The organism is Micromonospora sp. NPDC049679 (genome assembly GCF_040659735.1).
In the GTDB taxonomy this organism is placed as follows: domain Bacteria; phylum Actinomycetota; class Actinomycetes; order Mycobacteriales; family Micromonosporaceae; genus Micromonospora_I.
This window is the reverse complement of the sequence record NZ_JBFANZ010000038.1, coordinates 1-53,030: the sequence shown is the minus strand read 5'-3', so window position 1 is coordinate 53,030 and position 53,030 is coordinate 1. Positions and strand designations below refer to the sequence as shown.

52 protein-coding genes and 1 pseudogene are annotated in these 53,030 nt (G+C 71.5%); 10 read left to right on the top strand and 43 right to left on the bottom strand.

The features are described 5' to 3' along the window. Positions 1–138 precede the first annotated feature (138 nt). A complete protein-coding gene (locus AB0J06_RS21590; RefSeq protein WP_357430746.1) occupies positions 139–1,428 on the bottom strand; it encodes a PHB depolymerase family esterase in 1,290 nt (429 codons plus the stop codon). 341 nt (positions 1,429–1,769) lie between these two features. On the opposite strand from AB0J06_RS21590, the gene AB0J06_RS21585 reads away from it, so the two are divergent. After that, entirely contained in the window at positions 1,770–2,285 is a 516-nt protein-coding gene (locus AB0J06_RS21585; protein WP_357430745.1) for a DUF2332 family protein, read from the top strand. A gap of 67 nt (positions 2,286–2,352) precedes the next feature. Here the strand turns inward: AB0J06_RS21585 and AB0J06_RS21580 are convergent, their stop codons facing one another. Beyond that, positions 2,353–3,570 carry a S8 family peptidase gene (locus tag AB0J06_RS21580; protein WP_357430744.1) on the bottom strand — a complete coding sequence of 406 codons (1,218 nt, stop codon included), beginning with the start codon at positions 3,568–3,570 and terminating at the stop codon, positions 2,353–2,355. A 284-nt stretch (positions 3,571–3,854) separates the two neighbouring features. Here AB0J06_RS21580 and AB0J06_RS21575 point away from each other — a divergent pair, with 284 nt between their 5' ends. Continuing rightward, positions 3,855–5,681 (top strand): long-chain fatty acid--CoA ligase, encoded by a 1,827-nt coding sequence (locus tag AB0J06_RS21575; RefSeq protein ID WP_357430743.1) that lies wholly within the window; start codon positions 3,855–3,857, stop codon positions 5,679–5,681. 96 nt (positions 5,682–5,777) lie between these two features. Here the strand turns inward: AB0J06_RS21575 and AB0J06_RS21570 are convergent, their stop codons facing one another. Next, on the bottom strand, positions 5,778–7,259 hold the full coding sequence (locus tag AB0J06_RS21570) for a PLP-dependent aminotransferase family protein (protein WP_357430742.1): 1,482 nt from the start codon (positions 7,257–7,259) through the stop codon (positions 5,778–5,780). A 59-nt stretch (positions 7,260–7,318) separates the two neighbouring features. Here AB0J06_RS21570 and AB0J06_RS21565 point away from each other — a divergent pair, with 59 nt between their 5' ends. Next, positions 7,319–7,990, top strand: a complete 672-nt coding sequence (locus AB0J06_RS21565) for a hypothetical protein (protein WP_357430741.1) — start codon at positions 7,319–7,321, stop codon at positions 7,988–7,990. Here the strand turns inward: AB0J06_RS21565 and AB0J06_RS21560 are convergent. Then, the gene (locus AB0J06_RS21560) at positions 7,968–9,452 is read right to left on the bottom strand and encodes a beta-N-acetylhexosaminidase (RefSeq protein ID WP_357430740.1); all 1,485 of its coding nucleotides are present in this window, start codon (positions 9,450–9,452) and stop codon (positions 7,968–7,970) included. The genes AB0J06_RS21565 and AB0J06_RS21560 overlap by 23 nt on opposite strands. A 56-nt stretch (positions 9,453–9,508) precedes the next feature. Between AB0J06_RS21560 and AB0J06_RS21555 the strand changes: the two genes are divergently transcribed. Together AB0J06_RS21555 and AB0J06_RS21550 are read left to right on the top strand one after the other, a co-directional pair. Then, positions 9,509–9,973 carry a hypothetical protein gene (locus AB0J06_RS21555; protein ID WP_357430739.1) on the top strand — a complete coding sequence of 155 codons (465 nt, stop codon included), beginning with the start codon at positions 9,509–9,511 and terminating at the stop codon, positions 9,971–9,973. 162 nt (positions 9,974–10,135) lie between these two features. Further along, positions 10,136–10,753 (top strand): class I SAM-dependent methyltransferase, encoded by a 618-nt coding sequence (locus AB0J06_RS21550; RefSeq protein WP_357430738.1) that lies wholly within the window; start codon positions 10,136–10,138, stop codon positions 10,751–10,753. 111 nt (positions 10,754–10,864) lie between these two features. Here AB0J06_RS21550 and AB0J06_RS21545 read toward each other — a convergent pair. From AB0J06_RS21545 to AB0J06_RS21535, 3 genes and pseudogenes are all read right to left on the bottom strand, one after another. Next, a pseudogene (locus tag AB0J06_RS21545) lies at positions 10,865–10,975 on the bottom strand (DUF664 domain-containing protein); the annotation flags it as partial. Positions 10,976–11,124: 149 nt separating this feature from the next. Next, positions 11,125–12,297, bottom strand: a complete 1,173-nt coding sequence (locus AB0J06_RS21540; protein ID WP_357430749.1) for an IS701 family transposase — start codon at positions 12,295–12,297, stop codon at positions 11,125–11,127. A 133-nt stretch (positions 12,298–12,430) separates the two neighbouring features. Further along, positions 12,431–12,694 carry a DUF397 domain-containing protein gene (locus AB0J06_RS21535; protein ID WP_357430737.1) on the bottom strand — a complete coding sequence of 88 codons (264 nt, stop codon included), beginning with the start codon at positions 12,692–12,694 and terminating at the stop codon, positions 12,431–12,433. 747 nt (positions 12,695–13,441) lie between these two features. On the opposite strand from AB0J06_RS21535, the gene AB0J06_RS21530 reads away from it, so the two are divergent. From AB0J06_RS21530 to AB0J06_RS21520, 3 genes are all read left to right on the top strand, one after another. Next, a complete protein-coding gene (locus AB0J06_RS21530; RefSeq protein WP_357430736.1) occupies positions 13,442–14,191 on the top strand; it encodes an ATP-binding cassette domain-containing protein in 750 nt (249 codons plus the stop codon). 230 nt (positions 14,192–14,421) lie between these two features. After that, the gene (locus AB0J06_RS21525; protein ID WP_357430735.1) at positions 14,422–15,495 is read left to right on the top strand and encodes a hypothetical protein; all 1,074 of its coding nucleotides are present in this window, start codon (positions 14,422–14,424) and stop codon (positions 15,493–15,495) included. Beyond that, the gene (locus tag AB0J06_RS21520; protein WP_357430734.1) at positions 15,495–16,124 is read left to right on the top strand and encodes a hypothetical protein; all 630 of its coding nucleotides are present in this window, start codon (positions 15,495–15,497) and stop codon (positions 16,122–16,124) included. Before AB0J06_RS21525 ends, AB0J06_RS21520 begins: the two co-directional genes overlap by 1 nt. Positions 16,125–16,420: 296 nt before the next feature. Here AB0J06_RS21520 and AB0J06_RS21515 read toward each other — a convergent pair whose 3' ends face one another. Further along, a complete protein-coding gene (locus tag AB0J06_RS21515; protein WP_357430733.1) occupies positions 16,421–17,368 on the bottom strand; it encodes a hypothetical protein in 948 nt (315 codons plus the stop codon). Positions 17,369–17,674: 306 nt separating this feature from the next. On the opposite strand from AB0J06_RS21515, the gene AB0J06_RS21510 reads away from it, so the two are divergent. After that, positions 17,675–17,854 (top strand): hypothetical protein, encoded by a 180-nt coding sequence (locus AB0J06_RS21510; RefSeq protein ID WP_357430732.1) that lies wholly within the window; start codon positions 17,675–17,677, stop codon positions 17,852–17,854. 18 nt (positions 17,855–17,872) lie between these two features. Here AB0J06_RS21510 and AB0J06_RS21505 read toward each other — a convergent pair whose 3' ends face one another. From AB0J06_RS21505 to hisD, 13 genes are all read right to left on the bottom strand, one after another. Then, complete coding sequence (locus tag AB0J06_RS21505; RefSeq protein WP_357430731.1) at positions 17,873–18,241, bottom strand: hypothetical protein; 369 nt, start codon at positions 18,239–18,241, stop codon at positions 17,873–17,875. 226 nt (positions 18,242–18,467) lie between these two features. Continuing rightward, entirely contained in the window at positions 18,468–19,637 is a 1,170-nt protein-coding gene (locus tag AB0J06_RS21500) for a helix-turn-helix domain-containing protein (RefSeq protein WP_357430730.1), read from the bottom strand. A 273-nt stretch (positions 19,638–19,910) separates the two neighbouring features. Further along, complete coding sequence (hisF, locus tag AB0J06_RS21495) at positions 19,911–20,678, bottom strand: imidazole glycerol phosphate synthase subunit HisF (protein ID WP_357430729.1); 768 nt, start codon at positions 20,676–20,678, stop codon at positions 19,911–19,913. 56 nt (positions 20,679–20,734) lie between these two features. After that, on the bottom strand, positions 20,735–21,736 hold the full coding sequence (locus AB0J06_RS21490) for an NADP-dependent oxidoreductase (RefSeq protein ID WP_357430728.1): 1,002 nt from the start codon (positions 21,734–21,736) through the stop codon (positions 20,735–20,737). Further along, positions 21,733–22,158, bottom strand: a complete 426-nt coding sequence (locus AB0J06_RS21485; RefSeq protein WP_357430727.1) for an organic hydroperoxide resistance protein — start codon at positions 22,156–22,158, stop codon at positions 21,733–21,735. The genes AB0J06_RS21490 and AB0J06_RS21485 overlap by 4 nt, the downstream gene beginning before the upstream one ends. A gap of 5 nt (positions 22,159–22,163) precedes the next feature. Next, positions 22,164–22,631, bottom strand: a complete 468-nt coding sequence (locus AB0J06_RS21480) for a MarR family transcriptional regulator (protein WP_357430726.1) — start codon at positions 22,629–22,631, stop codon at positions 22,164–22,166. A gap of 176 nt (positions 22,632–22,807) precedes the next feature. Continuing rightward, positions 22,808–23,533: a bifunctional 1-(5-phosphoribosyl)-5-((5-phosphoribosylamino)methylideneamino)imidazole-4-carboxamide isomerase/phosphoribosylanthranilate isomerase PriA gene (priA, locus tag AB0J06_RS21475; protein WP_357430725.1), complete on the bottom strand. Its 726-nt coding sequence runs from the start codon at positions 23,531–23,533 to the stop codon at positions 22,808–22,810. A gap of 28 nt (positions 23,534–23,561) precedes the next feature. After that, a complete protein-coding gene (locus AB0J06_RS21470; RefSeq protein ID WP_357430724.1) occupies positions 23,562–23,888 on the bottom strand; it encodes a hypothetical protein in 327 nt (108 codons plus the stop codon). Positions 23,889–23,922: 34 nt separating this feature from the next. Beyond that, positions 23,923–24,543, bottom strand: a complete 621-nt coding sequence (hisH, locus tag AB0J06_RS21465) for an imidazole glycerol phosphate synthase subunit HisH (RefSeq protein WP_357430723.1) — start codon at positions 24,541–24,543, stop codon at positions 23,923–23,925. Continuing rightward, complete coding sequence (locus AB0J06_RS21460; RefSeq protein WP_357430722.1) at positions 24,543–24,713, bottom strand: hypothetical protein; 171 nt, start codon at positions 24,711–24,713, stop codon at positions 24,543–24,545. The genes hisH and AB0J06_RS21460 overlap by 1 nt, the downstream gene beginning before the upstream one ends. A gap of 55 nt (positions 24,714–24,768) precedes the next feature. Beyond that, on the bottom strand, positions 24,769–25,380 hold the full coding sequence (hisB, locus tag AB0J06_RS21455) for an imidazoleglycerol-phosphate dehydratase HisB (RefSeq protein WP_357430721.1): 612 nt from the start codon (positions 25,378–25,380) through the stop codon (positions 24,769–24,771). Between the two features lie 99 nt (positions 25,381–25,479). After that, complete coding sequence (locus AB0J06_RS21450; protein ID WP_357430720.1) at positions 25,480–26,565, bottom strand: histidinol-phosphate transaminase; 1,086 nt, start codon at positions 26,563–26,565, stop codon at positions 25,480–25,482. Further along, positions 26,562–27,887 (bottom strand): histidinol dehydrogenase, encoded by a 1,326-nt coding sequence (gene hisD / locus AB0J06_RS21445; RefSeq protein WP_357430719.1) that lies wholly within the window; start codon positions 27,885–27,887, stop codon positions 26,562–26,564. The genes AB0J06_RS21450 and hisD overlap by 4 nt, the downstream gene beginning before the upstream one ends. 86 nt (positions 27,888–27,973) lie before the next feature. Here hisD and AB0J06_RS21440 point away from each other — a divergent pair, with 86 nt between their 5' ends. Continuing rightward, positions 27,974–28,678: an LON peptidase substrate-binding domain-containing protein gene (locus AB0J06_RS21440; protein ID WP_357430718.1), complete on the top strand. Its 705-nt coding sequence runs from the start codon at positions 27,974–27,976 to the stop codon at positions 28,676–28,678. Here the strand turns inward: AB0J06_RS21440 and AB0J06_RS21435 are convergent. The 22 genes from AB0J06_RS21435 to AB0J06_RS21330 all read right to left on the bottom strand — a co-directional run bounded on the left by AB0J06_RS21435 (position 28,593) and on the right by AB0J06_RS21330 (position 52,897). Beyond that, entirely contained in the window at positions 28,593–29,582 is a 990-nt protein-coding gene (locus AB0J06_RS21435) for a DUF2567 domain-containing protein (protein ID WP_357430717.1), read from the bottom strand. The two genes, AB0J06_RS21440 and AB0J06_RS21435, sit on opposite strands and share 86 nt — an antisense overlap. 95 nt (positions 29,583–29,677) lie before the next feature. Further along, a complete protein-coding gene (locus AB0J06_RS21430) occupies positions 29,678–30,928 on the bottom strand; it encodes an AAA family ATPase (RefSeq protein ID WP_357430716.1) in 1,251 nt (416 codons plus the stop codon). 115 nt (positions 30,929–31,043) lie between these two features. Continuing rightward, positions 31,044–32,060, bottom strand: a complete 1,017-nt coding sequence (locus tag AB0J06_RS21425; protein WP_357430715.1) for a hypothetical protein — start codon at positions 32,058–32,060, stop codon at positions 31,044–31,046. A gap of 51 nt (positions 32,061–32,111) precedes the next feature. Beyond that, the gene (locus AB0J06_RS21420; RefSeq protein WP_357430748.1) at positions 32,112–32,990 is read right to left on the bottom strand and encodes an RluA family pseudouridine synthase; all 879 of its coding nucleotides are present in this window, start codon (positions 32,988–32,990) and stop codon (positions 32,112–32,114) included. 77 nt (positions 32,991–33,067) lie between these two features. Then, positions 33,068–33,679: a signal peptidase II gene (lspA, locus tag AB0J06_RS21415; protein ID WP_357430714.1), complete on the bottom strand. Its 612-nt coding sequence runs from the start codon at positions 33,677–33,679 to the stop codon at positions 33,068–33,070. Positions 33,680–33,796: 117 nt separating this feature from the next. Beyond that, on the bottom strand, positions 33,797–34,219 hold the full coding sequence (locus tag AB0J06_RS21410) for a TraR/DksA C4-type zinc finger protein (RefSeq protein ID WP_357430713.1): 423 nt from the start codon (positions 34,217–34,219) through the stop codon (positions 33,797–33,799). A gap of 540 nt (positions 34,220–34,759) precedes the next feature. Further along, positions 34,760–36,262 (bottom strand): potassium/proton antiporter, encoded by a 1,503-nt coding sequence (locus AB0J06_RS21405; RefSeq protein WP_357430712.1) that lies wholly within the window; start codon positions 36,260–36,262, stop codon positions 34,760–34,762. A gap of 22 nt (positions 36,263–36,284) precedes the next feature. Next, entirely contained in the window at positions 36,285–36,665 is a 381-nt protein-coding gene (locus AB0J06_RS21400; protein ID WP_357430711.1) for a DUF167 domain-containing protein, read from the bottom strand. Positions 36,666–36,678: 13 nt separating this feature from the next. Further along, positions 36,679–37,413: a hypothetical protein gene (locus tag AB0J06_RS21395; RefSeq protein ID WP_357430710.1), complete on the bottom strand. Its 735-nt coding sequence runs from the start codon at positions 37,411–37,413 to the stop codon at positions 36,679–36,681. Between the two features lie 49 nt (positions 37,414–37,462). After that, positions 37,463–38,266, bottom strand: coding sequence for a DivIVA domain-containing protein (locus AB0J06_RS21390; protein WP_357430709.1), 804 nt, complete (start codon positions 38,264–38,266; stop codon positions 37,463–37,465). A 46-nt stretch (positions 38,267–38,312) separates the two neighbouring features. Beyond that, positions 38,313–38,609: a YggT family protein gene (locus tag AB0J06_RS21385; protein ID WP_357430708.1), complete on the bottom strand. Its 297-nt coding sequence runs from the start codon at positions 38,607–38,609 to the stop codon at positions 38,313–38,315. Between the two features lie 24 nt (positions 38,610–38,633). Next, positions 38,634–39,326 (bottom strand): cell division protein SepF, encoded by a 693-nt coding sequence (sepF, locus tag AB0J06_RS21380; protein ID WP_357430707.1) that lies wholly within the window; start codon positions 39,324–39,326, stop codon positions 38,634–38,636. 190 nt (positions 39,327–39,516) lie between these two features. After that, positions 39,517–40,293, bottom strand: a complete 777-nt coding sequence (locus AB0J06_RS21375; RefSeq protein WP_357430706.1) for a YggS family pyridoxal phosphate-dependent enzyme — start codon at positions 40,291–40,293, stop codon at positions 39,517–39,519. An 8-nt stretch (positions 40,294–40,301) separates the two neighbouring features. Further along, positions 40,302–41,426: a cell division protein FtsZ gene (gene ftsZ / locus AB0J06_RS21370; RefSeq protein ID WP_357430705.1), complete on the bottom strand. Its 1,125-nt coding sequence runs from the start codon at positions 41,424–41,426 to the stop codon at positions 40,302–40,304. Positions 41,427–41,762: 336 nt separating this feature from the next. Beyond that, positions 41,763–42,617, bottom strand: a complete 855-nt coding sequence (locus AB0J06_RS21365; RefSeq protein WP_357430704.1) for an FtsQ-type POTRA domain-containing protein — start codon at positions 42,615–42,617, stop codon at positions 41,763–41,765. Next, entirely contained in the window at positions 42,614–44,092 is a 1,479-nt protein-coding gene (gene murC / locus AB0J06_RS21360) for a UDP-N-acetylmuramate--L-alanine ligase (RefSeq protein ID WP_357430703.1), read from the bottom strand. Before murC ends, AB0J06_RS21365 begins: the two co-directional genes overlap by 4 nt. A 79-nt stretch (positions 44,093–44,171) precedes the next feature. After that, a complete protein-coding gene (gene murG / locus AB0J06_RS21355) occupies positions 44,172–45,278 on the bottom strand; it encodes an undecaprenyldiphospho-muramoylpentapeptide beta-N-acetylglucosaminyltransferase (RefSeq protein ID WP_357430702.1) in 1,107 nt (368 codons plus the stop codon). A gap of 83 nt (positions 45,279–45,361) precedes the next feature. Continuing rightward, entirely contained in the window at positions 45,362–46,708 is a 1,347-nt protein-coding gene (locus tag AB0J06_RS21350) for a putative peptidoglycan glycosyltransferase FtsW (protein WP_357430747.1), read from the bottom strand. 221 nt (positions 46,709–46,929) lie between these two features. Further along, on the bottom strand, positions 46,930–48,027 hold the full coding sequence (mraY, locus tag AB0J06_RS21345) for a phospho-N-acetylmuramoyl-pentapeptide-transferase (protein WP_357430701.1): 1,098 nt from the start codon (positions 48,025–48,027) through the stop codon (positions 46,930–46,932). Beyond that, on the bottom strand, positions 48,024–49,466 hold the full coding sequence (murF, locus tag AB0J06_RS21340) for a UDP-N-acetylmuramoyl-tripeptide--D-alanyl-D-alanine ligase (RefSeq protein WP_357430700.1): 1,443 nt from the start codon (positions 49,464–49,466) through the stop codon (positions 48,024–48,026). The genes mraY and murF overlap by 4 nt, the downstream gene beginning before the upstream one ends. Further along, positions 49,463–50,995, bottom strand: a complete 1,533-nt coding sequence (locus AB0J06_RS21335; RefSeq protein ID WP_357430699.1) for a UDP-N-acetylmuramoyl-L-alanyl-D-glutamate--2,6-diaminopimelate ligase — start codon at positions 50,993–50,995, stop codon at positions 49,463–49,465. The genes murF and AB0J06_RS21335 overlap by 4 nt, the downstream gene beginning before the upstream one ends. 96 nt (positions 50,996–51,091) lie before the next feature. Next, positions 51,092–52,897, bottom strand: coding sequence for a penicillin-binding protein 2 (locus tag AB0J06_RS21330; protein WP_357430698.1), 1,806 nt, complete (start codon positions 52,895–52,897; stop codon positions 51,092–51,094). Positions 52,898–53,030: the final 133 nt, after the last annotated feature.

Below are 53,030 nucleotides of genomic sequence, written 5' to 3'. Positions count from 1 at the left end.
GCCGGCGCCACGCTCGCTCATCGCCACCGCGTACCAGGCACCGGCCGCCGCCTGCGCCAACAGCCGGTCCCGCGCGGCGAGCGCCTCGTCCGTGCGGACAACTCGCCGCACCCGGAACGGCGCCGTCCGTTCGTCGCCTCAGGCGACCGTACAGGGGCTGCCGTTCAGGCTGAACGAGTTCGGCGGCGGGTTGCTCCCGGTGTGGGTGCCCTGGAAGCCGAAACTCTGCGAGCCGCCGTTGCCGGCGATCGTCGCGTTGTACGCGACGTTGCGGGCGGTCACCTGGCTTCCCGCCTGGGTGACGGTGCCGTTCCAGGCCGAGGTGACCGTCTGACCGGCGGTGAAGCCGAAGGCGAGGGTCCACCCGTTGATCGGGGCGGAACTGTTGTTGACGATCCGCACGTTGCCGGTGAAGCCGGTGTTCCACCCGTTCACCGTGTAGCTGACCGCGCAGCCACCCGACGGCGGCGGCGTCGGCGGGCGGGTGGTCGGCGGTGCGGTCGGCGGTGCGGCGGTGTCGAGTCCGAAGAAACGGATCGCTTCGGCGGCCGACACCGGGAGGTTGTGCGACACGCCCTGCATGCTGATCGCCTCGACCGGCGCCGTTGCGCCGGTGCTGCCGTAGCGGGTACGGGTCCAGCCGGACTGGGGGCTGTCCGTGAAGGCCGGTGTCTGGCTCAGCCCGTGGACGTTGGTCCACTGCTTGATTTCCTCGCCGAAGTTCGGATAGCGCAGCGTTTCGTCCGCCGTGCCGTGCCAGAGCTGCATGCGGGGACGTGGACCGCTGTAGCCCGGGTAGGCGTTGCGCACCAGGTTGCCCCACTCCTGCGCCGTCTTGATCACCTGACCGTTCGCGCACTCGCTGTTCCAGGTGGAGCCGCCAGTGGTGGCGAAGCAGCCGAACGGCACACCCGCGAATGCCGCCCCGGCCTTGAAGACGTCGGGATAGTCGCCGAGCAGGACGTTGGTCATCATGGCGCCGGACGAGACACCGGTCGCGTAGACGCGGCCCGGATCGCCGTTGTGCCGCTGTTGCGCATAGCGCACCATCGACATGATCGACACCGGGTCACTGCCACCGTCGCGCCGGAGCGCCTCGGGCGAGTAGACGTCGAAGCACTGCCCGCTCCTGGTCGCGGACGGGTAGATGACGATGAAGCCGTACCGGTCGGCGAGTGAGGCGAACTGGGTGCCGGAATGGAACGCCGGGCCGGAGCCGGTGCAGTAGTGCACCGCGACCACGATCGCCGGTCTCGCGGCAACCCGGTCCGGCACGTAGAGATGCATGCGCAGGTTCCCGGGGTTGGTGCCGAAGTTCGTCACCTCGGTCAATGCGGCCGCCGACGCGGGAGGCGCCAGGATCAACCCCGTCGCGGCGAGCAGCACGGCGGCGCAGAGCGCGCCGAGCGCGTGCCTGGATCTCCTCATCGCTCTTCCCTTCCTCGAAGCGCGCCGGCGGCCGGCACCCTGGACGGACCCAACGCCGGACAGCAGACCGAAACATTCGGAAGTATCGATTGAAATATTTCGATGCGCAAGTCCATTGCGCGTACCGAAAGGGCCGACATCGAGTGTCAGGACAGCACATCTGCCCTGGTAAGAACCGACACGATGATCGATCGGTCCGACTACGGTTTTCGGAAATTTTCGTAATCCACGGCACTCAGGTGTCGTCATGGACGGCGACCGTGGCACGCGTCACCCGTGCCGTGGGTGCCCTCCGGACCCGTACGTCGGGATCATCGGCGTATCCCACCGAGGAGGACCCGATGTCGCGTGAACGCGCCGCAGCGATGATCGAATATCAGGCGGACGCGTGCGCCAGCCTCGGGTCTGGCCTGTACGCGGCGCTGCTGACCCGCGCCGCGCAGGACGTCCTCAGCGGCGGGCCGTGCGCCGGGGCGGTCGCGGGGTACGAGGACGCGCCCGGCCCCCACGCCATCGCCCTGCGCCTGCTCGGCGGCGTGCACGCGCTCGCCCTGACCGGCCGCGCCCCCGACCTCGCCGCGCACTATCCGAGCGCGGGCGGCGCGTTCGACCCCGACCGACCGGACGCCGCCTGGCCGGCCTTCCGCGCGACCGTGGCCGACCACATGCCATGGGTGCGGGACTGGATGACCCGCCCGCCCCAGACCAACGAGGTGGGCCGGGCCAATCTCGAGCCCCGCCGGGTCGGTGAGCGGCACCGCTTTCAGCTGACGGTACGGCTCGGCGACGGTCCCGAGCTGGCGCTGGCGGACGCCCACCCGCACGGGCTGCCGGCGCGGGGCGCCGAGGCTTCCTGACCGCACGGGGCGGGACCCCGGGCGCGGGGGTTCGCGCCCGGGGTCCCGCCGTCTGTCGTGGCGGTGGTCAGCTCACGAAGAGCAGCCGGTTCGGCGAACCGGTGCCGGGGCTGGTGACCACGCCGGTGGTCGCCTTGCTGATCAGCGTGCTGGCGACCTGTGCCGGGGTGGCGGACGGGTTCGCGGCGAGCACCAGCGCGGCGGCGCCGGCGACGTGCGGTGAGGCCATCGACGTACCGCTGATGGTGTTCGTCGCCGTGCTGCTGGTGTACCAGGCCGAGGTGATCGACGAGCCCGGCGCGAAGATGTCCAGGCAGCTGCCGTAGTTGGAGTAGGAGGCGCGCGCGTCGGTGCTGGTCGTGGCGCCGACCGTGATCGCGCTCGCGGTGCGGGCCGGTGAGGAGCTGCAGGCGTTGGCGTTGGAGTTGCCGGCGGCGAGCGCGTACGTCACGCCGGAGGAGATGGAGCTGGCGACGGCGTTGTCGAGCGCCGTGCTGGCGCCGCCGCCGAGGCTCATGTTCGCCACGGCCGGCTTCACCGCGTTGGAGGTGACCCAGTTGACCCCGGCGATGACGCCGGCGTTGGTGCCGCTGCCGGCGCAGTCGAGGACCCGTACGCCGATCAGCCGCACGCCCTTGGCGACCCCGTAGGTCGCGCCGCCGACGGTGCCGCCGACGTGCGTGCCGTGTCCGTTGCAGTCATCGGCGGAGCCACCGTCGACCGCGTCGTAGCCGCTGGTGGCGCGGCCGCCGAAGTCGCTGTGGTTGAACCGGAGCCCGGTGTCGATGATGTAGGCGCGCACGTTGCTGGCCGTGGTCGGGTAGGTGTAGGACCGGCTCAGCGGCAGGTTGCGCTGGTCGACGCGGTCCAGGCCCCAGGTCGGGTTGGTCTGGGTCGCGGCGAGGGAGACGACGTGGTTCTGCTCGACGTACGCGACGGCCGGGTTGGCCGCGAGACGGCGGGCGGCCTGCTCGGTCATCCGCGCTTCGAATCCGTTGAGCGCGGCGGAATAGACCTGCTTGACGGTGCCGCCGTAGGTGTCGGCGAGGCTCCCCGCGCGGTTCGACACCGCCGAGGCGGCCTGGGGCGCGCCCGCCCTGGCGCCGACCGCGGCGTCCTTCAGCACGACGATGTAGCTGTCGGCCACCGCGGTGTCACCGCCCGCGAGCCTGATCTGGCCGGTGGCGGGCGCGGCGGCGGCCGGCCCTCCGACCGCGGTGGTGGCGAGCGCGGTGAACAGGCCCGCCACCAGCAGGTGTCGGCCGCGCGTACGTAGGAGTGTCATCTCCGGTTCCTCCCCACATGTCGGATCCCCACGGGGACTCGTGACCCCGGCATGGGTGGTGATCCGAAACTGATGGAGGGGATCGTACGTACGCGACCTCGATAATCTTCTATATCGTTCTACCCATATCGGCCCCACAATGCGGGATGCACGGATTGTTCCGGCGGTCCTTCCGCGGTCCAACCAAGTCGGCACTAGCCGAAGCGGCCACCTGGCAATACCCTGCGGTAACAACAATTCGCGTGACGGCGGTCACGAGCACATACGCGGAGGCGGCTCTTCCGATGGCTCTCGATGTTCCCTACCGGTCTATTCCGGACATGTTCCTGCAGCGCGTGGCGGCGTCCCCCGACCAGCACGCCTTCGCGCACCCCGCACCCGACGACTCCGGCCCGGTCTGGTTGACCTGGGCCCAGGTCGGCCAGCGCGCGAAAGCGATCGCCGCCGGCCTGCTCGAGCTCGGCATCGGCAGCGAGGACCGGGTGGCGATCCTGGCCAACACGCGCCTCGACTGGATCGTGGCCGACCTCGGCGTGATGTGTGCCGGTGGCGCGACCACCACGGTCTATCCGACGACGGAGCCGGAGGAGGCCTGCTTCATCCTCGCCGACTCCGGATCAAAGGTGCTGATCGCGGAGAACCCGACCCAGGCCGGCAAGATCTCCGGCGCGAGCCTGCCGTCGCTGACCCACGTCGTCATCATCGACGGCGCCGCGGACCCGGCGGCCACTCCCCCGCAGCTCACCCTGGCCGACCTGGAGGCGCGCGGAACGGCGGCGCTCGCCACCGAGCCCGACATGATCGACACGATCGCCAAGGGCATCGGGCCGGACCGCATCGCCACGCTGATCTACACCTCGGGCACGACGGGCCGCCCCAAGGGCGTCGAGCTGCTGCACGGCGGCTGGTGCTGGGAGGCCGTCGCCCAGGCGGACCTCGGCATCATGCGCGCCGACGACCTGCAGTACCTGTGGCTGCCGCTGTCGCATTCCTTCGGCAAGACGCTGGTCTGCGGCATCATCCACGTCGGTCTGCCGACGTACGTGGACGGGCGGGTCGACAAGCTGATCGATCTCCTCGGCGTGATCCGGCCGACGCTGATGTGCGCCGCGCCGCGCGTCTTCGAGAAGGTCTACAACAAGGTCGTCACCACCGCGCAGGGCGAAGGCGGCGCGAAGGCGAAGATCTTCGCCTGGGCGGTCCGCGTCGGCAAGCAGAAGGTGGCGCTCGAACAGGCCGGCAAGCCGGTCCCGGCGGGCCTGAAGTTCAGGTACGCGCTGGCCGAGAAGCTCGTCTTCAGCAAGCTGCAGGCGCGGCTCGGCGGCAACATCCGGATCCTCGTCTCCGGCGCGGCCCCGCTCAGCAAGGAGATCGGCGAGTTCTTCGCCGCGGCCAACCTGCCCATCTCCGAGGGCTACGGCCTGACCGAGTCCAGCGCGGCCAACTTCGTCAACCGGCCGGGCAAGCTGAAGATCGGTTCGGTCGGCCAGCCCCTCGGCGACCTCGAGTGCCGCATCGACTCCGACGGCGAGATCCTGCTCCGCGGCGCGCCGGTGATGCGCGGCTACCACAATCTGCCGGCGGAGACCGCCGCCGCGTTCACCGAGGACGGCTTCTTCCGCACCGGGGACATTGGCGAGCTCGACGCCGACGGCTTCCTGCGGATCACCGACCGGAAGAAGGACCTGGTCAAGACGTCGGGCGGCAAGTACATCGCGCCGTCGCACATCGAGGGCCTGTTCAAGGCGCTCTGCCCGTACACCTCGCAGGCGATCGTCATCGGCCAGGCCCGCAACTACTGCTCGATGCTGATCACCCTCGACCCGGACGCGATCGGCGCGTGGGCCGCCGGCGGTCCTCTCGAGGGCAGGTCGTACGCGGAGGTCGTCGCCTCGCCCGAGGCGAAGGCGATGGTGGAGGGCTACATCACCGAGCTCAACGGCAAGCTCAACCGGTGGGAGACGATCAAGAAGTTCGCGATCCTGCCGCGCGACCTGACGATCGAGCACGGCGAGATGACGCCGTCGCTGAAGATCAAGCGGCGCGGCGTGGAGGCCAACTTCGCCGGCGAGATCGACCGGCTGTACGCCGGGTCGGTCGCCGAGATCTAAACCGCACAACCGCCGCGGGGCGTACGTGTCATCTCGACGCGTACGCCCCGCAGCGGTTGCCGCGCCGGTCCCGCGGGGTGCGCAACCGGCGCCCCGTCACGCGATCACAGCGGGTTCTCTCCACTGTCGACGGCTGGCGCGGTCGAGGTCGTAGCGGACCGCGGCGATCCGGTGCACCGCGTCGGTCAGTACGGCGGCGGGGAGGGTGAACGGCAACCGCAGGAAGCGTTCCAATGTGCCGTCGAGCCCGAAGCGCGGCCCGGGCGCGAGCCGTACGCCGACCTCCTCGGCGGCGCGGGCCAGCGCGCTGGAGACCGGCCCGTCCAGCTCGGCCCAGAGGGTGACGCCGCCGTGCGGCACGGAAACCCGCCACTCGGGCAGCTCGTCGCGCACGGCGGCGAGCAGGGCATCGCGCTGGGCGGCGAGCTGCGCCCGGCGGGCCGGCACGATGCTGTCGGCGGCGGCGAGCAGGTGGACGGCGACGAGCTGTTCGAGCACCGGGCTGGCCATGTCGACGCCGACCCGCAGCGCGGCCAGCCGCTGCACCAGCGGCGCGGAGGCGCGGACCCAGCCGATGCGCAGTCCACCCCAGTAGGGCTTGCTCATCCCGCCGATGGAGATGACGCGGGAGTGCCGGTCGAACACGGCGGTGGGGGGCGGCATGGGGGTGCCGTCGAGCGGCAGGTCGACGAAGGACTCGTCGACGACCAGGTCGGTGCCGCTGGCGTGGGCGGCGGCGACGACCCGCTCGCGCAGCTCCGCGGGCATCAGGTGGCCGGTGGGGTTCTGGAACTCGGGGATCAGGTAGGCCAGTCGGGGCCGGTTCTGACGCAGACTGCCGAGCAGGAGGTCGGCGTCCCAGCCTTCCCCGTCATCCCCCGTGGCCGTGACGCCGGTGGCGTCGAGGCCGTGGGTGGTGATGCGGGCGCGCCGCGCGGAGAGCGCGGCGAGCGCGTTGGGATAGGTGGGTGATTCGACGAGTACGCCGGCACCGGCCGGCACGGTCAGCCGCAGCACCAGGTCGAGGGCGTGCTGCGTCCCGCTGGTGACCATGATCTGGTCGGCGCTGGTGGGCAGCCCCCGCTCGGTGTACGAGCGCGCGATCGCCTCGCGCAGCTCCATGATCCCGGTGGGGTGGTAGCCGGCGTCGCTGAGGTAGCGGGGCAGTTCCTCCGCGGCGGCGCGGGCGGCGGGGACCAGTTCGGCGGGGGCGGCGAGGGCGGCGCAGCCGAGGTCGATCATGTCGAGGTCGTCGGTGGGGGTCCACAGGCCGGAGCTGGCCACGCGGTGGCCGCCGGGGAGGGTGGTCCAGCTGCCGGCGCCCCGCCGGCTGGTGAGGTGGCCGGTCTCGCGCAGCTCGCGGTAGGCGGCGGTGACGGTGGTCCGGCTGACCTTGAGCGCCTCGGCGAGCTCGCGTTCGGCGGGGAGCCGGACGGCGAGCGGCAGCCGTCCGTCGGCGAGCAGCCCACGGATGGTGCCCGCGAGGGCGGCGTAGTCCGGACTGCGCCGCCGGCCCGGCAGTGCATGCCAATGACCGAGAAGGCGAGCCAGTTGCGCGCCACGCACCATGCTTGTCACGGCCACTCCCTCAAGATTGGCTCTTTATGGCTCCCCGATTGGACACCAGAGTGGCATGCATGAACACGATTGGCAACCTCCGCGAGCGACCGGTCCGGCGGCTCGTCCAGCTCCTCGCCGGCCTGCTGCTCTACGGCGTGAGCATGGCCCTGATGATCGAGTCGACCCTGGGGCTCGACCCGTGGGACGTCTTCCACCAGGGGCTGGCCCGACTCACCGGCCTGTCGTTCGGCACCATCACCATCGCGGTCGGCGCTCTCGTGCTGCTGCTCTGGATTCCGCTGCGGCAGCGCCCCGGCATCGGCACGATCAGCAACGTCGTCCTCATCGGCCTCGCCGTCGACGCCACGCTCGCGCTGCTGCCGACCGTGCAGCCCTGGCCGCTGCGGGTCGGGTTCCTGGCCGCCGGCATCGTGCTCAACGGCGTCGCCACCGGCCTCTACATCGGGGCCCGGTTGGGCCCGGGGCCGCGCGACGGCCTGATGACCGGTTACGTCGCGCTGCACCCGCGGCACTCCGTCCGCCTGGTGCGGACCGTCATCGAGATCTCCGTCCTCGCGACCGGCTGGCTGCTGGGCGGAACGGTCGGTTTCGGCACCGTGCTCTACGCGGTCAGCATCGGACCGCTCGTGCAGCTGTTCCTCCCCCTGTTCACCGTGCCGGGCGGGGGCGCGCCGCCCACCGCCGACGCAGCAGCCCGGACCGCGGTCAGTCCAGCGGCCGGTAGTTGACCCGGAGGTGGTCTAGTCGACCCAGGTGGGCGGTGAGGCGCGCCCGGAACCCCGGGAAATCGCCGCCCGGGCCCGACCAGCCCACCTCGGCCAACGCCGCCAACCGCGGAAACGCGCGCCACTCGACCCGATCGGTGGTCGGCAGATACTCGCTCCACACCTGGCCCTGCACCCCGAGGACGTGGCCGGGGGCGAAGCCGTACACCCGCTCCAACGGCAGCGTCCCCGCGATGGCCAGCGGTTCGTCCGGACCGTCGTGCTCCGCCCAGTCGAAGTAGGTGTGCGTGTACGGGGCGGCGACCACCTCGTGCCCGGCGTGCTGCGCGGCGAGGATCCGGTCCTCCCCCCGCCACGCGAAGACCGTCGTGCCCGCGGCGGGGCGACGGTCCAGGATCTCGTCCCAGGCGGCGGTCCGGCGGCCGTGCCGCGCCAGATGCTCGGTCAGCTGGGCGGTCCACCAACCCTGCAGGTCGGCGACGCGGTCCAGGCCCAGTTCGGCGGCGCGCCGGCGCGCGTGCGGGCTCGCCGCCCACTCCCGCGACGGCACCTCGTCACCGCCGATGTGCACGTACTCGAACGGAAAGACCTCGACCACCTCGTCGAGCACGTGGCGGACGACGTCGAGGGTCGCGTCGGCCACGTTGAGCACGTGCGTCGAGATCCCCCACGTGGTGCCCACGGCCAGCTGCCGGGCGGGATCGTTGCCGAGCTCGGGGTAGGCGGCGATGGCCGCCTGGGTGTGGCCGGGCAGGTCCACCTCCGGCATGATCCGCACGCCGCGCAGCGCCGCGTAGTCGACCAGGTCGCGCAGCTCGCCCTGGGTGTAGAAACCCCCGTGCGGTACGCCGTCCCCGCGCTCGTCGCGCGCGTGCCCGAGCGGCGACTCGCGGCGGATGCTCCCCACCTCGGTCAGCCGCGGGTACCGCCGGACCTCGAACCGCCACCCCTGGTCGTCGGTGAGGTGCAGGTGCAGAGTGTTGAGCTTGTGCAGTGCGAGCAGGTCGACGTAGCGGTAGAGGAACCGCAGCGGATGACACCAGCGGGCCACGTCGAGCAGCGCGCCGCGCCACGCGTAGGCGGGCACGTCGGCGATCTCGACGCAGGGCAGCCGCCAGTCGATCCCCCGGGCCGGGCCGTCGCCGTACACCTGGTCGGGGAGCAACTGCCGCAGGGTCTGCACCGCCCAGCGCAGCCCGCCCTTCGCGGCGGCCGTGGCGACCACCTCCGTGGACGTCACCCGCAGCCGGTAACCCTCCTCCCCCAGCTCCGGATCATGGTCGAGCCGAAGGCTGATCACCCCGTCACCGGGCGCCGCCGCGTCGGAGAGCGACAGGCCGGTCGCCGGCGTCAACAGCTCCCGCACCAGGCGGGCAACGGACTCGGGGGCGTGCAGACGCGTCGCGTCGGAAAGGCGGAACTCTCCGTCATGCGGCACCATGCGGCCGGGCGCAGGAATGACCATGAGATGAGCCAAGCACAGGAGTTCCGCCGACGGCGATCGCACGGCATCATTGCCCCATGACGAGTGCGGGGTGGCGGTGGGCCGACGCGTGGATCTTCGTCTCGGTGGTCATCGCGGGAGGCGCGGGGCGGCACCGCCGGGCCGCCTCAACCCGCCGTCCGGAAGGAATCCGCCTCACCGACGTACTGTCCACTGCGGACCATCTCAACCGTGCCATCCCGACCCGGCGGGACGTCGAGATGGCGGTGCGGCGCCTCGTGGGCGCCGGCCTGATCACCGTCGCGGACGGGTGGTACCAGCTGACCCCGGCCGGGGCGACGCTGTGGCGCACCCGGCCCCGCTGCGGCCTCTCGACCGTCGTCGACACGTTGCACGGCGCGCTCAACCACCGGCACGCGCCGGGCGCGGCCGAGTGGGGGCTCGGCGACGACGAGCACGGCGCGGCGGTCCAGGAATACCTCGTCCGCCGGATGGACACGACACCGGCGCCACGCCGCTCCCCCGAAGCCGGCCCGCGCTAGCCACCCGTCCCCGCCCCAAGATCCGCGTGATCAGGGAGCAACTCCCGCGAGTCGTCGGCGCGTCCCGGTATCCCTCCCTTATCACGGGGATCATCGGGATCCGGCAGGATCGGGGAGAGGCGGCGACTCGGCCGCGGACCCGACCGAGATCCGGGAGACACGATGAGTCGCTGGAGCGAGTTGACCCGCGGAGACGGGGGCGCGGGCGCGCGGTACGCGTCCCGCTTCACCGAGTTGGCCGCGAGCGGCGCGGACGTCCACGGCGAGGCCCGGCTCTGCACCCGTCTCGTCCCGCCCGGCGCGCGGGTGCTCGACGCGGGCTGTGGCACCGGGCGGGTCGCGGTGCGCCTCGCCGAGCTCGGCTACCGGTGCGTCGGTGTGGACCTGGACGACTCGATGCTTGCCGAGGCGCGGCGCGCGGCCCCCGAGCTGCCCTGGCTGCGGGCCGACCTGACGGAGCTCGACCTGCCGGCGCACGGCATTCCCGAACCGTTCGACCTGATCGTGTCGGCCGGCAACGTCATCCCGCTGCTCGCCCCGGGGACCGAGCCGGTGGTCGTCGGCCGGCTCGCCGCCCACCTGCACGACGGCGGGCTGCTCGTCGCCGGGTTCGGCCTGGACCCGGCGCACCTTCCGCTCAGCTCCGCGCCGGTCGACCTGGCCGCGTACGACAACTGGTGCGCCGCGGCCGGGCTTGAGTTGCACGAGCGGTTCGCCACCTGGGACGGCGAGGAGTATCGCGGCGGCGGTTACGCGGTGAGCGTCCACCGCCGCGTCTGAGTCGTGGTCTGGTCACTTCCACGGGCTCTCGTACCGTCGCAACGGAGTGGGACAGACCCGAGACGTCGGAGAGTGCGATGAGATGGGGCGACGACCCGTCGCCGCGGTGATCTACTCCCCGACGGGGCCGCCGGCCAGCTCCGTCACGATGTCCAGCTGCCCGAGATGGCGGGCGTACTCCTGCAGGAGGTGAAACAGCACCCGCTCCAGCGGCGGCGGAGCTACCCCGTCCCATCGCGCGCTAGTAGCGCTTTGTTAGGTTCTGTGGCGTTTGTTGCGGTGTAACGGTTTCACGGGTTGGTGGCAGGTGAGGCAGGCGCCGGTCCAGGTCGCGAGGAGTCGTTGCAGCTCGCGGATGACCTTGTAGAGGGTCAGGCCGGCGCAGCCGCTTTTGGGTCCAGACGCAGTTCGGTGATGAACAGGTGCGCGGCGGTGACCAGGGTGACGTGGCGGTGCCAGCCGGTCCAGGAGCGGCCCTCGAAGTGGTCCAGACCGAGGCCGGTCTTCAACTCGCGGTAGTCGTGTTCGATCCGCCAGCGGATCTTGCCGTAGCGGACCAGGTCGGCGTGGCTGGTGGTGGCGGGCAGGCTGGACAGCCAGTACTTGACCGGCTCGGCCTGGTCGTCGGGCCACTGGGCGATCAGCCACCGCTCGGTTAGGATGCCCTCGGCGTCACGGGCGACCCGGTGCCCGGCCGGGCGTACCCGCAGGAAGATGAATTGGGAGGCCATCGTGCCTTTCGAGCCTTCCCGCCAGGTGATCGTTTCCGCGGTCTCGCGTCCGGCGGCACGGACGTGTTCGACCAGGCTGGTAGCCGTCTTTGGGTAACGCGGGTCGGTGCGGGTCGGTGGGCGGCCCTGACCGGACCACACCCGCTCGACCGGCTGCACGTCTGGCTTGTGTGCGAGGGCGTCACCTTTGACCTGCATGATGTAGCCGATCCCGCGCTCGTCCAGAGCGCTGCGGAACTGACTGTTGTCGCCATAGCCGGCGTCGGCTGCCAGCAGCGGCGGACGCAGCCCGTGGCCGGCCAACTCGTCGAGCATCTCGACCACCAGCGACCACTTCGGACGATGCCGCTCATCCTCAGGTATCCCGCACCGGGCCCGACGAGCGGCCACCGCGGGGCGGTCAGCCTCGTCGACGCCCTGCTCGTCCCATGACGTCGGCAGAAACAACCGCCAATCCAGGGGGCACGACGCCGTGTCGGTGACCGCGTGAACACTCACCCCGATCTGGCAGTTCGCCACCTTGCCCAACGTCCCCGAGTACTGCCTGGCCACGCCCGGCGATCCCTTGCCGTCCTTCGGGAAACCGGTGTCATCGACCACCCACGCCACCGGCTCGACCACGTCGACCGCCCGGCGGGCCAGCCGCAGCCGCACCGCCATGGTGTCCCACGTAGACGTGCTCACGAACTGCTGCAACCCCTGATGATCCACCCCGAGCCGCTGCGCCATCGGCTGCATCGACTTGCGCCGCCCGTCCAGCAGCAACCCCCGCAGATACGTCTCACCCTTCGCCCGCTGATCCGACCGGGCCATCGACGTGAACACATCCGCGGCGAACGCCTCAAGCCGTTGCCGTACAACCGAAAGCTCATCAGGGGTCACCGAGATATCGAACTACCCAGACCACCCCGAACACCCCACGACACGCCAACCTAACAAAGGACTACTAGACCCGGTTCAGGTTTCCCTTAGTCAGGGCAGCAAGGAAGCTCTGGCATGCCGCTTGGTGGAAGGACAGGACCGGCCCACGTCGGTCCTTGGAGTCGCGGATCTGAATACCGGCGCGGTCTGTTCGAGCCTCGACGCAACTGTCGCTGCCGTTGCTAGGAGGGCCAAGCTCAGTGACGTGGAGGCGGTGCGGTGGGCGGCGCTCCGCCAAACGACGATCACATCGTCTATGATCAATGGCCTGAAGGGTCGACGGACACATAGAGATGCAGCACTGTGGGGACTGACGGTAACCCGGCCGATGGCAAAGAGTCAGGAGTGCCGAGGCCTGTCGATGACTGCCGTGTATCAGTCGCAGGCTGATAGGGGTCAACCTTTCGAAGGTGATGGCCCCTGGACCTGATCGACAGGTGCTGGACTGCTCCGTTTTTGGTATTTGCACGAGCAAGCGCAAATCCTGCTTTTCTCAACTGCCCAACGGCTGTGATCAAGGAGGTGAAGTCCTTGGCGGCCGCAGTTACCGCGCGCTCCCCGCCTTAAGTCGAGGGCGTCGATGCCATATCGCTACCACCGTAAATTGTCAACTGGGGAGGATTGATTCATGCGGAAGATTTCACGGGCGTTGCTCAGCGGCGTCGCGGCCTTCAGCTTGGTTGGTGTGGGGGCAGGGACGGCCATGGCTGAGTCACACTCAGCCATGGCATGCAATTTCCGGGTCGACGTGCCGAACTCGGGTAACGACGCGACCGTGGGTCGTGAAGGCTGCTCCAACACGGTCGATGGTACTGGTCGTGTGAGAGAGGACCGGGGTAGCTGGCCCGACGACACCGTCGGTGAAGTGTCTGGCGGTGGCTGGGGAACCAAGACCGTCAACGGTTCCTGCGGCAACGGCAACGGCACCTACTATTCTTATTTCAGCTCTAGCAGTGGGGGCTCTGCGGAGTCGTCGCGCGCCAACCGATGCTGACTTCACTGTAACGTCTCACTACTACGAGAGTAAGCGGTTTGAGTGACAGGGATCGTCGAGGTTAGAGACCTCTGGTTCTCGTACGGGAGGCGTCGGGCTCTCACCGGCGCCTCCTGGACGATTGGTCCGGGGGTGACCGCCCTGCTGGGTCCGAACGGGGCAGGGAAGACTACATTGATCAAGTGCATGGTGGGTTTGGCAAAACCCAGCCGTGGTCAGGTGATCATCGATGGCCGGGACGTCAGCGACGGTAAGCCGGCTCAGGAGTTGCTCGGCTACGTGCCCCAAAACCCATCACTTCCGGGTTTGGCGAAGGTGCGTGACCTCGTCGCTTACGCGGCCTGGCTGAGCGGCGTGGAAGCAGCGCGGGCGGACGCGGCGGTTGAGGCTGCCTTGGGGAAGATGCAGGCTTTGGACCTGGCGTCACGGCGCATCCGCACCCTCAGCGGCGGGCAGCGTCAACGAGTCGCGCTGGCCACCGGCATCGTGCACGATCCGCGCCTTCTTATCTTGGACGAGCCCACGGTCGGTCTCGACCCTGGGCAGCGACTGAAGGCACGGGAGGTGATCCAGCAATTCGCCATCGAGCGGCCGGTGCTGCTGTCGACTCACTTGACCGAGGATGTCGAGCACCTTGCGGACTCGGTCGGTGTTTTGGTCGACGGCAGGATCCAATACCAGGGCCCGACTTCGCAGCTAACCATCCCTACGGCGTCTGGTGATGGCCGACCCGGGTCGCCGTTCGAGCGTGCCTACGATGACCTGATCGTGTCCCTGGGCGGTTCCGAATGAATCGCCTGCGCCTGTTGTTCGGTTGGCCCGGCCCCCGGTGGGTGTACCCGGCCACAGGTGCTTTTATGGCGGCCGGTTCGTTTCTGGCAACCAGGGGCACGCTCGGGTCCGACTACGTTACTTGGTCGGCGGTCGCCGCCTCATGGCACGAGTCGCTCTGGATCCCCGGATCGTTAGTAGCCGGTGTAGCCGCTGCACTGGGAGCGACGTACTTCCCCAAGGGGTCGCCGGTGGCCGCGCCGATTAGGCCGAGGGTGGATGCCGGCCTGTTCCTTATCCATGGGCTTGCGTTGGCGGTGTGGCTCTGCCTGGGACATGCCCTCGGGCTTGTCCCGGTTCACGTCGCCGCGGCACGACAAGCGACTGCCGGTGCGCTGGCCCTCCAGGACGTGGTCGTCGGCTTGGCCGGTTTGACCACCTTGGCGTTGATCGGATTCTGCCTCGGTGCTGCTGTCCGGCGCTGGGTGATTGCTCCAGCAGTAGCAGTTCTGGCCTTCGCCGTGATGGGTTTGCCCAACGAGCCGCTGTTCAGGCCGATCGGGCTTTTGCTGCCGGTGCGCCAGTGGGTCAGCACGCCCAGGTATGAGGCGAACCCCCCCACCGCCGCCTTCGCCGTTGTCGCCTCCATCGGGATCTGCCTGCTCGCCGCCTCGATCGCGGCGTGGGCTCGCTCCCGCGGATCGGTCCGCCGGCAAGGCCGACCCCTTCTCATGTGGCTGGCCGCCGTAGTTGTACTGACGGCAATCGCCTTCGCGTGGCGCCCTGAACTCGTCGTGCTGGACCGTCCCGTCCTACGCGTGTGCCAACAGGTCGATGGCACAGAGGTGTGCCTGCATGCGGCCAACCAACCAGCTATGTCGCGCACCGTCGATGTCGTGGCCCGGCTGCGCGCAGCCGGGCTGTCCCCGATCCTGCACCAGGTAACGGATATCGCCGCGTCCGACCACACCATCCCACGCACCGGGGAGGCGCTCATCCGCCTCGACCCAAGCCCCCTCGACCGGAGGTTCCTCGCCGCTACCATCCCCGACCAGGTGGCCTTCCAGGTGAGCGAAGCCGCCACGCTCGGCGGCTGCCTCCAGCCTGACCAGACCACCGACGGCCACGACATCGCCGCGGTTCTCTTCGCACGAGTCCTTCAATTGGCCGGATTCGAAAACCTGGCAGGCGCCTTTGGACCCGCCGAACCATCACCTGCGGCGCGAAAGCTAACCACTATGAACGCCGAGCAAATAGGCACATTCGTTCGGACCAACCAGGAATCGATTCGCTCATGCCGCCTGTCACCAGCCACCCTCGGGTAGTGCGAAACCGCACTGCGGGACTTTGGCACGTCCGCGGTGGACCCCTCGCTGTCACCGTCATCGCCGTCGCGTTGCTATTCACGGTGGCGTTTCCCGAGCTGAGCCTCCAGGTAAGCGCCGTGTTCGACCTACAACCCCGGGGGGTGGGCACCCCGGAAATAGTCGCGGTCGCACTGGCCAGCGTCCTCCCGGCCATTACCGTCCCGCGGTTCGATGGCCGAGAGCTCACCGCCCGCCTGTCTGCCCGGTTCGGGCACTTGGCCTACTCCGCGGTTACGCTCGCCGCACCCCTGGCCGTCCTGCCGATCTGGTTCTGGACAATCACTACAAGTCACCCCGACGACCAGTTCCCACCCCTGCACGGGCTGATCGGCAACGTGGCCGCCTTCTCATGCATCGGCACCATCCTGTGCCTCGCCCTCGGCCCGATGGTCTCCGCCGCAGCTACGCCGGCACTTTTCGCAGGCTTCGTGCTCGCCCAGCATGCACTACCAAATTCGGTTCTCACCAACGAGTTCGCCACTGGTCGTTCCTGGCACACCAACTACTGGATCACCACAGCCATGGTGCTCCTGACCCTCGCCCTCAACTGGCGCCTGCGGGGCATCCCGTGGCCCGATCGCCCTTGATCGCGATCGCGTGCGCAATCGCCGATCCAGGTTACGGACCAGCATCCGCAGCCCGACCGACGTGGTGAGCTGGAACTGTGCCGCAGCCACGGCACGGGTGACCTCGTCGGTGGTCTCTACCCAGGCGACGAACGCGAGCATCCGCGACAGCTTCTCCGCCATCACGGTGACCCCGACTAGGTAGCTGGTGTTAAACGGTGGCCGCCGCTGGCGTGGTGGCCAATTCCTTCGCTGCATGCTTCACGGATCAAAGCCGCTGGCTGTTCGGACTCAGCGCCATGGGCAAGTCTACAAATTCACCTGGGGTGTATTGCGGCGTCGGCCAGATCGAGCGCCGATGACAGCAGTTTGTGTGCCGCGTCTGGCAGGTACCCCAGGCCCAGGCCGCTCGCCTCTACCAACTGCCTCAGCGCCCTATGGTGTTCGCGGTCAACGGCAGGGTGGCCGAGGAGATCACGCGCAGGGTTGGCGTCCTCGTCACGAATCACGTCCGAGATCAAGCGATTGACCAGGTCTTTTGCAAGCGTCGGCGACACGTCAGTGGCGAGGTCTAGAGCCGTGAGGCTAAGGCGGATGCGGAAGACCCTGAGTCCAGCGGTGGAGGGTATGCCTGGTAATCGTTCGATTAAGTCAGTGTGGTCCGTTGGGGGGAGATCCCCAACCGTCGTTGCGTGCCAGTTCTGCAAGAGGTCGTATACCGCTTGCTCCCAGGGTTGCGCGATTTGGGTGTGGCGGAGAATGGCGGCAGATGCCGGGCTGTCGCCCTGCGTCAGGTGGGCTACGACCGCGACTTGTCGCCCGTCGAGCAGGGTGGGGCCGATCCCGTCGTAGTAACGGACGTGGGTCAGGGCGTCGGCCCAGCGTCCGGCGAGGGTGAGGGCGCGGGTTCCGTCAGAGAGCAGGACGCTGCGTAGCCGGCCGAGGTTCTGATCGAGTTCGCCGGTATCGGCGGGTAGCTGCCGGGGGTGCAGCTCAAGCTCGTCAACGACCACGGGCCTGCCGCTGATGATCGCGTTGTATAGGTCGGTGAGCAGGTTGTGCGCGCCGTCGCCGTCGCCGGCTCGGATGCGTAGGCGGGCCAGATTGACGACTGGTTCGAGGGCGAAGCGGGCGGTGTAGCCATTGAGCGGGGCTCGGCTGAGGTAGAGGTTCGCGTGGCGATGGCACCAGGCGCGGGCTAGTAGTGCTTTGTTAGGTTGGCGTGTCGTGGGGTGTTCGGGGTGGTCTGGGTAGTTCGAGTCCATCCGGAAGGCAGGCTGCTGCGGCGCAGCTCGTCTTCGGCCAACGCCGACACCTTCGCCAACACGTTTTCGCGGAAGTAGTCGAGGTACTGCAGGAACACCTCGCTACGCCCTGCGGCCGGAACCGTCGGCGAAGGGAACGGCATCATCACGCGGCCGTTATCCCGATCGCGACGATGTCGGCCACCGAAGGCCCGCGTCGACGCGAACTGTCAGCAGTCCGGTCGGGTAGGGGCTGGTACGAGGTCAGGAGGGCTGGCTCGGGGGCTCGCGGTCGCGTTCGGCGGGCACCGTTGCCGTACTCGACTGATGTACTGCTTCGTCGAGCAGCCGCGCGTAGTGCTCGCGCATCCGCAGCCAGTACCGTCGCTCGTCGCACGGGTGCAGCCGACCGCATCGACAGAGAGTCAGGCCCGCCTCGGCGTGCACGGCCAGGAAAATCTCGGCGCAGTCGGTCTGCCATTGCGCGTGTTGACGGAAAGCGTCTGATCCGTAGATGGTTCCCATTTACGTCCCCGCCCGGCGCTGATGGTGGTGCCACAGGAGCTCCGCCATGGCGTCGACCGGGTCGATCTCACCGGCGGCGATCCTCGCCCGGGTGATCGCGATCCACGGCGACGACGTTTCAACTGACTCCCCGCACGCCGTCTGCATCCCCTCGATCGCGAGACGCGCAGCGGGGCACGGGCTGAGTTCGTTGTCCCGCCGGCACGCGGTGATTACGCAGAAGCCCTCGCGGTCCCTCCCGTGCGCGTCCCACAGCCCACGCGCCAGCCGCCACAACAGCCGATGCCGACACTCGTTCGGCGGCTCCAGAGGCGGATCCTCGACGTTGACAGACTGCTGCGGGGGTGACCGCCATCCCTTACGTCGCACAGTTGCCCTCCTGCGAGAGAGTTCAGCGGCGTTGTCTCCTACCGCGCCGAAGACGAACCGCCAAACCTCGTCCGGCCGGGCGCGGCGACGGCCATACCGGCGCTGTTGCTGATGGTGTTCGACGGTCGCCGCGCCCTCGGTCGTAGCGTCACGTACTCGTGTGGCTACAACCAGACGGCGGATGTCCGCCAACCCGCAGCGCTGTCCGCTACAGCCAGCGCCGACGTCAGGGCCGGTACGACTCGTACGCGTCGCGCAGCTCCGGTGCCGATCGAATCCCGGTCCGCTCCACGCCGACAAGGAGCTCGGTCGCCCGCCACCAATTCGACGGGGCTATCCGGCCCGACACGATCGCCGCTTCCCCCACCGCAATCGCTTCATCGACCTCGTCCGCCGCAAGCAGTGCCAGACCGAGATCGAGGCGCGCCGACGCGACCCGCCTCGGCCGACTTGAACCAGTGCTCTCCAGGTCGGCGAGCACGGCACGCGCGACGCCCACGGCCGCCGGGTCACCGGCCCAGGCAAGGGTCGTTGCCGTGTACGCCGCCGCCTTGCCCGGGTCGTAGCGGTAGTGGTGTTCCGGGCGGTCCGGCACCGACAGCGGCCCGACGAGCCGGTGAACCCGGTCGAGGACCTCGCGGGTACGACGGCGCTCGCCCATGCGCGCCCACGCCCGCCCTTCCTGCGCCGTGGCCTGGATATGCGCGGAGCTGCCGCGCGGCGCCACCGCCTGCGCATGGTGGGAAAGACGCAAAGCCTGCTGGTAGTCGCCTGCGGTGAGCACGTCCCATGCCCGCGTTTCCAAGCACCACGCCCGAATCCCGGCATGCCCGGCCTGCGACGCCAACCGATCCGCAGTCGCCAGGTGGGCATCCGCCGCCGCCCGATGCCGCAGGTCGATATGCACCGTCGCGCGCAGCAACGCCAACCAGCCCCCCGCCACGATCAGCCGCCGACGCTGCTCAAGGGTCGCCCTCGCCCCGAGCAGACGGCTGACATAACCCAGATGACGGCGCACGAGCGGCAACAACTCGACCGGGACCGTAGTCGCGTAGGCGCTGGCCATGTCATCCACCGCGCGTTCGATGCGGTCAACGGTCTCGGCGCTGACATCGCTCGCCTCCACCCGTCGAGCCAACTCCCACGCGTCAACCTCGTCGTCGGCCATGGCAACGGTCGGCGCTGCGACGAGGTTGGCCAGGCGTCCTGCGGCATCCAGGACATCATCGAGGTGACGAGCGACGGCAGAAACCGCCGGCTTCCGCCCGGTTTCCAGTTCATGAAGATGGCTCTTGCTGCGATGTGCGAGCGCCGCAAGGGCGCGCAGCGACAGCCCGCGCTCAACACGGAGCCGCCGTAGCTCGGCGGCGAACCTCGGATCAACGACTCCCGGCACGGCCGACCACCCCAGGTAGCGGAATCAGCGACGGCTCAGTGCCTTCCCACGCGCCGCCACTTCGGACCGTACACCGGTCCGCTCACGGATTTCCGCTGCGATCGATGCGTCGCGGTGAACCCTCGGCTACGACCTGCTTCCGCCGCGCCCTGTGTTGGAGATGCCGGAAGCTGGACCAGCCACTCACCGACTGGACGAGAAGCACGGCCGCACCGATGGTCACGCGAGCAGGGAGAGCGCTCCGTGGGACCACGTCGCCCAGCGCCGGAGCCGTCAGCGGACGGGGTGGCCGGCCGTACGCAGGGTCCGCTTGACGTCGCCGATGCTCAGCTCGCCGAAGTGGAAGACGCTCGCCGCAAGCACCGCGTCCGCCCCGGCGTCCACGGCGGGCGGGAAATGCCCGATCTCGCCGGCGCCGCCGCTGGCGATCACCGGGATCTCCACGGCGGCCCGGACGGCCGTGATCAGCTCCAGGTCGAAGCCGGCCTTGGTGCCGTCGGCGTCCATCGAGTTGAGCAGGATCTCCCCCGCGCCCAGCTCGGCGCCGCGCCGCGCCCACTCGACCGCGTCGATCCCGGTGCCGCGCCGCCCGCCGTGGGTGGTCACCTCGAAGCCGCTCGCCGTGGCGCCGTTCGTCGCGCGTCGGACGTCGAGGGAGAGCACCAGCACCTGCCGGCCGAACCGGTCGGCGATCTCGCTGATCAGGGCGGGACGGGCGATCGCGGCGGTGTTGACCCCGACCTTGTCCGCGCCGGCACGCAGCAGCGTGTCGACGTCGGCGACGGCCCGTACGCCGCCGCCGACGGTGAGCGGGATGAAGACCGACTCGGCGGTGCGGCGGACGACGTCGAGCATCGTGCCGCGGTCGCTGGAGGAGGCGGTGACGTCGAGGAAGGTCAGCTCGTCGGCCCCGGCCGCGTCGTAGGCCGCGGCCAGCTCGACCGGGTCACCGGCGTCGCGCAGATCGAGGAAGTTGACCCCTTTGACCACCCGGCCCGCGTCCACGTCGAGGCAGGGGATCACGCGTACCGCCACCGTCATGCGTCGAGCCTATCCGCTGGTGACCGCGGGACCGCGGCCACCAGCGGCGGCTGTGGTCAGAGACGCACGAGCATCTTGCCGAGGTTGTCGCCGCGGAGCAGGCCGAGGAACGCCTCCGGGGCGTTCGGCAGGCCGTCGACGAACGTCTCGTCGTAGCGCAACTGCCCGGAGCTCAGCCATCCCGCCAGCTCGGCGACGAACGCGTCGCGCAGGTGCGCGTGGTCGCCGACGATGAAGCCGCGCAGGGTCAGGCGCTTGCCGATGGCCAGCGCCAGGTTGCGCGGGGCCGCCGGCGGCTCGGTCGCGTTGTACTGGGAAATCGCCCCGCAGAGCGCGACCCGGCCGTGGTTGCGCAGCGCGCTGATCGCCGCCTCCAGGTGGTCGCCGCCGACGTTGTCGAAGTAGACGTCGATCCCCTCCGGCGCGGCGGCGCGCAGCGACTCGCGCACCGGCCCGGCGTGGTAGTCGAACGCCGCGTCGAAGCCGAGTTCACGCAGGTAGTCGACCTTCGCGGGCGATCCGGCGCTGCCCACCACCCGGGCCGCACCGCGCAGCTTGGCGATCTGCCCGACGAGGCTGCCGACGGCACCGGCGGCGGCCGAGACGAAGACCGTCTCGCCGGGCTTCATCGCGGCGACGTCGAGCAGGCCGGCGTAGGCGGTCAGCCCCGGCATGCCGAGCGCGCCCAGGTACGCCGAGGCCGGCGCCAGCGTCGGATCGACCGGCCGGGCCGCCCGCGCCTCGAGCAGGGCGTACTCCCGCCAGCCCAGGCCGTGCAGCACCACGTCGCCGGGCGCGAGTTCCACGCCCTCGCCGACCGCGACGACCTCGCCGACCGCCCCGCCGTCGAGCGCCGCGCCGACCTGGAACGGCGGCACGTACGACTTGACGTCGTTCATCCGGCCGCGCATGTACGGGTCGACCGACATCACCTGGTTGCGTACCAGCACCTGGCCGGGACCGGGGTCGGGCACGGGCACCTCGACGAGCCGGAAGTTGTCCGGCGTCGGCCAGCCGGCCGGCCGCGATGCCAGGTGGATCTCCCGTGCGGTGGTCACTTCGCCTCCGTGATGCTCAGGGTGACGTCGACGTTGCCCCGTACCGCGTTGGAGTAGGGGCAAACCTGGTGGGCCTGCGCCACCAGGTCCTCGGCGGTCGCCTTCGGCACGCCGGGCAGCTCGACGGCGAGCGCGACGGTCAGGCCGAAGCCGCCGTTGCCGTCCGATCCGATGCCGACGCGGGCGGTGACCGTCGAATCGGGCGCGTCGACGCGCGCCCGGCGGGCGACCAGTCGGAGCGCGGAGTGGAAACAGGCGGCGTAGCCGGCGGCGAAGAGCTGCTCGGGATTGGTGGCGCCGCCGGCGCCGCCCATCTCCTTCGGCATCGCGAGGGCGGCCTCGAACGCGCCGTCGGACGTGCGGACGCGGCCGTCGCGGCCGTCGCCGGTGGCCTGGGCCTCGGCGGTGTAGAGCACCTGCATGGTCGTTACTTCTCCTTCTGCGCGGGGGGATGCGCTCCGGTGGAGTGGATGGCCTCGGTGACCCGGGTGAGGGTGTCGCGCAGCGCCAGCAGCTCGTTCTCGCTCAGACCGGTGGCCCGGGCGACCCGGCGCGGGATGTCGTCCACCCGCCGGCGCAGCGCCCGGCCGGCGTCGGTCAGCCGCACCTCGACGATCCGCTCGTCGCGGTCGCTCCGGTACCGCCCGACCAGACCGGCGCCCTCCAGCCGTTTCAGCATCGGCGAGAGAGTGCCGGAGTCGAGGTGGAGCGCCTCGCCGAGCTCCTTGACGGTGGGGACCGCGTCGCCGCGCTCCCAGAGCGCGAGCAGCGCGAGATATTGCGGGTAGGTCAGCCCCAACTCCTCGAGGAGCGGCCGGTAGACGTCGGTGACCGCGCGGGACGCCGAGTAGAGCGCGAAGCAGACCTGACGCCGCAACTCCAGATCCCGATCCATACCAGGGAACGATAGTGCACGATCTAGTTGTGCACAACTAATCTGCTACGAAGTGACCGCCGGGATGCGCGTCGGGCCCCACCGCGATCAGATGGTCGGGGCAGGGCCCGCCGGCGACGGCCGTCGCGACCGGGCGCGCCACGCGGAAAGCCCCGCCGCGGCACGCCCCACCCGCGTCACGCCTCGGCGAGTACGGCGAGGGCCTCGGCGACGGTGAACGCCCCGGCATAGAGCGCCTTCCCCGCGATGACCCCCTCCACCCCGATCGGCTCCAGGGTCGCCAGCGCCCGCAGATCATCCAATGTGGAGACCCCACCCGAGGCGACGACCGGCCTGTCGGTCTGCGCGCACACCTCGCGCAACAGGTCGAGGTTCGGCCCGCGCATCGTGCCGTCCTTGGTGATGTCGGTGACCACGTAACGTGCCGCGCCGGCCTTGTCCAACCGCTCCAGCACCTCGAACAGGTCACCGCCGTCGCGGGTCCAGCCCCGCGCGGAGAGGGTACGACCCCGTACGTCCAGCCCGATCGCCACCCGGTCGCCGAACTCGCCGACCACCCGGTCGCACCACTGCGGGTCCTCCAGGGCGGCGGTGCCGATGTTGACCCGCGCCGCGCCGGTACCCAGCGCCGCGCGCAGCGACTCGTCGTCGCGGATCCCCCCGGACAACTCGACCGCCACGTCCAGCCGGCGCACCACGTCGGCGAGGAGATGCGCGTTGGAGCCCCGCCCGAACGCGGCGTCCAGATCGACCAGATGGATCCAGGTGGCGCCGTCGCGCTGCCACGCCAGCGCCGCCTCCAGCGGGTCGCCGTACGTGGTCTCGCTCCCGGCCGCCCCCTGGACGAGGCGCACCGCCTGACCGTCAGCGACGTCGACGGCGGGAAGCAGGGTGAGGGTCAACTCGATCTCCTATCTGACATGGACGGTGCTATGTGCGCCGACCGAGGGCGATCACCACGACCGCGGGGAGCCCGAGCACCGCCAGCGCGATCAGCAGCAGCCGCAGCGCCGGGTCGTCGACGAGCAGCCAGACCACGGCGAGCAGCGCCAACGACAAGACAATGATCCCGGCACGCTCGCCGGTGCTGCGACGGGCGAAGAGCCGTCCGGTGCGCCGGCGCCGCAACCGCGGGGTCAGCCGACGGACGATCGTCCGACGCCGCTGCCGGCGCGCCACCCTCCGGGCCCGCGCCGCCTTCTCCCGCTCCGCCTCGGCGACCCGCACGGCCCGCCGGCGGGCCCGCTCCTTGCTCACCGGCGACTTCCCGCACCGCTCACGACATCGCCGCTCACAACGTCGACAGCCAGTTGCGCAGCAGCGCCGCGCCGGTGTCGCCGGACTTCTCCGGGTGGAACTGGGCCGCCGAAAGCGAACCCCGCTCCGCGGCGGCCACGAACGTGCCGTCGTGGGTGCAGGTGGTGACGAGCGCACCCGCGTCGGTGAGGCCGCTGACCGGCCCCGCCGCGTACGAGTGGACGAAGTAGAAGCGGCTCGTCGGGTCGATGCCGGCGAACAGCGCGCTGCCCTCCGGAACGTCCACAGTGTTCCAGCCCATGTGCGGCACCCGACGGGCGGCCAGCCGGGTCACCCCACCGGGCAGCAACCCCAGCCCCTTGGTGACGACCCCGTGCTCCTCGCCGTACTCGAAGAGCACCTGCATGCCGACGCAGATGCCCAGAACCGGACGGGCCGCGGCCACCCGCTCGGCGATGACCGGGCCCGCGCCCAGCGCGTCGATGCCGGCCATGCACGCGGCGAACGCACCGACGCCCGGCACGACGAGCCCGTCAGCGCCCGCGGCGGCGTCCAGATCGGCGGTGACGGTGACGTCCGCGCCCGCGCGCGCCAGCGCCCGCTCCGCCGACCGCAGGTTGCCCGACCCGTAGTCGAGCACGACGACGCGCGCCATCAGCTGCCTCCCGGAATCAGCCAGAGCACCCCGCCGGCGGCGGCGAACAGGGCCAGCCCCCCGACGAGCCCGACGGCGGTCCGGGACGCGGCCTGACGGTGCATCGACCAGGCGCCACCGACCAGCAGACCGGCCAGCGCGAAGAGAACGACGGGCAGCACCGAGTTCACCGCACCGGCCCTCCGTTCGCGACTGCGGGGCTCCGCTTCGCCGCACTCCTCGCGCTCACAGGCTGCCCTTCGTGCTGGGGACCACGCCCGCCGACCGCGGATCGATCGAGACGGCCTCGCGCAGCGCCCGGGAGACGGCCTTGAACTGGGCCTCCACCACGTGGTGCGCGTCGGGGTGGCCGCCGGGCCGGGCTGCGCGCAACACGTCGACGTGCAGGGTCACCCGGGCCGACTGGCCGAAGGACTCCCAGATGTGCCGGGTCATGCTCGTCGGGTAGACCGGCCCGATGTACGGCACGAGCGCCGGCTCGTCGTGCACGACGTAGGGGCGGCCGGAGAGATCGACGGCGGCCCGCACCAGCACCTCGTCCATCGGGACCGTCGCCGAGCCGTACCGCCGGATGCCCGTCTTGTCCCCGAGCGCCTCGCCGAACGCCGCGCCCAGCGCGAGCGCGGTGTCCTCCATCGTGTGATGGGCGTCGATCTCCAGGTCGCCGACGGTCTGCACGGTGAGGTCGAAGCCTCCGTGCCGGGCGATCTGGTTCAGCATGTGGTCGTAGAAGCCGACGCCGGTGCTGATCTCAGCCTTGCCGGTGCCGTCGAGGTCCAGCTCGATCAGAACCTTGGTCTCGGCGGTGGTCCGCTCGACCCGGGCGGTGCGGCTCATGCTGCTGTCACCTTTCGTTCGCGACTGCGGGGCTCGCTGCGCTCACTCCTCGCGCTCACCGCGGCAATCTTTCGTTCGCGACTGCGGGGCTCGCTGCGCTCACTCCTCGCGCTCACGGATCTCCTCCGTTGCGCGCAGAAATGCGTCTGTTTCCTCGGGGGTGCCGGCGGTGACCCGCAGCCAGCCGGGGAGCCCCACGTCGCGGACGAGCACGCCGCGGTCGAGCAGGGCCCGCCACGCCGCGCGCTGGTCACCGCCGACCTCGTACAGGACGAAGTTGGCGTCGCTGTCGGCCACCGTCACGCCGCGCTCCCGCAGCGTCGTCACGATCCGGTCGCGCTGCTCCTTGATCGCCTCGACGGTGGCGAGCAGGGCGCCGCGGTGAGCCAGCGCCGCCCGGGCCGCGGCCTGGGTCAGCGCGGAGAGGTGGTACGGCAGCCGGACGAGCTGCACCGCGTCGATCACCGCCGGATCGGCGGCGAGATAGCCCAGCCGACCGCCGGCGAACCCGAACGCCTTGCTCATCGTGCGCGTCACGACCAGGCGGGGGTGCTCCGGCAGCACGGTCAACGCGCTCGGCGTGCCCGGCCGGGCGAACTCGGCGTACGCCTCGTCGACCACCACCATGCCCGGCGCGGTCGCCAGCACCGCGCGCACCACCGCCGGATCCAGGGCGGTGCCGGTCGGGTTGTTGGGCGAGCAGAGGAAGACCAGATCCGGCCGGTGCGCCTCGACCTGCGCCACGGCCTCCGCCGCGGTCAGGCCGAAGCCCGCGCCGCGCCGCCCGTCGATCCACGTGGTGCCGGTGCCGAGCGCCAGCAGCGGATGCATCGAGTACGCCGGCATGAAGCCCAGGACGCTCCGCCCCGGCCCGCCGAACGTCTGCAGCAACTGCTGCTGGACCTCGTTGGAGCCGTTCGCCGCCCAGACGTTGGCGCCGGTCAGGCCGTGGCCCAGATAGTCGGCGAGCTCCGCGCGGAGCGCCACCGCGTCCCGGTCGGGATACCGGTTGAGGTCACGCAGCTCCGCCTGGAGCGCCTTGCCGATCGCCTCCACCACCGCGTCCGGCACCGGGTAGGAGTTTTCATTGGTGTTGAGCCGCACCGGCACGTCGAGCTGCGGCGCGCCGTACGGACTCATTCCGCGCAGGTCGTCGCGGAGCGGCAGGTCGTCGAGGGTGGTCATGCCGGGGCCGCTCCCCGGAACCGCGCCTGCACGGCCTGCCCGTGCGCCGGGAGGTCCTCGACGTTGGCGAGCGTCACCACGTGCGGGGCGACGTCGCGCAGCGCCGCCTCGTCGTACTCGACGAGGTGGATCCCGCGCAGGAAGGACTGCACCGAGAGCCCGGAGGAGTGCCGGGCGCAGCCGCCGGTGGGGAGCACGTGGTTGGAGCCGGCGCAGTAGTCGCCGAGCGACACCGGGGCGTACGCCCCGACGAAGATCGCGCCGGCGTTGCGGACCCGCAGCGCCCAGTCCCGCGCGTCCCGGGTCTGGATCTCCAGGTGCTCCGCGGCGTACGCGTCGACCACCCGCAGGCCCGCGGCGAGGTCGTCGACGAGCACGGCGCCGGACTGCAGGCCGGTGAGCGCGGTGGTGACCCGCTCGCTGTGCTTGGTGGCGGCGACCTGGCGGGCGAGTTCGCGCTCGACCGCGTCGATCAGCTCCACCGACGGGGTCACCAGGACGCTCGCGGCGAGTGGGTCGTGCTCGGCCTGGCTGATCAGGTCGGCGGCGACGTGCACCGGGTCGGCGGTGTCATCGGCGAGGATCGCGATCTCCGTCGGCCCGGCCTCGGCGTCGATCCCGACCGTCCCGCGCAGCAGGCGCTTGGCGGCGGTGACCCAGATGTTGCCCGGCCCGGTGATGACGTCGACCGGTGCGCATTGCTCCGCCCCGTCGGCGGTCGTGGCCGCGCCGTAGGCGAGCATCGCCACCGCCTGGGCGCCGCCGACCGCGTAGACCTCGTCAACGCCGAGCAGCGCGCACGCGGCGAGCACCCGGGCGTCGGGCAGGCCGCCGTTGTCGCGCTGCGGGGGGCTCGCGATGACCAGCGAGTCGACCCCGGCGACCTGGGCGGGGACCACGTTCATGACCACGGTCGACGGGTACATGGCCAGCCCACCGGGGACGTAGAGGCCGACCCGCGCTACCGGAACCCAGCGCTCGGTCACCGTGCCGCCCGGCACCACCTGCGTGGTGACGTCGTGGCGGCGCTGATCGCGGTGGACCCGACGGGCCCGCTCGATGGACTCGACGAGCGCGGCCCGCACCTCGGGGTCGAGTGCCCGCTCCGCGGCGGCGAGCGCCTCGACCGGCACGCGCAGCCGGTCCAGCGTCACCCCGTCGAAACGCTCGGTGGCGTCGCGGATCGCCGCGAAGCCATGCTCCCGGACCGCCTCCACGAGCGGACGGATCCGGTCGACGGCAACGGAGACATCGAGCTGGGCACGGGGCAGCAGCCCACGGGGGTCACGTGAGCTGCCTCGCAGGTCGATCCGGTTCAACACCCTTGCGAGTCTATGCGCCTCCCACTGGACGGACCGCCGCTGTCCAGTGCCCGAGACGGTGAGCCCCGCCACGCTAGGCTCGACCGGTGATTGCGCGGCTGCCGGTGTTCCCGCTCGGGACGGTGCTATTCCCCGGGCTGGTCCTGCCGCTGCACATCTTCGAAGAGCGCTACCGCGAGCTCGTCCGGCACCTGATCGACCTGCCCGAGGGGGCGCCCCGCGAGTTCGGCGTGGTGGCGATCCGCCAGGGTTGGGAGGCGCTGCCCCCCGCCGGACCGGCGGGGCCGGGCGCCGGCGCCGGCGCCGTCACCCTGCACGACGTGGGCTGCACCGCCGAGCTGCGCCAGGTCACCGAGCTTCCCGACGGCCGCTTCGACATCGTCACCGTCGGCCGGCGCCGGTTCCGCATCGCCGCGGTCGATGAGCAGTCCACGCCCTATCTGCGGGCCGAGGTGGAGTGGCTGCCGGAGCCGACCGGGCAGGAAGAGGTGGCCGACCTGTTGGCCCCGCGCGTGCTGGCGGTGTTCCGGCAGTATCTCGGCCTGATCCGTCGCGATTCGGACGAGATCGGCGAACAGCTCCCCGACGACCCCACGGTCCTCTCCCATCTGGTCGCCGCGACCGCGGCGCTGACCGTCGAGGACCGGCAGCGGTTGCTCGCCGCGCCCGACACCGCGCGGCGGCTCCGCGCCGAGTTGCGGCTGCTCAATCGGGAGTCGACGTTGCTGCGCCAGGTGCGGGCGGTGCCGGTGCCGCTGGCGGAGCTGGCGGTGCCGGCGAGTCCCAACTGACCGGGGCAACGCCGCCGGGGCCGGGCACCGCGGGGCCTTCGGGCTCGGCGTTCAGCGAGGCGTAGCGGGACCAGCCGGCGAGCAGCGTGTACGCCACGGCGGCGCCGAACGCGGGGAGCAGCAGGTCGCCCTGAATGGTGGGAATGAACCCGTGCACCCACTCGAACCGTCCGGCCCGCAGGTCCGGCGGACGGCTCAGCACCTCCCCCACCGGCGCCGAACGCAGCAGCCGCCGGAATTCGGCCAGCCCGATCTGCCGTCCCAACCCCCAGGCGATCGGAGCGGCGACGACCGCGCCCACGACGACCGCGAGCAGCCCGAGGGGGCCACGGGAGCGGCGCAGCAGCATCCACGCGAGGACGGCGACGAGCACGCCGAAGGCGAGACCGAGCACGGTGAACCAGCCATCGGCCGCCACGAACTGTTCCGGCTGCGGCTCCGTCAGCGCCCCGCCGTCCTCGGTCTTCACCACCGGCACGTGGGGCGCGACGACCGACCAGAGCAAGCCCAGCGGCGCGCCGAGCGCCGCGATGGCCAGCGCGGTCGCGAGCGCGACGAGCAGCGCACGCCCACGAGGTCGCGGCGGCGTCGGGGCGACCGCGCCGGCGGGCGGGACCGTGTCCGGACCGGGCGGGACCGTGTCCGGACCGGGCGGGACCGTGTCCGGACCGGGCGGGACCGTGTCCGGACCGGGCGGGACCGTGTCCGGACCGGGCGGCGCGGCGGCGGCCGGGACCGGCGGCGACTCAGCTACGGGAGCGGGGTCGGCCGGATCGGGGGCGGCGGAACCGGACGTGGCTGGCGGTGGGACGGGCCCGTCGGCGCCGTGGACCGGGCCCGGCACGGCGGCCGCGTCGCGGCGATCGTCGTCGGACCGGTCATCGTCGGAGGTTGCGGCGCTCACCCCGTGATCCTCTCAGGCGCGCACCGCGCACCGCACGACAGCCGGCCTCCCGAAAATCCGGACCGACGTGCGGCCATGCCCCGTGCCGGCCCGGATCAGTGGACGAACGGCTCCAGCATCACCGACGCCGCCTGCAGCCACGCCTGCCGCGTCTCCGGCTGCAACTGTGCGTACTCGATCGACGAGCCCGTCTCCAGGGCAGGGTCGTAGGGCACGACCGTCACCGCCCGGGTACGCGTGGCGAAGTGCGCCCGGAGATCGTCCAGCAGCGGGGACGGCCCGGGGGTCGGACAGGAGAGCAGCGTCACGGCGTTGTCGGCCAGCTCGCCCATGCCCACCTCATGCAGCAGGTCGAGCATCCAGTCGGCGGTGAACGCGGCGTCCTCGCGCGGCACCGTCGTGATGACCAACTGGTCGGCCGCCTGCAACACGGTCTGCCAGTTGGCACTCTCCACGTTGTTGCCGGTGTCGACGCAGATCACGTCATGGGTGCGGCGCAGCAACTCCAGCACGCGCCGCACGGTGTGCCGGTCGAGCCGCTGCGCGAAGCGCGGGCTCTCCTCCCCGGCGAGGACGTCGTAGGACCCGTCCGAGGCGTGCCGCAGATAGTCGTCGAGCCGCTCCGTCAGCTCGAATCCGTGGCAGGCCTCGATCTCCGTGAGGTCGGCGATCAGATGCCGGATGGTGCGGGCGTGCCGCGCGCTCCCGGCGCGCAGCCCGAGCGTGCCCCGCAACTCGTTGTCGTCCCAGGCGAGCACGCCCCGGCCGCGCACGCTCCCCACGGTGGCGGCCGCGAGAACGGTCGCCGTGGTCTTGTGCACCCCGCCCTTGGGGTTGGCGAAGGCCAGCACCCGGGGCACGCCCAGGCTGCGGCGGAGCAGCGCCGCGGACCGGTCGGCTTCGGCATCCGGACGCGGCTCCAGCCACTCGATCCGTGCCGGATAGGTGGTTTCGGGGGCGGCGTAGCCGGAGTTCGGTGGATAGCCGGCGGGGCTGCCGCCGTAACCGGGCGAGTATCCGGGAGTCGGCGCGAAGGCCGTGGGCCCCGGGTAGGCCGGGCCCGGGTCGTAGCGCGGCGGTGCCGGGTAGCCGGGGTCCGCAGCGTAGCCGAGGTCCGCGGGATACCCGATGGCCTGCGGTTCCTGGTGGTCGGCCGCCGGGCGGGTGGGCGGCTCGTCGAGCGTCGGTGAGCGGGGCGCGGCGGACCCGCGCGCCAGCTCGGGCTGCTCACCGGTGCGGCCACCGAGCAGGGCGCGGTCGAGCAGCGTCCGCCAGCGCGGCGCTGATTCGGCAGGCCGACCCCAGCCGGTCTCGGTGCCCTCCACGGCTCGCCCTCCCAGCGCCATCGGTCCCGCCTGACAGGCTACGAAGCCAACCCTATTCGGACCATCGCAGCACGCCTATCCCTAACCACCAGCGTTTCAACGGATGGATGGCCCGGCGGATATGGCCCTGTGAGTCTCACGATGCCTCTGCGGCCTCGGTCGTGGCCGGGTGGACGGGGGTTGTCACGTCGCCGGACGGGGCGTGCGGGCTCGCCGGGCCTGACGAGGGTGGGGCGCTGGGCGTCGGCTCGTCGCGAGCCGCCGGCGGCTGCGTGGGTGACGGCGCGGTGACGGTGGTCGGTGCGATCGGGGTCGGCGGCGGGGCGTCCGGCAGATCGGTGTCGGCCGGTGGCCGCACCACGTCCTGCTGCTCGGGCAGGGGCGGCAGGAACACCGCCCGTTCCAACCGGGTGACCTCGGGGGCGGGATCCACCGCACGCACCTCCGGCCGGCGCGCGACTTGGTCCAGCAGCGCGGGGGCGGCGCGCACCACCGCCGCGTAGACGCACGAGCAGTGTGACCGGTACGCGGTCGCCTCGGCGAGCGCGACCCGCGCCCCGCTGTCGTAGAGCTGCCGCAGCTCCCGCTCCTGGGCATCGACACCGGTCAGGGCGGCGCCGCGCTCCTGGTAGTCGCGCGCCTCCGCCTCCTTCCGCGCGGCGACTTCCGCCATCCCGGCGGTGACGTCGCCGGGAATACGGAAGGCGGGAATGTGCACGATCTGGGTCTGGGTCTGGGGCAACGGCACCCGACTGAAGACCTCGGAGACGGAGAGCCCGGTCAGCACCGGGGGGAGCCGGCCGGGCGCGAGGTAGGCCGAGAAGGTGACCAGGGCGTACGTCTCCGTCGACGCGGGGCCCGACGGCGGCGCGGCCAGCAACGCGTCGAGCTTGCCCCGGCTGGACTGCACATAGCCGGGGATCGACTGCCCGTCGATCACGCCCACCCGGACGACATCGCCGGCCGCGTGATCGCCCACCGGACTCCGGTCAGCCGCCCAGACGGCGGTGACCAGGACGGCGGTAGCCGAGAGCATCGCCGCCACGGTCAACACGCGGGGACGGACCTGCCCCTGTCCGAGCAGCGCCATGCCCCTCGCCAGCGGAGGCAACAGTCGGCCGTCCAGCCGTCGCAACAGCTCGCCGACACGCACGGCGCACTCCCCCTCGTCGGTCTCTGAGATGTCCTGATCGACGGGCGGCGCTCAGTCGCCGAGGATGGCGAGCGCCCGTTTCAGGTCCTCAGGGTAGTCGCTGACGAAGCGGACCTCTTCGGCCGTACGGGGGTGTAGGAAGCTGAGCTCACGGGCATGCAGCCACTGGCGGGACAGCCCGAGTCGGGCGGCGAGTGTCGGATCCGCGCCGTACGTCAGGTCACCGACGCAGGGGTGCCGCATCGCGGACATATGCACCCGGATCTGGTGGGTACGCCCGGTTTCGAGGTTGATGTCCAGGAGGCTCGCGGCCGGAAACGCCTCGACCGTGTCATAGTGCGTGACGCTCGCCTTACCGTCCGAGACCACCGCCCACTTGTAGTCGTGGCTGGGATGGCGGTCGATCGGGGCGTCGATCGTGCCGCGCAGCGGGTCCAGGTGCCCCTGCACCACCGCGTGGTAGCGCTTGTCGACCTCACGCGCCTTGAAGGCCCGCTTCAGCACGCTGTAGGCCTGCTCGCTCTTGGTCACCACCATCAGGCCACTCGTGCCCACGTCCAGGCGGTGCACCACACCCTGACGCTCGGCCGCGCCGCTGGTCGCGATCGTGTGCCCGATGGCGGCGAGCCCGCCGATCACGGTCGGGCCGGTCCAGCCGGGACTCGGATGCGCGGCCACGCCGACCGGCTTGTCGACCACGACGATGTCGTCGTCGGCGTAGACGACGGTCAGCCCGGGCACGGCCTGCGGCGTGACCGTCGGGGCGACGGCGGGGGCCGGAAGCGTGACCTCCAGCCACGCACCCGCGGTGACCTTGTCGGACTTCGGGCGCGGCACGCCGTCGACGAGGGCGTCGCCGGCCTCGACCAGGGCCGCGGCCACGGTGCGGGAGAGCCCGAAGAGCCGCGAGACCGCCTGGTCCAGGCGCATCCCGTGCAGGCCGTCGGGGACGGGCAGCGAACGACGGTCACCGGCGGGGCGCAGTTGGCCCGCCCCGTACGTCGACGTCACGACCGGTCCTTCCCGGCGTCGTCGCTCGCGCCGGCCGCGGCGGTGCCGCTCGGCAGCCGGCCGCCCTCGCGCCGCCGCCCGGTGAGTTCGAGCAGGATGGCCAGGCAGACCCCGGTCACCAACGCGCTGTCGGCCAGGTTGAACACCGGCCAGACCTGTCCGTGCGGGTCGAAGAGGCTGACCATGTCGACCACGTGCCCGAGGAAGGGCCCCGGGGCGCGGAAGATCCGGTCGACGAGGTTGCCGAGCGCCCCGCCGAGCACCAGTCCCAGCGAGACCGCCCAGGGGATCGAGCGCAGTCGCAGCGCCATCCAGACGATCCAGCCGACCACGGCCAGCGTGACCAGCGGGAAGATCCAGGTGTAGTCGGAGCCGAGGCTGAAGGCCGCACCGCTGTTGCGGGTCAGGGTCAGGTAGACCGCACCACCGAGCAGCCGGACCGGCTCACGGTGTTCCAGCGTGACGAGAGCGAGGTGCTTGGTGCCGAAGTCGGCGAGGAGCGCGACCAGCGCAATCACCGCCAGGACCTGGACGCTCCGTCGCCGACCGCGATCGGTCGACGGCCCCGCCGCCGGGTCGGACCCAGCGGTGGGCCGCGACGCGGTCATCTGCTCCCCATCGGCGCTCAGTTGCCTATCCCTCCGGTCGTGCAGCGGTGCCCGGGAGCTCCGCTCACGTTCCGGCGAGGCCGACAGGTGTCAGCCCGGAACGCTCGCTCCCCGCGGTTACCGCCGCTCCTCCAGTTGCTTACACGTGACGCACAGGGTCGCGGACGGGAACGCGGCGAGCCGCTCCACGGGGATCGGCGTGGCGCACTTCTCGCACCAGCCGTAGTTGCCCTCATCGAGCCGCTCCAGCGCCCGTTCGACCTGCGTGATCCGTTCGAGAATGCTGTTGGCGAGGGAGATCTCCTGCTCGCGCTCGAACGTCTTGGTGCCCGTGTCCGCCTGGTCGTCGCCAGCCGAGTCGGTCAACCGGTCGCGCTGCAGCTCGGTGATCTCGCTCAGCGTCTGATCGTACTCGGTACGCAGTTCGTCGCGGCGAGCCGCCAGCGCGGCCCGGATCTTCTCGGTCTCCGCGGCGCTGCGGGTGGGCTTGGCGGCCACCGGCTTACGTCCGGCAGTCTTCGTGTCGGCTGGCTTCGCCATCGTCGCTCCCTTGGCCGCGGTCCCCGCGGCGATCGGCGGTGCCTGGTCCGGTGCCTGCACCGGGGCCCGGCGGTCCTTCGGGGCTGCCACATCGGGGGACGTGGCGGGGCTCGTCGGGGCAGCGGCGGCGGAGAAACCCCGACCCGCCGACCGGGCGCTGCGCGCGTACCCCGCCGGATGGCACACCGAACGTTGCGATCCGGACCCGTCCGGTCGTGCCGCGGGCCGCCGTGTCGCCGCGCGCGCGGGCGTCGACCCCGCCCCGTCGGTCGCGGTCACGCCGCCGGAGCGGGCCACCGCGCCTATCCCCCCGATGGCCTGCCCGGACGGCACACCACATTCCGCCACACCCTCGCGCGCGGCATGCGCCCGCTCGGCCATAGCGTCCCCCACGTGCAAAACGGGCGCGCGGCGGGACGCCGCGCACTCCGGAGATTGGCAAGAATACGGAACGTGAGTACGTCAGACAACATTGGCGCACCGTTGTTACCCATCCCGTCCCGGAATAATCCTTAAACCGGGCAAAAGGACGCTAGCAGATCATTCGTCCCGCTCGTTGCCGTACTCGTCGAACCAACGGGCCAACCGTCCGCGCCGGCTGACCGCCCGCAGCCGCCGCTCGGCGGCGTCCCGCACATTCGCGGTGGCGACGATCAACAGGCTGTCCCCGACTTTCAGCCGGGTGTCCGGAGCCGGCACGAAACCGGCACCATCCCGCAGAACCAGCGTCACCGACGCCCCCACCGGCAACCGCAACTCGTCGAGATGCACCCCGGCCAGCCGCGACCCCGCCGGCACCTCCAACTGCAACAGATCCGCCTGCATCCGCTCGAGCGGCGCCGTCTCCACCCGGATCTCCGTCGGCTCCGCGGGAGCGGTCACCCGCAGCCGTCGGGCCACCGGCCCCAGCGTGCCGGTCTGCACGAGGGTGAAGATCACGACGAGCACGAACACGGCGTCGAAGAGCCGGACGGCCCCGGGCAGCCGGGCGGAGAGCGGGATCGTGGCGAGCACGATCGGCACCGCCCCGCGCAGCCCGGCCCAGGAGAGGAAGAGCTGCTCGCGGGGGCTGACCCGGAACGGCAACGCCGCGACCACCACCGACAATGGACGGGCCAGGAACACCAGCGCCAATCCGGCGACGATCGCCGGCAGCAGGGCGTCGTCCAGCCGGCCCGGCGAGACCAACAGGCCGAGCAGGACGAAGAGACCGATCTGGGCGAGCCAGGCGAGCCCGTCGGCGAAGCCGAGAATGGCCTGCCGGTGGGGCAATCGGGCGTTGCCGAGCACCACGCCGGCCACATACACCGCGAGGAAACCCGACGCGTGCAGCACCGCGCCGGCGGCGTACGCGAGAACCGTGAACCCGACGGCGGCGATGGGATAGAGCCCCGCCGACGGGAGCGCCGCCCGGGGCAGCAGCCACCGCCCCGCCATCCCCACCGCGAACCCGACCGCCGCGCCCGCCGCCAGCTCGTAACCGAGCAGCAGGGCCTCGTGCCACCAGGCATGCGCGCCGAACTCCGCGGTGGCCAGGAGAACGACCAGCAGCACCACCGGGGCGTCGTTCATGCCGGACTCGGCTTCGAGGACGGCCACCAGCCGGGGCGGCAGGCGCAACCGGCGAAGGGTGGCGAAGACCGCGGCGGCGTCGGTGGAGGAGAGCACGGCTCCATACAGGAGCGCGAGCCGCCAGTCCAGGCCGAGCAGGAAATGGACCGCCACGCCGACGACGGCGATGCTGACCGCCACGCCGATCGTCGAGAGCACCGCGGCGAGCCCGAGAATCGGGCGCAGCGTGCTCCACCGCGCGGTCAGACCCCCCTCCGCGATGATCACGATCAGCGCACAGAAGCCGAGGGTACGGGTCAGCTCGGCGTCGTCGAACCGGATGCCGAGTCCGGACTCGCCGATGGCGACGCCGAGCGCCAGGTAGACCAGGAGGCTGGGCAGGCCGAGCCGGGTCGAGAGCCGGACCGCGCCGACGGCGACGAGCAGCACCGCCGATCCGAGAAGGAGAGCGACGTCGAGTCCCGTCGTCATGCCCGCCCCGCGTCGCCGGTCCTCACTGTGCCGATCCGTCGCGCAGCCGGCGCAGCCGGCCGTCGAGCGCGGCGTCGGCGCCGGCAATGGTGAAGAGTTTGTCCCGGCTGGCCGCCCCGGCCCGCAGCGTCACCGCGGCGGGACGCAGTTCGAGCGCCTCGGCGAGCGCCCGCCGCGCGGACTCCGTGGCCCGGCCGTCCACGGCGGGCGCGTTCACCGCGACGATCAGGGCCGGCCCGTACGGGCCGTCGTGTCGCCCGCCGACCGTGGCTCGTGCCGATCCCGGCTTGACCCGTACGGCGACGGTGTGCGGAGCGGACGCGTCGTCCGGGGCGCTACCCGGCGCAGCGCGACCGTCGCCGGTGACGCCGGCGCCGGCGGCACGGCGGGGAGCGCGAGACACGGCGCGGCCGCGATCAGACGCGGCGGGCGTCGGCGAGCAGCGCCCGATCGGGCTCGCAGAGGCTGCAGGGGCTGAAGCCCAGGTCGACCGCCTCGCCCACCGGCAGCGGCTCGCATTCGCGGCCGAGCAGGTGCACGCAGCCGGCCAGGTGGTAACGGGGACGACCGTCCACCACCAGCACCTCGGTGACCAGGCGCGCCACCCGCGCCGCGTCGGCCGCGCTCACGTGCTGCGGCCGCGGCTCGTCCGGCGGTTCCTCGTCGAGCACCGCATCGGACGGCGGAACCGGATCGTGACCGCTGGTCCACCGTTCCGCGTCCACCATGGGCGCGCCGGCAGCTGCCGGCGGATGGGCGTCGCCACGGCGGGCATCCCCAGGGTGGCGCACTCCCCGATCGACCTGCGACGGCACGGCCGCCTCGACCGGGTCCGCGAGCGCCACCGACGCGCCACCGATGCCGTTGGCTACCCGTCGCCCGACGGGCTCACCCGTCCGTCCCCCGAAGGTCGCGGCATGGTGGTGCAGGACGGAGTCATCCTCGTCGCCGTCAGGCACGCCCGGTCCGAAGCCGGCCGGGGCCGACTCGACGCGCGCGGCGGCCGCCTGGCGGGCGCCGACCACGAGCGCGACGGCGGCCAGCAGGCTTGCCGCGATCGAACTGATCAGCAGCATGCTCGAACCGTTGGCCAGACCGAGCACCAGCAGTGTGACGGCGACGAGGATGAGCAGCAGGCTTCCGACAATCACGGTTCACCCCCGCAGCATCGGCTTCCAGTTGTGTCCGTGACCGTGCGGGTCAGCGACCGGCTTCGAGGGCGTTGGAGCGACCGCCGCCGTAGGAGCCGGCGAGCCCCGCCGTGGCCAGGCCACCGGAGACCGCGCCGGGCCGGTTGCTGTCGGCCCGCGACATCTCCGCCTCCAGACCCTGCCCACGACCGTCGAGGTCGCGCAGCTGGCTCTCCAGGTAGGCCTTGAGCCGCGTGCGGTATTCCCGCTCGAACTGCTTGAGCTCCTCGATGTGCTTCTGCAACGCCGTGCGCTTGGCGTCGAGACCGCCCATCGCCTCCTGGTGACGCTGCCGGGCGTCGCGCTCCAGCGCGTCGGCCTTGGCCCGCGCCTCGCGGGTGACCTCCTCCGCCTTGGAGCGGGCGTCGGAGAGCAGCTTGTCGGCCTCGCGACGGGCGTCCGACACGTGGTCGTCGGCCGTGCGCTGGGCCATCATCAGCACCCGCAGGGCCTGCTGCTCACCGTCACCGGTGACGACAGGCGTGCCCTGGGACCGCATCTGCTCCAGCTCGGCCTGCATCGCCCGGGCCGCCTGCTCGGCGGCCGCCTTGTCGCGCTGCACCCGGTCGAGCTGGGTCTTCATGTCGTTGAGCTCTGCCGCCAGCCGCGGGTCGGCACCCGGGGCGGCTGGAGCGCCGCCACGACCGCCGCGCTCCACCTGGGCGCGAAGCTCGTTGTTCTCCTCGATCAGACGGGCGAGCTCACGCTCGACCTCGTCCAGGAAGGCGTCGACCTCCTCCTCGTCGTACCCCCTCTTGCCGATCGGAGGCTTTTTGAAGGCGACGTTGTGGACGTCGGCCGGGGTAAGCGGCATCGAAACTCCTCGGGTCAGTTGCGGCCGCGTAGCGCGCTGGTCAGGGTTACCTGATCAGCGGCTCCACCACGAACCTCATCAGCACGAACAGGATAACCAGGAGCACAAGCGAGGCCAGGTCGAAGCTCACGGTACCAATTCGCAGTGGTGGGATCACACGCCTCAACGCCTTGAGGGGCGGATCAGTGACGCTCCACACCGATTCCATTCCTGCGGCAGCCGCCCGGCCCGGTTGCCACCGCCGACTGTACTGGAGCACCGCGCCCAGCACGAAGCGCGCCAGCAGGGTCAGGAAAAAGACGTAAAGCAGCAGGTAGAGCACTTGGAACATGATCGACAACACGGCAGACGGCGTCCCTCGTTCGGGCTAGCTCAGGCTGAAAAAACCGCCCTCAGCGATCTTGGCTTTGTCCTCGGCGGTGACCTGAACATTGGCCGGCGAGAGCAGGAACACCCTGTTGGTCACGCGCTCGATCGTACCGCGAAGTCCGAACGCCAAACCGGCAGCGAAATCGACCAGTCGGCGCGCGTCGGCCTCGTCCATCTCGGTGAGATTGATGATGACCGGCACACCGTCCCGGAAGTGCTCGCCGATGGTGCGCGCCTCGCGGTAGGTCGTCGGATGCAGCGTCGTTATCTGGTAACGCTGCTCGTCCTCGACCGCCGGGACGCGCTCACGCAGCTGCACCTGGGGCGCCAGCGCGAGATTGTCGCGGGTGGGATAGGCCAGCCCGGACGACCCCTCCGGCGCGCTCGGCCGGGTGATCGAACGGACGCTGGCGCGCTCCGACCGCTCGGGAAGCTCCCCGTCGCCACGCTCCAGATCGTCCGCTCGGCTCAGCCGGTCCGAACGGCGCAGCCGCTCACCCGACCGGACCCGCGTGAGGACCGGCCCGTCGTCGGGATCGTCCTCATCGTCGCCGAACTCGTCGGCGTACCGGCTCTCCCGGTAGCGCGACTCGCGGTAACCACCCTTGTCGTAGTCACCGTCGTCATACGCCCGGTCGTCCTCGTCCTCGACGAGGCCGAGCCAGACCCCCGCCTTGCGCAGTGCACCCATCGCCGCGCCCCTCCGTCCGCCGTGCGGCACGCCCCCCGTGCCGTGCCCCTGCTACGCGCGTGAACACTGCAGTGCCCACCGGCCTGAGACATCTCCCCCCGCCCCGATGATGAAACGACCGGAGCGGCGACCCCTAACGGGGAAGCGCGTCTCAAACAACACTGATGTAATTTGGTATCCCGACGTCAGGCTACCGCAGCGTGGGGCGCATTCCGAGCAATGCGGCGCCGACGCGCACATGTGTCGCGCCGTGCGCGACAGCGGCCTCGAGATCGCCGCTCATCCCCGCCGAGAGCACGGTGGCACCCGGAAAACGGCTCCGCACGTCCGCCGCGATCACCGCGAGCCGCGCGAAGGCCGACTCCGGCGGCCACCCCACCGGCGCCACGGCCATCAGCCCGGCCAGCCGCAGCGCCCCGTGCCCCGCGATCGCCTCCGCGACCGGCAGCAGGCCGCGGTCCACATCGGAGCTCTCCGGCAGCGCGCCGCCCCGCGACGGGTCACCGTCGATGCTCACCTGGACCAGCACGTCCAACGGCGGACCCGGCTCACCCGCGCCCGACTCCCCGCCACCACGGTGACGGCGTGCCGCGTCCGCGAGCGCCGCCGCCAGCCGCACGCTGTCGACCGACTGGACCATGTCGGCGTAGCCGACCACCGATCGGCACTTGTTGCGCTGCAACTGCCCGACGAAGTGCCACCGTACGTGCGCCCCCGCCGCCGCAACCGCGGCGGCCTTGGGGGCCGCCTCCTGGTCGCGGTTCTCCCCCACGTCGGTCACGCCGAGCCCGGCGAGCAACGCGACGTCGCTCGCCGGGTACGTCTTGGTCACCGCCACCAGGGCGACCGTGGCCGGATCCCGACCCACGGCCGCACACGCGACGGCGACGCGCTCGCGCACGCGGGCGAGGTTGCCCGCGAGCTCGGCGCGTCGCCGTTGCGACGCGTCTGTCGATGCCCCGGTCATGTCCCCGCTCAGGAACCGTTCTTCAGGAAGTCCGGCACGTCGACATCGTCGAAGAGAACACGGCGCGGTTGCGTGGTGGTTGTCTGCGCCGTCGTGGGCGCTGACGGGGTGGGGGTCGCCGCCACGGCCGGCTGGGCCGTCGGCGGGGCGACCTTGCGCGGCGCCTCCGCCGGCTTGTACGCCGGCGCCCCACCGTCGAAGCCAGCGGCGATGACCGTCACCCGCACCTCGTCACCGAGCGCGTCGTCGATGACCGCACCGAAGATGATGTTGGCGTCGGCGTGCGCGGCGTCCGTGACCAACTGGGCCGCGTCGTTGATCTCGAAGAGACCGAGGTCGGAGCCGCCCGCGATGGAGAGCAGCACACCCCGCGCCCCGTCCATGCTCTGCTCGAGCAGCGGGCTGGAGATGGCCGCCTCGGCCGCCTCCACCGCGCGGTTGTCGCCGCGGGCGCTGCCGATGCCCATCAACGCGCTTCCCGCCCCGCTCATCACGCTCTTCACGTCGGCGAAGTCGAGGTTGATCAGACCGGGGGTGGTGATCAGGTCGGTGATGCCCTGCACACCGGAGAGGAGCACCTGGTCGGCCTGACGGAACGCGTCCATCATGCTGATGCCCCGGTCACCGAGGGCGAGCAGCCGGTCGTTGGGGATCACGATGAGCGTGTCGCACTGGTTGCGCAGCTCGTCTATGCCCGACTCGGCCTGCACCTGCCGGCGCTTGCCCTCGAAGGAGAACGGCCGGGTGACCACGCCGATGGTCAGCGCACCGAGCTTGCGGGCGATGTTGGCCACGACGGGCGCGCCGCCGGTGCCCGTGCCGCCGCCCTCGCCACACGTCACGAAGACCATGTCGGCGCCCTTGAGCACCTCTTCGATCTCATCGCGGTGGTCTTCGGCGGCGTTCTTGCCGACGTCGGGGTTGGCCCCCGCGCCGAGCCCGCGGGTCAGCTCGCGACCCACGTCCAGCTTGACGTCGGCGTCGCTCATCAGCAGCGCCTGCGCGTCAGTGTTGATCGCGATGAACTCGACGCCCTTCAGGCCGACCTCGATCATGCGGTTGACGGCGTTGACTCCGCCGCCACCGATGCCGACGACCTTGATGACCGCCAGGTAGTTGTGCGGAGGTGTCACCGGTATGCCTTCCCTTCCGAGATTCGCGGTCGACGGCCCATGCGACCCGGCCAGACCGCGATCGAGAACCGCTCGCTACGAGAGGATGAAGGGATAACCCTCACCCTCTACTAGAGGCTTAGAGTTATGTCAACCTCTGAAGCTCTCGGGGGCAACGTAAGCTGACCTCCCGCGCTATCCAAGAACCGACGCGGCGTGTCGCCCTGTCGCTCCCCACAGACCGTCAGATCCGGCATTCCGCCGACCGAACGGGCCACCCCCGCACACCGGAGAGCCCCCGACCGTCGACTCCCCGATCCCGCCGCGTGGGCGGCGGCCGGACGACCGCGCGCGGCGTCAGCGAACCGTGACCACGTCGGGTGCGCTGACGTCGATGGTCTTGCCCTTGCGCGACAGCAGCGCGCTCGCGACCCGGGCCTTCGTCTCATTGTCCGAGGCGTCGCCCCAGACCACCGTGCGGTCACCGCGCAGCTTCAGCGTGATCCGCGCCGGCCCCGCCACCACCACCTCGATCAACTGGGCCCGCAGCTCCGTCGTGAGTGCGCCGAGCACCTCCAGCGCCGCACGGGTCGCCGGGTCGTCCGGGCCAGGGGCACCCACCCGCGCCAGCGGGAGCTCCGCCGGCCGCGTCGCCACGGTCCGGAAGGCCACACCGGAGGTGTCCACCACCACGAACCGCCGCCCCTGCGGAACAACCGCCGCCGGGGTGCGCTCCACCACCTGCACCAGCAACCTCCCCGGCCACTCGCGGGTGACGGTGACCCGCTCGACCGGCGGCAGCGCCGCCACCCGGTCGCGGACGGCGGCGATGTCGACCCGGGCCAACGACAGCCCGTCCGGTACGGCGGCCGCGTCGCGGATCTGAACCGGGGTGAGCAGCTGGGCACCCGTCACCCGTACCTCGCGAACCCCGAAGAAGGTGGTGCCGTAGACGATCCAGGCGACCAGCCCGGCGAGGGCGAGCACCCCACCGACCACCGCCCAGGGCATCGCGGCCCGCAACCGCCGCTGGCGCGCCCGACGCATGAACCTGCGGACCGAGGACGGCACGGCGTCCGTGCCGGCGCGCACCAGGCGCCAGCGCCGTGCGCCATCGTCGTCGGTGCCGCCGCGGCCGCCCCGGCCGGTCACACCCGTCGACGCCGGTCGACCACCCGGCCCGCCCCGGCCGCCACCAGCGACAGGGCTCATCCGGCGTCGAGGGTCGCGGTGTCCCGACGCGGCTGCGCGGCGGCGGGTCGCGGACCGGTCCCGTCGGCGAGGGCGGCGAGCAGTTCGTCGCCCATCAACGAGATGGGCGGCGCGCCCATCGTCACCACCACGTCACCCTCGCGGGCCCGGCGGACCACCTCCATCGGCACGTCCTCCCAGGACGGGACGAAGATCTTGCGGGCGGCGGGGAGCGCGACCGCTTCGGTCAACGCCACCCCACCCTCCCCCGGCTGACGCATCTCGCCCGGGCCGAAGACCTCGAGGATCACCACCTCGTCGGCGATCGCGAGCGCGGCGGCGAGTTCGGCCTGCAGGTCACGGGTCCGATAGACGCGGTACGGCTGGAAGACGACGATCAGGCGCCCGTCCCCCGCGACCTCCCGCAGCGTCTCGATCGCCGCCGTCATCGACGTCGGGTGGTAGGCGTACTCGTCGTAGACCTGGATCCCGGCGGCCATGCCCTTGCGCTCGAAGCGCCGGCGCACACCGGGGAACGAGGCCAGCGAGGTCACCGCCGCGGCGAGCGGCAGGTCGAGTTTGAGGGCGGTCAGCACGGCCGCGGCGCTGTTGAGGCCGAGGTGGCGACCGGGCATCGGCAGCGCGATCTCGCCGAGCGGCTCACCGTGCAGTTCGGCCAGATACCGCACCCCGTGCGCGGACGAGGTGACCTCCGACATCCGCAGGTCGGCGTCGTCGGCCGTCCCGTACGTGAACACGGTGCGCCCTTCGGCGCGGAGCATCTCGGCCATCGCCCGGGTGCCGGGGTTGTCGGCGCAGGTGACCACGAAGCCGTCCGGATCGGTGAGCCGGGCGAACTCGGCGAAGGCCGCCGAAAGCCCGACCAGGTCGCCGTAGGTGTTGAGGTGGTCGGCGTCGATGTTCGTGATGATCGAGACGTACGGCCGGTAGAGCAGGAATGAGCGGTCGCTCTCGTCCGCCTCGGCGACGAAGTATTCGCCGCTGCCGTGGTGCGCGTTGGAACCCGCCTCGGAGATCTCCCCACCGATGACGAAGGAGGGGTCCTGGCCGGCCTGCTGGAGAATGAGCGTCGCCATCGACGTCGTGGTGGTCTTGCCGTGGGTGCCGGCGACCGCGATGGTGCGCCGCCCGGTCATCGTCGCGGCGAGCGCCTCGGAGCGGTGCAGGATCCGCAGCCCCCGCCGGCGCGCCTCGACGAGCTCGATGTGGTCCTGCGGGATCGCGGTGGAGTAGACCACCGTGTCCACACCGTCCAGGTTGGACGGCTCGTGCGTCATGTGGATGGTGCCGCCGAGCGCGCGCAGGCTGGCGAGCGCCGGCCATTCGCGCAGCTCGCTGCCGGAGACGGGGATGCCTCGGGTCAGCAGCAGGCGGGCCAGCCCGCTCATGCCGACCCCGCCGACGCCGATCAGGTGGACGGTGCCCAGGTCTTCGGCGGCCACCGTGCCGACCGGCGCGAACTCCGCGGTGTTCACAACATCACCTTTCCGTTGGGTGCCGCGTGGGGCGCACCTGAAGCGCGCACCCCCGCGGTCCTCTCCTGGCCGGCCGGCGTCATCCCGTCACGGCCTCGTAGACGAAGTCCAGCAGGGCCTCGTCGCCGTCCCGCCGCCCGTACGCGGACGCGGCCGTGCCCATCGCGGCGAGCCGCTGCGGATCACGGATCAACGGGATCAGATGCTGCTCGATCCAGCCGGGGCTGATCTCGGCGTCGTCGATGAGCAGTCCGCCACCCGCCTCGACCACCGGCATCGCGTTCCGCTTCTGCTCCTGGTTGCTGTGTGGGTAGGGAACGTAGACCGCGGGCAGCCCGATCGCCGCGACCTCGGCGCAGGTCATCGCCCCGCCGCGGCAGAGCATCAGGTCCGCGGCGGCGTACCCGAGCTCCATCTCCGACAGGTAGGGCAGCGTGACGTAGGGCGCCGGCAGATCGGTCGGCACCGAGACGGGCTCGTTGCGGGCGCCGATCACGTGCAGCACCTGGACGCCGGCACGGGCCAGCTCCTTCGCCGCGCCCGCCACCGCGAGGTTGATCGAGCGGGCCCCCTGCGAGCCGCCGGAGACGAAGACGGTCGGCAGATCGGGGTGCAGCCCGAACCGGGCCCGGGCCTGCTCCCGCAGTGCCGCCCGGTCGAGATGGGCGATCGACTGGCGCAGCGGGACGCCCACGACGCGCGCCTCGCGCAGCGACTCCGCCTGCACCGGTTGGTGCGGGAAACCGACCGCCACATGCTTGGTGAACTTCATGCCGAGCCGATTGGCAACGCCCGGCGGCACGTTGACCTCGTGGATGACGATCGGCATCTCGCGGCGCCACGCGGCCAGGTAGGCCGGAACCGAGACGTACCCCCCGAACCCCACCACCACGTCGGCCCGGACATCGTCGATGACCTTGCCGGCGGCCCGGGCCGCCTTCCACATCCGGTCCGGGGTGCGCATCAGGTTCATGTTGACCGACCGGGGCAGCTGGTACGCCGGGATCTGCCGCAGATCGTAGCCGCGCGGCGGGATCAGCTCGTTCTCCAGGCCCTTCTCGGTGCCGACGCAGGTGATCCGTACGCCGGGGTCGTGTCGACGCAGGCAGTCCGCGAAGGCCAGCAACGGGTAGATGTGCCCGCCCGTGCCACCTCCCGCCAGCACGACCGACCGCAACGGACCCATCAGCGTCTCCTCTCGCTCCCTGTCCCGGTACGCCGACGCGCCACGTGCCGCCGTTCCGGGCGGCACCGGCTGCGCGCCGTGCGTCAGTCGCGCCGCTTGACGGACCCGCGCTCGGATGTGCGCGCGGGTGCCCCGGAGGGTTGTTCCCTCCGGCGGCCGTCGGGTAGCGGCGGCAACGGGGCCCAGAGTAGTCGGACCCACCGCGCGGGCGGGCGGGCGTGTAGGGCCCGGGCCGCATCGGGTTCGGCGCGGGCGAAGGAGGCGAGCATGCCGACCGCTGCGAGGGTCATCACCAGAGCGCTGCCGCCGTCGGAGATGAACGGCAGCGGCAGGCCGGTGATCGGGAGCAGTCCGACGACACCACCGATATTGATCACCGCCTGGCTGACCAGCCAGGCGGTCGCCGCGGCGGCGGCCAACCGGCGGAACGGGTCATCGACGCGCCGGGCGATGCGCAGCCCGCTGTAGGCGAGCACCGCGAAGAGCGCGAGCACCACGACGCAGCCGACCACCCCCAGTTCCTCGGCGACGATCGCGAAGATGAAGTCGTTGTGCGCCTCGGGCAGGTAACCCCACTTGAGCTGGCTGGTGCCCAACCCGACGCCGAACCAGCCGCCGTTGCCGATCGCGTAGCGCGCCTGCAGCGCCTGGTAGCAACCGTCGAGCCCGCACTCCTCCGGCGGTGTGAGGAACGAGGTGAGCCGGCCCAGTCGGTAGTTCTCGGCGCCCTTCTCGCCCGAGCCGGCGCCGAACGAGGCCGCGGCGATCAGCAGCCCGATCCCGGCCAGCGCGGTCGCCGACAGAATGCCGAAGACCTGCAGTCGCACGCCGGCCGCCCAGAGCAGTCCGACCAGGAGGGCGAGCAGGCAGAGCATGGTGCCGAGGTCGTTGTAGCCGACCAGGAGGAAGAGCAGGCCGACGACGGGGAAGAGCGGCATCGCCAGCTCCCGCCACCAGCCCAGCGACTCACCCTTGCGGGCCAGCACGTCTGCCCCCCAGATCACCAGGGCGAGCTTGGCGACCTCGCCGGGCTGGAGACTGACCGGGCCGAACGTGAGCGACAGCAGCCGGGCGCCGATCGGGCCGAACTGCACGTGGTCGGTCTTCAGGAACGAGGCGTAGAGCGTGAGCAGACCGAGCAGGGACAGCAGCCCGATCGCCAGGCCGAGCAACGGGCCGGCGACGGCGCGGTAGGTGCGGGCCGGCAGCCGCTGGCACATCCAGAACACCACCAGCCCGACGACGGCGAACATCGCCTGCTTGCTCAGCATGGCGAACGCGTTGCCGTTGGTGGCGTAGGCCTCGACGCTCGTGGCCGAGAAGACCATGGTCAGTCCGATGACGAGCAGCAGCCCCGCGCTGGATACCAGCAGGTAGTAGGAGGCGAGCGGGCGGGCGAGCAGACCGCGCAGCGCGGCGAGCCCACCCATGAGATCAAGCCCGCGGTCCGCAGCGGGTGACGGCGTCGCCGGCGCGCGCTCCGCGGCCGGTGGCGGCGATGCCGTGGTGCGGTCGACGCCGGGCGCCGACCCCTGCTCACCGGTCACACCGCTGACCCCTCCCTCCCCCATCCGCTCATCATCGACGCTCGCCGCGCGACACGGCGGCAGGCGCGCCCGACGGCGTGTCGAGCGCGCGCGACGGGAGATCACTAACCGTGGACGGTGAGGAACTCGCTGTAGAACAGCCCCAGCCCGATCGCGACGCCGATCCCCGCGATGATCCAGAATCGGACCACGATGTTGACCTCGCTCCACCCGGCCAACTCGAAGTGGTGCTGCAGCGGCGACATCCGGAAGACGCGCTTGCCCGTGGTCTTGAACGAGATGATCTGGATGACCACCGACATCGTGATGATGACGAAGAGCCCCCCGATGATCGGCAGCAGCAGCATCGTCCGCGTCGACATCGCCATGCCGCCGATCAGCCCGCCCAGACCGAGCGCCCCGGTGTCACCCATGAAGATCCGGGCAGGTGAGGTGTTCCACCACAGGAACCCGACGCAGGCGCCGGCCGCGGCGCCGGCGATGAGGGCGACCTCCAGCGGGTCACGCACCGCGTAGCAGTATTCCGCCGGGTAGTTGAGGTCGCCGCACCAGTGCCGGTACTGCCAGAAGGCAATCAGCGCGTAGGCGCCCAGCACCATCACCGAGGCGCCGGTGGCGAGGCCGTCGAGGCCGTCGGTCAGGTTGACCGCGTTGGTCGTGGCCATCACGACGGCGATGAAGATGATGACCGAGGCCACCTTGCCGACGTCCAGCCAGCTGATGTCCCGGATGAACGAGATCGTCGTGCTGCCCACGGTCTGGCCGTTGGTGCTCGGGAAGTAGAGGGCGATCACGCCGAACACGGCGCCCACGAGCATCTGCCCGATCAGCTTGCCCCGCGCGCTCAGCCCCAGGCTGTTGCGTTTGCGCACCTTCAGGAAGTCGTCGAGGAAACCGACCGCGCCGGCGAAGACCATCAGGCCCAGCAGCACGAGCCCGGTGACGGTCGGCCGCTGCTGCGCGATCTGCGCCTCGGGGAGCGTGGTGAGCGCAAGGTGGCCGGCGACGTACGCGATGACCGTGGCGATGATGAAGACCACGCCGCCCATCGTCGGCGTGCCCTTCTTGCCCTGGTGGCTAGCCGGGCCCACGGCCCGGATCGGCTGGCCGGCCTTGAGCGCGGTGAAGACCTTGATGCCGATCGGCGTGCCGAACAGGGAGACGATGAAGGCCACCGCCGCCGCGACGATGACGGCCCTCACGCCGTGGCCTCCCCGGCCCCGGCGCGCAGCGCGTCCGCGACGTCCCAGGTGCGGTAACGCGAGCCCTTCACCAGGACGACGTCACGGGCGTCCAGCTCGCGCCGGAGCACCTCGATCGCCGCCTCCTGATCGGTTACCAGCACCGATTCTCCTCCCCATGTCGCAACCGCCACCGCCCCGTCGTGGATCGGCGCGGCGGACTCACCGACCACGATGAGCCGGTCGACGCCGAGTTGGGCGGCGAGCCGCCCAACCTCCTCATGCCCTTCCCGCTCGAACTCGCCGAGCTCGGCCTGGTAGCCCAGCACCGCGACGGTCCGGCGGTCCTGCCCCATCGCGACGAGCGCACGCAGCGCGGCCGCGGTGGAGGCGGGATTGGCGTTGTACGAGTCGTCGATCACCGTGACGCCGTCGGCACGGTCGAAGACATCCATCCGTCGGGTCGATACGAGCCGCAGCTCGCCGAGGGCCACCGCCAGGTCGGCCAGGGGCATCCCGAGCTGCAGCGCCACCGCGGCGGCGGCCAGCGTGTTGCCGACCTGGTGCCGACCGGAGACGGCGAGCCGCACCTCGGCCCGCACCTCCTCGCTCGCGACCGTGGGGCCACTCCTCGCCACCGGCGGCTGCGGCGCGGCCACCACCAGTGTGTACGCCGCCCGTCCCCGCGCGTCGACCGTCACGTTCTCGGCGCGCACGCCCGCGTCGGCGGCCTCACCGACGAGGACCACCCGGGCGCCGGTGCGCCCGGCCATCTGCCGCACGCGCGGGTCGTCGGCGTTGAGCACCGCGACGCCGTCGGGCGGCAGCGCCTCGACCAACTCGCCCTTGGCCGCGGCGATCCCGTCGACGGAGCCGAACTCGCCGATGTGCGCGACCCCGACGTTGATCACGACGCCGATGCGGGGCGGCGCGACCTCGCAGAGGTAGCGGATGTGGCCCGGCCCGCGCGCGCCCATCTCCAGCACCAGGAACCGCGTCTCCCCGCCCGCCTGCAGCACCGTGTAGGGATGCCCGAGCTCGTTGTTGAACGAGCCGGCCGGCGCGACGGTGGGGCCGAGCCGGGCGGCGAGTTGCGCGATCAGGTCCTTGGTCGTGGTCTTGCCCGACGAACCGGTCAAGCCGATCACGGTCAGCGCCGGCAGCCGGTCGAGTACCGCCCGGGCGAGCTTCGCCATCGCCGCGAGGGCGTCGTCGACGAGCACCATCGGCACCCCGGCGACCTCCCGGCTGCCGAGCGTCGCGACGGCCCCCGCCGCGACCGCGCCGACCGCGTAGTCGTGGCCGTCGACCTTCTCGCCCGGGAAGGCGACGAAAAGCCCGCCGGGACGCACCTTGCGGGAGTCGAACTCCACGGTGCCGGTGATCCGCGCGGTCGGATCGGCGGCGACGAGACGGCCGTCTACCGCGGCGGCGATCTCGGCGAGCGTCAGCGGGATCATCGCTGCCCCACCAACGTGCCGAAGCGCGCGGCGAGCGCGGCGGCCAACTCGACGCGATCGTCGAAGGGATGCAGCTCCCCGGCGATCTCCTGCCCCCGCTCGTGTCCCTTGCCCAGCACGGCGACCACGTCGCCGGCGTTCGCCATCCGCACTGCCTCGTCGATCGCGGCGCGCCGTCCGGCGATCTCCACGATCCGCGCCGAGCCGTCGGATTCCTCGGCCCCGCGGCGCACCTCGGCCCGGATCGCGGCCGGATCCTCGGTACGCGGGTTGTCGTCGGTGATCAGCACCAGGTCCGCGCCGCACGCGGCGCCCGCCCCCATCAGCGGCCGTTTGCCGCGGTCCCGGTCGCCGCCGGCCCCGATGACGCAGATGAGCCGGCCGCCCCGCTCGACGCTCAGCTCGCGGAGCGCCGCGAGGGCGGCCACGATCGCGTCGGGCTTGTGCGCGTAGTCGACCACGCCGAGCACCGGACCCGGCGCCTCGATCCGCTCCAGCCGGCCGGGCACACCGGGGCAGCGGGCGACCCCGGCCGCCGCGGTCGCCGGGTCGACGCCGACGGCGACCAACGCGGCGATCGCCAGCAGGGCGTTGGCGACGTTGTGCCGGCCCGGCAGCGCCACGCCGGCCTCGACCGCCACGCCGTCCGGGCCGATGGCCGTGAAGGTCTGCGCGTAGCCGGAGCCGTTGACGTCGGCGGCGCGCCAGGTCGCGGCGGGATCGCCGCCGGCCGAGTAGGTCACGGTCGCTGGCTTGTGGAGCGGGACCAGCGCCGGGTCGTCGAGGTTGAGCACCTCGACGCCACAGCGGCCGTCGAAGAGCTGCGCCTTGGCCGCGAAGTATTCGTCGGCGTCGGCGTGGAAGTCCAGGTGGTCCTGGCCGAAGTTGGTGTAGCCGCCGACCGCGAACCGCACGCCGGCCACCCGCCCCATCGCGAGAGCGTGGCTGGACACCTCCATCACCACGGCCGTCACGCCGCGTTCGCGCGCCGCGGCCAGCATCGCGTGCAGATCGGTCGCCTCCGGGGTGGTGCGCACGCTGTCGAGCACCACGTCGCCGAGTCGGGTTTCCACGGTGCCGATCAGCCCGGTCGTGTGGCCGGCGGCGCGCAACCCCGACTCGATCAGGTAGGCCGTCGAGGTCTTGCCGGCGGTGCCGGTGATGCCGATGACGGTCAGGTCACGGGTCGGTTCGCCGTAGACGGCGGCGGCGACCGCACCCAGCACCGCGCGAGGGTCGGCGACGATCAGCGCCGGGAGCCCGGCGCGGGTCGCGGCGGCCGCACCGGCCGCGTCGGTGAGCACGGCGACCGCACCGGCGGCGGCGACGGCGGGGATGAACTCCGCGCCGTGCCGACGAGCACCGGGCAGGGCCGCGTAGAGGTCGCCGGGGCGGACCTCGTCGCTGGCATGGGTCACCCCCGTGACCTGCACGGACGCGCCGTGCGGGACCGGGTCGACCGCGAGCAGCGCGGCGATGTCGGCGAGCCGGAGCGGGAACGCGGTGCGGGGACGCGGATTGCCGGGCACGGCGTCAGACCCTACCCGGTCGCGCTGACCGCATCGCACAGCCCGCCCCGTTGGTTCTTCTTTCAAGGACCACGCCCACGTCACGGGCCGTACCGCTCACCGGCTGACGACGAAGGTGGGCGGCTTGCTCGTCGACGGCGGCACCCGGTAGTGACGCAGCGCGTAGGCCATCATGTCCCGGAACGCCGGGGCGGTGACATCCCCGCCGGTGGTGCCCCCCGGCGTGTCGGCGAAGACCGCGATCACGTACCGCGGGTTGTCCGCGGGCGCCATCCCGATGAACGACGTCACGGAGTCCTCGGTGTACCGGCCGTCGACGATCCGCTTGCCGGTGCCGGTCTTGCCGGCGATCCGGTAACCGGCGATCGCCGCCCGCGTACCGGTCGCGTCCGGCACGGTGGTGACGGCCTCCATCATGGTGCGCACCGCCGCCGCGTTGCCGGCGCTGATCACCTGGCGGGTCTTGGGCGCCGGCGCCGGCGTCTTCGTGCCGTCGGGCGCGATGGTCTCCCGGATGATGTGCGGCTGCACCCAGACCCCGTCGTTGGCGATGGCGGCGTAGGCCGCGGCCATCTGCATCGTCGTCGCGTCGACGCTGTGGCCGATCGGCACCGACCCGTACGACGATTCGCTCCAGTCCTTGGGCGGCAGCACCCGTCCCGACGCCTCGCCGGGCACCCCGACGCCAGTCGGCTGGCCGAGCCCGAACTTGAGCTGGTAGTCGAAGACCCGTTGCGGACCGAGCAGGTCGGCGACCTTGATCGTGCCGACGTTGGAGGAGTAGGCCATGATCCCCGGCAGCGTCAACCTCGTCCCGGCCCGGAACGGATGGGTGTCCGTGAACGTGGTGTCGCCCTTGCGGATGGCTGGCCCGACGGTCACGGTCGAATCCGGCTTGATCACGCCCTCCTGCAGGGCCGCGCCGAAGAGCAGCGCCTTGTGCACCGATCCGGGGTCGACGACGAAGCTGGTGGCCGCGTCCTCCCGGTCGGTGGGCTTGAAGGCCAGCGGGTCGGCGGCGTCGTAGGTGGGGTAGCTCGCCTGCGCCAGCACCTCGCCGGACCGCACGTCGATCACGACCGCCGCGGCGGTGCGCGCGTGACGCTGCTTCGACATCTTGGACAGGATCCGCTGCACCTCGTACTGCAGGTCGCGGTCGATGGTGAGCGCGAGGGAGCTGCCCGGCTTGGCCGGGGTGATCTTGCTGTACCCGCCGGGGATCTCGGTCGCCCCCAGGTCGCCCTGGCCGATCTCGAACACCCGCTCGCCGTTGACCCCGCGCAGCAGCTCGTCGTAGCGGGCCTCGATGCCCTCCAGCCCCGTCATGTCCTGACCGGCGAACCCGATGAGGTTGGCCGCCAGGTCGTTACCGGGCACCTCGCGCCGCTCGTCGCGGGCGATGCCGATGCCGGTGATCTCCATTTCGAGGATCTTGCGGGCCACCTCGATGTCGACTCCGCGGGCCAGGAACTCGAACTCCGACCAGCGGCCGTCCGGCCGCTTCTGCTTGACCAGGCGCTTCCTCAGGTCCGAGCGGGGAACGCCCAGCAGCGGCGCGAGAACCGTGGAGGTCCGGTCGGGGTCCTTGATGCTCTCCGGGTCCGCGTAGACGTAGCGCGCCTCTACGCTGTGCGCGAGGACCGCGCCGGAGCGGTCGAGGATGCTGCCCCGGGGCGCGGGGAGCACGACCGGCGCGCTGAGCCGGTCGGCGAGCCCGCCGCTGGCGTACGCCGGGGTCGTGACGACCTGCAGCGCGACGAGCCGGATCCCGATGGTCGCGAACATCGTCAACGCCAGCAGCGTCGCGAGACGCAGCCGGCGGCGCGGATCGGCGAGCCGGGGCGGGCGCGGCGGGCGGGTCGGGCGGGCCGGGCGGGCCGCCTTGCGATCCGCCTTGCCCATGCCACGACCCGCGGCGGCCGGGCGCTCGGCGCCACCGCGGCGCCGCCGCGGGAGTACCGACGCCCCGTCCCCGACCCCGGCCCGGCGATGGTGTTCAAGGAGAATTTCGGGCCCACCGGCTACATCCCGACCC

Bases quoted from the DNA above. Each gene is read 5' to 3' on its own strand.
- AB0J06_RS21590 (WP_357430746.1), bottom strand. From the start codon at position 1,428: ATGAGGAGATCCAGGCACGCGCTCGGCGCGCTCTGCGCCGCCGTGCTG.
- AB0J06_RS21585 (WP_357430745.1), top strand. From the start codon at position 1,770: ATGTCGCGTGAACGCGCCGCAGCGATGATCGAATATCAGGCGGACGCG.
- AB0J06_RS21580 (WP_357430744.1), bottom strand. From the start codon at position 3,570: ATGACACTCCTACGTACGCGCGGCCGACACCTGCTGGTGGCGGGCCTG.
- AB0J06_RS21575 (WP_357430743.1), top strand. From the start codon at position 3,855: ATGGCTCTCGATGTTCCCTACCGGTCTATTCCGGACATGTTCCTGCAG.
- AB0J06_RS21565 (WP_357430741.1), top strand. From the start codon at position 7,319: ATGAACACGATTGGCAACCTCCGCGAGCGACCGGTCCGGCGGCTCGTC.
- AB0J06_RS21560 (WP_357430740.1), bottom strand. From the start codon at position 9,452: ATGGTCATTCCTGCGCCCGGCCGCATGGTGCCGCATGACGGAGAGTTC.
- AB0J06_RS21555 (WP_357430739.1), top strand. From the start codon at position 9,509: ATGACGAGTGCGGGGTGGCGGTGGGCCGACGCGTGGATCTTCGTCTCG.
- AB0J06_RS21550 (WP_357430738.1), top strand. From the start codon at position 10,136: ATGAGTCGCTGGAGCGAGTTGACCCGCGGAGACGGGGGCGCGGGCGCG.
- AB0J06_RS21540 (WP_357430749.1), bottom strand. From the start codon at position 12,297: ATGGCCCGGTCGGATCAGCGGGCGAAGGGTGAGACGTATCTGCGGGGG.
- AB0J06_RS21535 (WP_357430737.1), bottom strand. From the start codon at position 12,694: ATGTGTCCGTCGACCCTTCAGGCCATTGATCATAGACGATGTGATCGT.
- AB0J06_RS21515 (WP_357430733.1), bottom strand. From the start codon at position 17,368: ATGGACTCGAACTACCCAGACCACCCCGAACACCCCACGACACGCCAA.
- AB0J06_RS21510 (WP_357430732.1), top strand. From the start codon at position 17,675: ATGTACTGCTTCGTCGAGCAGCCGCGCGTAGTGCTCGCGCATCCGCAG.
- hisF (WP_357430729.1), bottom strand. From the start codon at position 20,678: ATGACGGTGGCGGTACGCGTGATCCCCTGCCTCGACGTGGACGCGGGC.
- AB0J06_RS21485 (WP_357430727.1), bottom strand. From the start codon at position 22,158: ATGCAGGTGCTCTACACCGCCGAGGCCCAGGCCACCGGCGACGGCCGC.
- AB0J06_RS21480 (WP_357430726.1), bottom strand. From the start codon at position 22,631: ATGGATCGGGATCTGGAGTTGCGGCGTCAGGTCTGCTTCGCGCTCTAC.
- hisH (WP_357430723.1), bottom strand. From the start codon at position 24,543: ATGGCGCGCGTCGTCGTGCTCGACTACGGGTCGGGCAACCTGCGGTCG.
- hisB (WP_357430721.1), bottom strand. From the start codon at position 25,380: ATGAGCCGCACCGCCCGGGTCGAGCGGACCACCGCCGAGACCAAGGTT.
- AB0J06_RS21450 (WP_357430720.1), bottom strand. From the start codon at position 26,565: ATGACCACCCTCGACGACCTGCCGCTCCGCGACGACCTGCGCGGAATG.
- AB0J06_RS21430 (WP_357430716.1), bottom strand. From the start codon at position 30,928: ATGGCGCTGGGAGGGCGAGCCGTGGAGGGCACCGAGACCGGCTGGGGT.
- AB0J06_RS21420 (WP_357430748.1), bottom strand. From the start codon at position 32,990: ATGCGCCTGGACCAGGCGGTCTCGCGGCTCTTCGGGCTCTCCCGCACC.
- lspA (WP_357430714.1), bottom strand. From the start codon at position 33,679: ATGACCGCGTCGCGGCCCACCGCTGGGTCCGACCCGGCGGCGGGGCCG.
- AB0J06_RS21410 (WP_357430713.1), bottom strand. From the start codon at position 34,219: ATGGCGAAGCCAGCCGACACGAAGACTGCCGGACGTAAGCCGGTGGCC.
- AB0J06_RS21405 (WP_357430712.1), bottom strand. From the start codon at position 36,262: ATGACGACGGGACTCGACGTCGCTCTCCTTCTCGGATCGGCGGTGCTG.
- AB0J06_RS21390 (WP_357430709.1), bottom strand. From the start codon at position 38,266: ATGCCGCTTACCCCGGCCGACGTCCACAACGTCGCCTTCAAAAAGCCT.
- sepF (WP_357430707.1), bottom strand. From the start codon at position 39,326: ATGGGTGCACTGCGCAAGGCGGGGGTCTGGCTCGGCCTCGTCGAGGAC.
- AB0J06_RS21375 (WP_357430706.1), bottom strand. From the start codon at position 40,293: ATGACCGGGGCATCGACAGACGCGTCGCAACGGCGACGCGCCGAGCTC.
- AB0J06_RS21365 (WP_357430704.1), bottom strand. From the start codon at position 42,617: ATGAGCCCTGTCGCTGGTGGCGGCCGGGGCGGGCCGGGTGGTCGACCG.
- murG (WP_357430702.1), bottom strand. From the start codon at position 45,278: ATGGGTCCGTTGCGGTCGGTCGTGCTGGCGGGAGGTGGCACGGGCGGG.
- AB0J06_RS21350 (WP_357430747.1), bottom strand. From the start codon at position 46,708: ATGGGTGGGCTCGCCGCGCTGCGCGGTCTGCTCGCCCGCCCGCTCGCC.
- murF (WP_357430700.1), bottom strand. From the start codon at position 49,466: ATGATCCCGCTGACGCTCGCCGAGATCGCCGCCGCGGTAGACGGCCGT.
- AB0J06_RS21330 (WP_357430698.1), bottom strand. From the start codon at position 52,897: ATGGGCAAGGCGGATCGCAAGGCGGCCCGCCCGGCCCGCCCGACCCGC.